This window comes from Streptomyces sp. NRRL S-350, from assembly GCF_000719705.1.
Classification (GTDB): Bacteria; Actinomycetota; Actinomycetes; order Streptomycetales; family Streptomycetaceae; genus Kitasatospora.
Window position 1 is genome coordinate 54,688 of sequence record NZ_JOHO01000012.1, and the last position, 55,900, is coordinate 110,587.

The 55,900-nt window shown below is 71.7% G+C and carries 58 protein-coding genes (2 of these 58 running past the window's edge); 42 read left to right on the forward strand and 16 right to left on the reverse strand.

Annotated features, from left to right (window positions below; genetic code table 11):
- The 18 genes from IF30_RS0114425 to IF30_RS45185 form a co-directional block, all read left to right on the forward strand.
- Positions 1-1,440 carry the 3' portion of an ATP-binding protein gene (locus IF30_RS0114425; RefSeq protein ID WP_030237257.1) on the forward strand. Its footprint begins 1,134 nt before the window's first position, so the window shows 1,440 of its 2,574 coding nt (coding positions 1,135-2,574); the start codon falls outside the window, past its left edge; the stop codon is at positions 1,438-1,440.
- Positions 1,437-4,406, forward strand: a complete 2,970-nt coding sequence (locus IF30_RS47760) for a hypothetical protein (RefSeq protein ID WP_030237261.1) — start codon at positions 1,437-1,439, stop codon at positions 4,404-4,406. Before IF30_RS0114425 ends, IF30_RS47760 begins: the two co-directional genes overlap by 4 nt.
- Positions 4,403-5,524 (forward strand): NlpC/P60 family protein, encoded by a 1,122-nt coding sequence (locus tag IF30_RS0114435; RefSeq protein ID WP_037899990.1) that lies wholly within the window; start codon positions 4,403-4,405, stop codon positions 5,522-5,524. The genes IF30_RS47760 and IF30_RS0114435 overlap by 4 nt, the downstream gene beginning before the upstream one ends.
- Before the next feature lie 9 nt (positions 5,525-5,533).
- Positions 5,534-6,184 (forward strand): hypothetical protein, encoded by a 651-nt coding sequence (locus IF30_RS0114440; protein WP_051710273.1) that lies wholly within the window; start codon positions 5,534-5,536, stop codon positions 6,182-6,184.
- Positions 6,181-9,069: a hypothetical protein gene (locus tag IF30_RS0114445; protein ID WP_051710276.1), complete on the forward strand. Its 2,889-nt coding sequence runs from the start codon at positions 6,181-6,183 to the stop codon at positions 9,067-9,069. Before IF30_RS0114440 ends, IF30_RS0114445 begins: the two co-directional genes overlap by 4 nt.
- A 471-nt stretch (positions 9,070-9,540) precedes the next feature.
- Entirely contained in the window at positions 9,541-10,281 is a 741-nt protein-coding gene (locus IF30_RS0114450; RefSeq protein WP_051710277.1) for a hypothetical protein, read from the forward strand.
- Positions 10,282-10,297: 16 nt separating this feature from the next.
- Positions 10,298-11,128 (forward strand): hypothetical protein, encoded by an 831-nt coding sequence (locus tag IF30_RS0114455; RefSeq protein ID WP_051710280.1) that lies wholly within the window; start codon positions 10,298-10,300, stop codon positions 11,126-11,128.
- Positions 11,128-12,441: a CpaF family protein gene (locus IF30_RS0114460; protein WP_030237276.1), complete on the forward strand. Its 1,314-nt coding sequence runs from the start codon at positions 11,128-11,130 to the stop codon at positions 12,439-12,441. Before IF30_RS0114455 ends, IF30_RS0114460 begins: the two co-directional genes overlap by 1 nt.
- 2 nt (positions 12,442-12,443) lie before the next feature.
- Positions 12,444-13,304 carry a type II secretion system F family protein gene (locus IF30_RS0114465; RefSeq protein ID WP_158835014.1) on the forward strand — a complete coding sequence of 287 codons (861 nt, stop codon included), beginning with the start codon at positions 12,444-12,446 and terminating at the stop codon, positions 13,302-13,304.
- Complete coding sequence (locus tag IF30_RS0114470; protein ID WP_030237281.1) at positions 13,301-14,224, forward strand: type II secretion system F family protein; 924 nt, start codon at positions 13,301-13,303, stop codon at positions 14,222-14,224. Before IF30_RS0114465 ends, IF30_RS0114470 begins: the two co-directional genes overlap by 4 nt.
- Before the next feature lie 50 nt (positions 14,225-14,274).
- Positions 14,275-14,529 (forward strand): hypothetical protein, encoded by a 255-nt coding sequence (locus tag IF30_RS0114475; protein ID WP_030237284.1) that lies wholly within the window; start codon positions 14,275-14,277, stop codon positions 14,527-14,529.
- Between the two features lie 52 nt (positions 14,530-14,581).
- Positions 14,582-15,019 (forward strand): TadE family protein, encoded by a 438-nt coding sequence (locus tag IF30_RS0114480; protein WP_037899993.1) that lies wholly within the window; start codon positions 14,582-14,584, stop codon positions 15,017-15,019.
- A complete protein-coding gene (locus tag IF30_RS0114485; RefSeq protein WP_051710286.1) occupies positions 15,009-15,479 on the forward strand; it encodes a TadE/TadG family type IV pilus assembly protein in 471 nt (156 codons plus the stop codon). The genes IF30_RS0114480 and IF30_RS0114485 overlap by 11 nt, the downstream gene beginning before the upstream one ends.
- Positions 15,476-15,934 (forward strand): pilus assembly protein TadG-related protein, encoded by a 459-nt coding sequence (locus tag IF30_RS0114490; RefSeq protein WP_030237292.1) that lies wholly within the window; start codon positions 15,476-15,478, stop codon positions 15,932-15,934. Before IF30_RS0114485 ends, IF30_RS0114490 begins: the two co-directional genes overlap by 4 nt.
- Positions 15,935-15,972: 38 nt before the next feature.
- Positions 15,973-16,659: a hypothetical protein gene (locus IF30_RS0114495; RefSeq protein ID WP_030237294.1), complete on the forward strand. Its 687-nt coding sequence runs from the start codon at positions 15,973-15,975 to the stop codon at positions 16,657-16,659.
- A complete protein-coding gene (locus IF30_RS0114500; RefSeq protein ID WP_051710289.1) occupies positions 16,641-17,633 on the forward strand; it encodes a hypothetical protein in 993 nt (330 codons plus the stop codon). Before IF30_RS0114495 ends, IF30_RS0114500 begins: the two co-directional genes overlap by 19 nt.
- Before the next feature lie 39 nt (positions 17,634-17,672).
- On the forward strand, positions 17,673-21,071 hold the full coding sequence (locus IF30_RS0114505) for a LysM peptidoglycan-binding domain-containing protein (RefSeq protein WP_030237298.1): 3,399 nt from the start codon (positions 17,673-17,675) through the stop codon (positions 21,069-21,071).
- A gap of 77 nt (positions 21,072-21,148) precedes the next feature.
- Positions 21,149-21,940 (forward strand): prepilin peptidase, encoded by a 792-nt coding sequence (locus tag IF30_RS45185; RefSeq protein WP_051710291.1) that lies wholly within the window; start codon positions 21,149-21,151, stop codon positions 21,938-21,940.
- Between the two features lie 12 nt (positions 21,941-21,952).
- On the opposite strand, the gene IF30_RS0114515 is transcribed toward IF30_RS45185, so the two are convergent.
- The 5 genes from IF30_RS0114515 to IF30_RS0114535 form a co-directional block, all read right to left on the reverse strand.
- Positions 21,953-22,597: a hypothetical protein gene (locus tag IF30_RS0114515; protein ID WP_158835017.1), complete on the reverse strand. Its 645-nt coding sequence runs from the start codon at positions 22,595-22,597 to the stop codon at positions 21,953-21,955.
- Positions 22,594-23,301 carry a hypothetical protein gene (locus IF30_RS0114520; protein WP_030237304.1) on the reverse strand — a complete coding sequence of 236 codons (708 nt, stop codon included), beginning with the start codon at positions 23,299-23,301 and terminating at the stop codon, positions 22,594-22,596. Before IF30_RS0114520 ends, IF30_RS0114515 begins: the two co-directional genes overlap by 4 nt.
- Positions 23,302-23,484: 183 nt before the next feature.
- The gene (locus IF30_RS43555; protein WP_051710294.1) at positions 23,485-24,990 is read right to left on the reverse strand and encodes a DUF2637 domain-containing protein; all 1,506 of its coding nucleotides are present in this window, start codon (positions 24,988-24,990) and stop codon (positions 23,485-23,487) included.
- Positions 24,991-25,372: 382 nt separating this feature from the next.
- Entirely contained in the window at positions 25,373-26,305 is a 933-nt protein-coding gene (locus tag IF30_RS0114530) for a ParA family protein (protein ID WP_078891385.1), read from the reverse strand.
- Between the two features lie 19 nt (positions 26,306-26,324).
- Complete coding sequence (locus IF30_RS0114535; protein WP_030237310.1) at positions 26,325-27,629, reverse strand: ParB/RepB/Spo0J family partition protein; 1,305 nt, start codon at positions 27,627-27,629, stop codon at positions 26,325-26,327.
- A 649-nt stretch (positions 27,630-28,278) separates the two neighbouring features.
- Between IF30_RS0114535 and IF30_RS0114545 the strand changes: the two genes are divergently transcribed.
- Complete coding sequence (locus IF30_RS0114545; RefSeq protein WP_030237315.1) at positions 28,279-29,217, forward strand: hypothetical protein; 939 nt, start codon at positions 28,279-28,281, stop codon at positions 29,215-29,217.
- A gap of 100 nt (positions 29,218-29,317) precedes the next feature.
- Here IF30_RS0114545 and IF30_RS0114550 read toward each other — a convergent pair whose 3' ends face one another.
- The 4 genes from IF30_RS0114550 to IF30_RS0114560 all read right to left on the reverse strand — a co-directional run bounded on the left by IF30_RS0114550 (position 29,318) and on the right by IF30_RS0114560 (position 31,418).
- Positions 29,318-29,644 carry a hypothetical protein gene (locus IF30_RS0114550; protein WP_030237317.1) on the reverse strand — a complete coding sequence of 109 codons (327 nt, stop codon included), beginning with the start codon at positions 29,642-29,644 and terminating at the stop codon, positions 29,318-29,320.
- A complete protein-coding gene (locus tag IF30_RS0114555; RefSeq protein ID WP_030237320.1) occupies positions 29,641-29,976 on the reverse strand; it encodes a hypothetical protein in 336 nt (111 codons plus the stop codon). Before IF30_RS0114555 ends, IF30_RS0114550 begins: the two co-directional genes overlap by 4 nt.
- Before the next feature lie 231 nt (positions 29,977-30,207).
- A complete protein-coding gene (locus IF30_RS47765; protein WP_158835020.1) occupies positions 30,208-30,426 on the reverse strand; it encodes a hypothetical protein in 219 nt (72 codons plus the stop codon).
- 56 nt (positions 30,427-30,482) lie between these two features.
- Entirely contained in the window at positions 30,483-31,418 is a 936-nt protein-coding gene (locus IF30_RS0114560) for a MucR family transcriptional regulator (protein WP_030237323.1), read from the reverse strand.
- Between the two features lie 210 nt (positions 31,419-31,628).
- Between IF30_RS0114560 and IF30_RS0114565 the strand changes: the two genes are divergently transcribed.
- The gene (locus IF30_RS0114565) at positions 31,629-31,844 is read left to right on the forward strand and encodes a hypothetical protein (protein ID WP_158835023.1); all 216 of its coding nucleotides are present in this window, start codon (positions 31,629-31,631) and stop codon (positions 31,842-31,844) included.
- 84 nt (positions 31,845-31,928) lie between these two features.
- Here IF30_RS0114565 and IF30_RS0114570 read toward each other — a convergent pair whose 3' ends face one another.
- The 7 genes from IF30_RS0114570 to IF30_RS0114600 all read right to left on the reverse strand — a co-directional run bounded on the left by IF30_RS0114570 (position 31,929) and on the right by IF30_RS0114600 (position 38,618).
- The gene (locus IF30_RS0114570; RefSeq protein WP_030237329.1) at positions 31,929-32,522 is read right to left on the reverse strand and encodes a hypothetical protein; all 594 of its coding nucleotides are present in this window, start codon (positions 32,520-32,522) and stop codon (positions 31,929-31,931) included.
- A gap of 74 nt (positions 32,523-32,596) precedes the next feature.
- Entirely contained in the window at positions 32,597-33,328 is a 732-nt protein-coding gene (locus IF30_RS0114575; RefSeq protein ID WP_030237331.1) for a hypothetical protein, read from the reverse strand.
- 144 nt (positions 33,329-33,472) lie between these two features.
- Positions 33,473-34,078: a hypothetical protein gene (locus IF30_RS0114580; protein ID WP_030237335.1), complete on the reverse strand. Its 606-nt coding sequence runs from the start codon at positions 34,076-34,078 to the stop codon at positions 33,473-33,475.
- A complete protein-coding gene (locus tag IF30_RS43560; protein ID WP_158835026.1) occupies positions 34,075-36,294 on the reverse strand; it encodes a hypothetical protein in 2,220 nt (739 codons plus the stop codon). The genes IF30_RS0114580 and IF30_RS43560 overlap by 4 nt, the downstream gene beginning before the upstream one ends.
- Before the next feature lie 372 nt (positions 36,295-36,666).
- Entirely contained in the window at positions 36,667-36,939 is a 273-nt protein-coding gene (locus IF30_RS0114590) for a hypothetical protein (protein ID WP_158835029.1), read from the reverse strand.
- A 351-nt stretch (positions 36,940-37,290) separates the two neighbouring features.
- The gene (locus IF30_RS0114595) at positions 37,291-38,088 is read right to left on the reverse strand and encodes a GntR family transcriptional regulator (RefSeq protein WP_030237342.1); all 798 of its coding nucleotides are present in this window, start codon (positions 38,086-38,088) and stop codon (positions 37,291-37,293) included.
- Positions 38,085-38,618, reverse strand: coding sequence for a UTRA domain-containing protein (locus IF30_RS0114600; RefSeq protein ID WP_030237345.1), 534 nt, complete (start codon positions 38,616-38,618; stop codon positions 38,085-38,087). Before IF30_RS0114600 ends, IF30_RS0114595 begins: the two co-directional genes overlap by 4 nt.
- 270 nt (positions 38,619-38,888) lie before the next feature.
- Here IF30_RS0114600 and IF30_RS47770 point away from each other — a divergent pair, with 270 nt between their 5' ends.
- The 22 genes from IF30_RS47770 to IF30_RS0114720 all read left to right on the forward strand — a co-directional run.
- Positions 38,889-39,092, forward strand: coding sequence for a helix-turn-helix domain-containing protein (locus tag IF30_RS47770; RefSeq protein ID WP_030237347.1), 204 nt, complete (start codon positions 38,889-38,891; stop codon positions 39,090-39,092).
- Positions 39,093-39,187: 95 nt separating this feature from the next.
- Positions 39,188-39,346 (forward strand): hypothetical protein, encoded by a 159-nt coding sequence (locus IF30_RS47775; RefSeq protein ID WP_158835040.1) that lies wholly within the window; start codon positions 39,188-39,190, stop codon positions 39,344-39,346.
- A complete protein-coding gene (locus IF30_RS0114615) occupies positions 39,346-39,639 on the forward strand; it encodes a hypothetical protein (RefSeq protein ID WP_030237350.1) in 294 nt (97 codons plus the stop codon). The genes IF30_RS47775 and IF30_RS0114615 overlap by 1 nt, the downstream gene beginning before the upstream one ends.
- 725 nt (positions 39,640-40,364) lie before the next feature.
- The gene (locus IF30_RS0114625) at positions 40,365-40,652 is read left to right on the forward strand and encodes a hypothetical protein (protein ID WP_030237353.1); all 288 of its coding nucleotides are present in this window, start codon (positions 40,365-40,367) and stop codon (positions 40,650-40,652) included.
- A gap of 106 nt (positions 40,653-40,758) precedes the next feature.
- Positions 40,759-41,013 carry a WhiB family transcriptional regulator gene (locus tag IF30_RS0114630; RefSeq protein ID WP_030237355.1) on the forward strand — a complete coding sequence of 85 codons (255 nt, stop codon included), beginning with the start codon at positions 40,759-40,761 and terminating at the stop codon, positions 41,011-41,013.
- Positions 41,013-41,474 carry a hypothetical protein gene (locus IF30_RS0114635; RefSeq protein ID WP_030237356.1) on the forward strand — a complete coding sequence of 154 codons (462 nt, stop codon included), beginning with the start codon at positions 41,013-41,015 and terminating at the stop codon, positions 41,472-41,474. The genes IF30_RS0114630 and IF30_RS0114635 overlap by 1 nt, the downstream gene beginning before the upstream one ends.
- Positions 41,475-41,519: 45 nt before the next feature.
- The gene (locus IF30_RS47780; RefSeq protein ID WP_158835043.1) at positions 41,520-41,663 is read left to right on the forward strand and encodes a hypothetical protein; all 144 of its coding nucleotides are present in this window, start codon (positions 41,520-41,522) and stop codon (positions 41,661-41,663) included.
- A complete protein-coding gene (locus IF30_RS0114645) occupies positions 41,656-42,267 on the forward strand; it encodes a hypothetical protein (protein WP_030237358.1) in 612 nt (203 codons plus the stop codon). The genes IF30_RS47780 and IF30_RS0114645 overlap by 8 nt, the downstream gene beginning before the upstream one ends.
- Before the next feature lie 2 nt (positions 42,268-42,269).
- Positions 42,270-42,782 (forward strand): hypothetical protein, encoded by a 513-nt coding sequence (locus IF30_RS0114650; RefSeq protein ID WP_030237360.1) that lies wholly within the window; start codon positions 42,270-42,272, stop codon positions 42,780-42,782.
- Positions 42,783-42,871: 89 nt separating this feature from the next.
- Entirely contained in the window at positions 42,872-43,399 is a 528-nt protein-coding gene (locus tag IF30_RS0114655; protein WP_030237361.1) for a hypothetical protein, read from the forward strand.
- A gap of 125 nt (positions 43,400-43,524) precedes the next feature.
- Positions 43,525-45,975, forward strand: coding sequence for a hypothetical protein (locus IF30_RS43565; protein ID WP_051710296.1), 2,451 nt, complete (start codon positions 43,525-43,527; stop codon positions 45,973-45,975).
- Positions 45,976-46,102: 127 nt separating this feature from the next.
- Positions 46,103-48,373: a hypothetical protein gene (locus IF30_RS0114670; RefSeq protein WP_030237367.1), complete on the forward strand. Its 2,271-nt coding sequence runs from the start codon at positions 46,103-46,105 to the stop codon at positions 48,371-48,373.
- A 249-nt stretch (positions 48,374-48,622) separates the two neighbouring features.
- A complete protein-coding gene (locus IF30_RS0114675) occupies positions 48,623-49,018 on the forward strand; it encodes a hypothetical protein (protein ID WP_030237369.1) in 396 nt (131 codons plus the stop codon).
- Between the two features lie 484 nt (positions 49,019-49,502).
- Entirely contained in the window at positions 49,503-50,033 is a 531-nt protein-coding gene (locus IF30_RS41485) for a hypothetical protein (protein WP_037899997.1), read from the forward strand.
- Positions 50,034-50,071: 38 nt separating this feature from the next.
- Positions 50,072-51,121, forward strand: a complete 1,050-nt coding sequence (locus tag IF30_RS0114685; protein WP_158835046.1) for a hypothetical protein — start codon at positions 50,072-50,074, stop codon at positions 51,119-51,121.
- Between the two features lie 137 nt (positions 51,122-51,258).
- Positions 51,259-51,552: a hypothetical protein gene (locus tag IF30_RS0114690; protein WP_030237375.1), complete on the forward strand. Its 294-nt coding sequence runs from the start codon at positions 51,259-51,261 to the stop codon at positions 51,550-51,552.
- Positions 51,549-51,761: a hypothetical protein gene (locus tag IF30_RS0114695; RefSeq protein ID WP_030237377.1), complete on the forward strand. Its 213-nt coding sequence runs from the start codon at positions 51,549-51,551 to the stop codon at positions 51,759-51,761. The genes IF30_RS0114690 and IF30_RS0114695 overlap by 4 nt, the downstream gene beginning before the upstream one ends.
- 183 nt (positions 51,762-51,944) lie before the next feature.
- Positions 51,945-52,469: a hypothetical protein gene (locus tag IF30_RS0114700; RefSeq protein WP_030237380.1), complete on the forward strand. Its 525-nt coding sequence runs from the start codon at positions 51,945-51,947 to the stop codon at positions 52,467-52,469.
- A gap of 114 nt (positions 52,470-52,583) precedes the next feature.
- Positions 52,584-53,321 carry a hypothetical protein gene (locus IF30_RS0114705; protein ID WP_030237383.1) on the forward strand — a complete coding sequence of 246 codons (738 nt, stop codon included), beginning with the start codon at positions 52,584-52,586 and terminating at the stop codon, positions 53,319-53,321.
- Between the two features lie 91 nt (positions 53,322-53,412).
- Positions 53,413-54,147, forward strand: coding sequence for a hypothetical protein (locus IF30_RS47785; protein ID WP_030237384.1), 735 nt, complete (start codon positions 53,413-53,415; stop codon positions 54,145-54,147).
- Positions 54,144-54,995 (forward strand): AAA family ATPase, encoded by an 852-nt coding sequence (locus IF30_RS47790; RefSeq protein ID WP_051710299.1) that lies wholly within the window; start codon positions 54,144-54,146, stop codon positions 54,993-54,995. The genes IF30_RS47785 and IF30_RS47790 overlap by 4 nt, the downstream gene beginning before the upstream one ends.
- A gap of 213 nt (positions 54,996-55,208) precedes the next feature.
- Positions 55,209-55,900, forward strand: partial view of a hypothetical protein gene (locus tag IF30_RS0114720; RefSeq protein ID WP_030237389.1) — the 5' portion only. The gene runs 91 nt beyond the window's last position; only the first 692 of its 783 coding nucleotides appear in the window; it begins with the start codon at positions 55,209-55,211; the stop codon falls past the right edge of the window.

Consider the following 55,900-nt stretch of genomic DNA (forward strand, 5'->3'; position numbering starts at 1 on the left):
GGCCCGACCGCGCAGGTGGCGGACGAGCGGGCCCGGGAGCTGAAGGCGCGGCTGTCCGGTGCGGACTACGGGGTGATCCGGCCGCGCGGCGGGCAGGAGCGGCTGTTCCAGCTCGGCCTGCCCGGCGCGCCGTCGGTGCTGCGCCAGCGGGAGTGCACCCAGTTCCAGCTCTCGGAGGACTGGGCGATGAGCGGGGCGTTCACCGTCGCGGAGATCGGCGACGAGAGCGGCCCGATGATCGGTCAGAGCCTGGACGTCGGCACGACGAAGCCGGTCTACCTGGACCTGGCCGCCGCTCCGCTGAGCAACACGGCGGCGAGCCTCGCGGTGCTGGGGGACCTGGGGTCGGGCAAGTCGGTGTTCCTCAAGCTGATCATCAGCACGCTGCTCGACCGGGGTCACCGGGCGATCGTGATCGACCGGACGAGCCAGCGCGAGTACGTGAGCTTCGCGTCGACCGCCGCCCCGGGCCGCCACCAGGTCATCGACGCCGCCAACGCGAAGGTCTCGATCGACCCGCTGCGCGTCCTCCCCGCTGCGGAAGGCGAGGCGGCGGCGCTCAGCTACCTGCTGCTGCAGACCCAGTTGGACCTGATGTCGCCGGGCGGTGCGCTGCTCTCCCGGGCGGTGAAGGCCGCCGCTGCCTCCCGCAACCCGCACATGGGCGCGGTGCTGGAGGAGCTGGAGGCCATCTCCGAGGAGGGAGGCACCCGCGGCGCGACGGCCGCCGATGTTCTGGACCTGCTGGCCACGGTCAGCGACCAGAAGCTGGCCCGGATGGTTTTCGACCCGTCGCTGCCCGCACTGTCGCTGATCGACCTGCAGGCCGACCTGATCATCTTCGCGACGAATGGGCTGACGCTGCCGCCGAAGGAGTCGTTGGGCCGGCCGGAGGTACTGCGGACCCAGCCACTGGAGGCCCTGATCGGCCGCGCGGTGCTCTACCTGATCGCCGCGATCAGCCGCCACATCGCCTTCACGGACCGCAGCCGCTTCGCCGCACTGATCCTGGACGAGATCTACTGGCTGACCTCCTCCGCCGAAGGATCGGCGTTGATCTCCGAAATCGCCCACGACGGCCGCAAGCACAACGCAGGGTTCGTCGCCGGCGCCCACGACGCCCCAGAGCTCGGAAACGAGACGATCCGCGGCCTGATCACGCAGCGGGTGCTGGCCCGCACCACCGACGAGGCGATGGCCAAGCGCGGCCTGGAGTTCCTCGGCCTGCCCCCGGACGACGAGGGCCTGCTGCAGATGGTCAAGGGCCTGTCGCCGCACGGCCAGCAGAACCGGGCCGGCGAGATGTTCCTGCAGGACACCCGAAACCGCGTCGGCCTCATCCAGGTCGTGGTCCCCGACCTGCCCAAGCACAAGAACATCTTCACCACCCCGGCCACCCGCCCGACCACCAGCTCGCTCCGGAAGGAGGCCCTGCGATGAACACCCCCACCTTCCCGGCTCCGCTGGAGCGCGCAGCGCGGCGGGTCCGGGCCGCCGGTCGCCGGGCGCTGCGGATCGCGCGGGCGGTCCACCGCTTCGCCGCCGCCTACTGGCCCGGGCGTCGCACCGTGCTGATGACGGCCGGGATGACGTTCCTGTTCCTGCTGGCGGGAGCGTCGGCCGCCGATGCCGCCGACGGCAGCGAGCGCGGCGGCATCCTGGCCCCCCTCAACGTCCTGTCGTCCGAAGGCGTCCCGCTCGACAACTACGACCTGAAGAGCGAGAACGGCGGCACCACCGACATCCGGTCGCACGTGTGCAACCTGCTGCTCGGCGCCGGCTTCGCGCTGGTGCGGATGGCGGTGGGCCTGATGTGCTGGGTCTGCCAGTGGATCTGGAACTTCCCCATCGTCTCGACGCTGGTGGAAACCGCGCACAAGCTCAACGGTGAGTTCTTCCAGGTCACCGCGAACGAACTGGGCCTCTACCCCCTCTTCCTGGCGATGGGGAGCGCCTTCGGCTGCATCCTGATGATGAAGGGGAAGGTCGGCCGCGGCGCCGGCGAGATGATCATCACCCTGCTGCTGTCGACGCTGGTGCTGATGCCCGCGCTGAGTCCGCGCAGCGTCCTGGGCGAGCAGGGTCCTTTGGTGCAGACCCAGCAGGCCGCGCACGATGTCGGCCAGCTGGCCGCCGGAGTCAACGGGCCGGACCCCGGCTGCACCAGCGACAAGGACAAGAAGGACCCCAGCTGCCCGATGCGGATGACCTTGACCCGCGTCCTGGTCGTGCAGCCGTACCAGCTGCTGCAGTACGGGATCATCCCGAATCCGAAGTCCGAGAACGCCCACGAGCGGGAGCTCGCGGAGGTGCACCGGCGGTGGATCCACGGCGAGATCAAGGGCAAGGACGCCGGCGACGGGTGCATCAGCTGGCTGCCCGGGTCCGACCAGCTGTGCCCCAAGAGCACGGCCTGGGACGAGCTGAAGACCGAGCTGCAGAAGCACGGTGACGAGGGGAAGGCCGCCTACAACTTCGCGGTCAACAGCAACTGGGACCGGGTCGGCGGCACCGTCCTGGTGTTGTTCGCGACGCTGCTGATCGCGATCGTCGTGCTCGGTATGGCCTTGGTCCACCTGGGCACGCAGTTCGCGGACGTGGTGGCCGCCTCGCTGACGGCCCCTGCGCTGGTGTGGGCGATGCTGCCCGGCGGCAACCGGAGCGCGCTCTGGAAGTGGGTCGGGGTCTTCATGACGAGCGTGGTCACCGAGTTCGCGATCAGCATCATGCTGCCGCTGTTCGCGCTGGGCGCCGACCAGATCCTGACGAACTCCAAGGACACGGTCATGATCCAGCGGCTGTTGATCCTGGACGGTTTCGCGCTGGTGATCCTGGTGTTCCACAAGCGGATCTTCGCCGCCGCCGGGCAGGTCGGTGAGCGGTTCGCGTCCCGGATGCGGTACGCGAAGGTCGGCGGCAGCTTGTTCCTGGGCGAGAACCAGGGCTTGGCGCTGGCGATGTCCCAGGCCATGGGCACGATGTCGCCCTCCGGCGGCGGGATGCTGGGCGGCGGTCGGGCCGGTGGTGGCGCGCTGTTCGGCAGTGCCATGTTCGGCGGCGGCTCCCCCGCCCACGGTGCGCTGATGCGCAAGGCGCGTATCGCCGAGGGCCTGGCGGCGATCGCCGACCCCGGTCTCGGCCGCATGAACGGCGGGGCGATGGCCGTCGGCGCGTACGGGGAGGTCCGACGCGGCCTGTCCGCGCTGGCACTGCCCTTCCACGCCGCGCACCAGCTGGTGGCCGGCAACCCGCTGCCGCCGCACAAGCTCGCCGCCCGCATGAAGCCGGTCGGCTCCCGGGGGCCGCTCGGCGGCCAGACGCCGCAGCACGGCCCCGGTGGTCCCGGCGCTCACGGTGGCCCGGGCGGCGGACGCGGCCCGGCCGGCGGCGGAGGCAGGCCGCCCTTCGGACGCCAGCAGCAGATGCCCGCCCACGGCCTCACCCCGGCGGGGCACGCTCTGCACAACGCGCTGCTGGGCACCCGGGCCGGACGCCTCGCGATCCGCGCGGGCCAGGTCGGCAAGCTGGGCTTCAACGCGACGCTCGGCGCTCCGGCCACCTGGACCCGGCTGAACCGGGCCAACGACGCCATGTGGGAGAACGTCGACCGCCAATGGGAGCACTACTCGAACGTCCGCAAGGAGTGGACCGGCGACTGGAAGGAGGGCGCGAAGGACCTGACGAAGGAAATCCCGGCCGGCTACCGCATGGCCAAGCGGGGCGTCCAGGGCACGGTCAACACCGTCAGCGGTGCAGCCCGGCACCAGTACTACCAGGCCGCCGCGTTCGGCCAGACGTACGGGCCGACGCTGGTCAACGGCGTCCGCACCGCCTACGAGGCCGCGCAGACCGGCTACGACCTGACGCTGGGCGACCCGTTCGAGGGCGCGAGCGGCCGGGCCGGCCACTTCGACCCGGCCGACCGGGGCGAGGTCTGGGAGCACGCCAAGGACCGCGGCCCGGAGTACCCCTTCTACGAGACGGAGCCGAGCGAGTCCGTCATCGCCCCGGACCGCGCCGCTCAGCCGGGCGCCGGTCAGGTGGTGGTCTACGGCGGCGAGGGCGACAGCGGCCCGTCCGAAATGCGTTCCGCGCTGGGCCCAGGAGCCCTTCCGCCGACCGAGCCGATCCGAGTGATCGACGGCGAGGAGCCGATGGTCATCAACGAGCGCACAGGGGAGATCCTGGCGTCGCGGCCGGTCACAGACGTCCCGCCCGCGCCCGCCATGGAGGGCATGGACCCGGCGGTGCTGCGGCGGGTCAGCCCGGAGGTGCTGCGCGAGCCGAGCCGCACGCCGCTCGAGGCGCTGCGGATGCGCCGTCACATCGGCTACCAGGCACCGCAGGAGGCCGCCGGCACCTCCGACGGCGCCGGTGACGGCCTGGACGGGGGGCTCGGGCTGTGAAGCTGTTCAGGGCTTACCGGAAGATCAGCTGCCTGGGCCTGCTGCTGGTGGGCGCGGCGGTGACACTGTGCGGCCTCGCCATCATCAGCATGATCGACGGCGCCGACCCGGGAGCCACCGCTCCGGTGGCCTCGGTCGGCGGCATCCCGCCGCGGCTGATGGAGGCGTACGTACGGGCCGCCGCCGCGATGCCGCAGCTCGACCCCGAGTGCAAAGGCATGTCGTGGCAGCTCCTGGCCGGCATCGGCAAGGTCGAGTCAGGCCACGCCGAGGGTCACCAGATCGACGCCGACGGGCTGGTGACACCGCCGATCGTGGGCCCGATCCTCGACGGCCGCGGAGTCGGAGGCAACATCACTCCCGTCTACGACACGGACCAGGGCCGGTGGGACGGCAACAGCCAGTTCGACGCCGCAGTGGGCGTCGTCCAGTTCCTCCCCTCCACCTTCGCCTCGTACGCGGACAAGGTCCGTCCCGAGGGCGGCGCCAGCCCGCAGGACGTCGACGACGAGACGCTCGCCGCCGCGCTGTACCTCTGCCAGGGCAAGGACCTGACCGACCCTCAGACCCTGCACAACGCGATCCTCCGCTACAACTACTCCAGCGCCTACGTCGACGAAGTACTGCGGTGGATGAAGCAGTACATCCAGCTCGGCGACCCCACCACGACCGTGCCGATCGGGGACGCCTCCGAGCAGGCGCAGCAGGTGATCGCGGCGGCGGCGAGCCAGTTCGGTGTCCCCTACTCCTGGGGCGGCGGAGATGCGACGGGCAAGACGACGGGCATCTGCTGCTCCGAGGGCGGGCAGGACGGCCGGACGGTCACCGGCTTCGACTGCTCCGGCCTGATGGTCTATGCGTTCGCGAAGGTCGGGATCAAGCTGCCGCGGGTGGCCGCCGACCAGGCCGGGGTCGGGCAGCGCATCCCCGCCTCGGCCGGCATGAGCGCGCTCCGGCCGGGCGACATGGTCTTCTTCGGCAACTCGCGCGGTATCTACCACGTCGGCCTGTACATCGGCGGCGGCCAGATGATCAACGCCCCGAAGCCGGGAGACGTCGTCAAGCAAGCCAGCGTCTGGAACTACGACTATGCGGGCGGCGCCCGCGTGCTCGGCTGAGAGGCCACAATGATGATCAAGCTACCCCGTCGACTGCCCGAGCTCGCGGCCATGGCCGTGCTCACCGCAGGACTCGTCCTTCTGCTGGTTCCGGGCGCCGCGGACAACCGGCCGAGTTCGGCCGCCACCGGCCCCCGGGCCGCCCCTTCGACGAGCCCGCCGGCCTCCACCACCGTCCCCACGCCCCTGGCAACGCCCGCCGCTTCGCCGTCGGGCACCCCGACAGCCGAAGCGCCGTCGCCGAGTCCGACCGCCGTGCGGGAAGTGATGCCGTCCGGCGTGCCCGCCGCCGGTGACGGTCCTGCCGGTGACGCCTCTCTGCAGGAGGCGTTCTCCCGGCAGAAGCCCAGCGACCTCACCCCGGCCGACGCCGAGCAGCTCACCTCCCTGGCCCGCGCGGTCTGGATGGCCGAGACCACCGGCGTCGGCCGTGAGCGCTGGCCGCTGTACTTCCCCGCGACCACCGGAGCGGGCCGCCTCTACCTCTACACCGGCGTGCGGGTGCAGGCCGCCGCCGCGCACACGGCCGACGGAAGCACCGACAAGGTCCGGGTCGACCTGCTGTGGGCGGGCACCTCCCCGACCGGCTCGTACGGGGACAGCCGGCCGGCCACCGTGATCTTCACCCGCACCTCGACCGGATGGGAGCCCGTGCGATGAACGACCAGAGCCACAGCAGCATGCTGAAGGATGTGTTGGGCGCGGCCTGGGCCGTCGTGAGCTGGCTGGCCGACGTGGCCGCCTGGTGCGGCGACAACGCCGGAACGCTCCTTGTCGTCATCACCCCCGTGGCCGTTGCCGCAGGCCTGCTCCACCAGTTCCTGACCCGCCGTGCCCTCGCGCTGCGCACCCGCTACATCCTGACACCCAGCCGCCGGTTCGACCCGAGCAGCGAGGACATCTGGCGCCAGACCGCCCTGCTGATGCGGGCGTCCAGCAAGGGCCCCTGGTGGGCACCTCGAGGAGCCCGCCGGGTGCGGGTACGGCTGCGGGCGGACGGCAGCGTGCCGCTGGAGTACAGCGTGGAGGGGCCGAAGGCCGCCGCCACCCTGCTCACCAACAGCCGCTTCCAGGAGGTCAGCGTCGCCGAGGCCGAGGAGGCCGCCGATCCGGTGGCCGCCCAGGCCGCGCAGGACCGGCTGGACAAGAAGGACAAGGAGCTGCAGAGGCGCCTGAAGACCGAGGCGAAGGAGGCCCGAGCCAAGGCGAAGGCCGCTGGCAAGAACGGCAAGGTGGCACTGGAGAAGCAGCGGAAGGAGAAGGAGGACGGCCGCCTGGTCGCGGTGCGCGCCGAGTTCGTCCTCAAGGGTCGCGCCTCCGCCGCGCTGCGCGAGGTGCCGATGGTCCCCGATCCGCTCCAGCCGCTGATCGACGCCGTCGGCGACATCCGCGCCGAGCAGGGGGACCTGGCCGAGGTCGTCGTCGACATCCAGTCCATCCCGCGGTGGCAGGTGAAGCTGCGCCGGTGGAAGCTGATGCACGAAGCCCAGGAGGACAGCCGCAAGGCTGCCCGCAGGAACGCCCGCAACGCGGCGCTCGTGGCGGCGGACGCGGAGGACTCGCTGCGTTACCAGCTGCTCAGCCTCCTCGACCCCTCGTCGAAGTCCTCCGCGGGTTCCCGGATGCCGATGCCCCGGCCGCGGGCGGTCGAGCCGGAGGAGGCGCTGGGGCGCCTGCACAGCGACACCGGGCTGGTGCGCATCCAGCTGCTGGTGCGCTGCGCCTCCAAGGACGAGGGGCGTGCCCGGCAGCTGCTGGAACGGGTGAGTGCCGGTCTCGATGTCTTCGGGCAGGACAGCCGGCTCGGCGTGGACGGCGGCCGGTTCCTGAAGTGGTCCTGGGGCGCGGACAGCTGGCATCGCCGAGACTCCTTCGACCGGCGGTGGAGCAGCGGGCAGGTCGGCCCCCGCCAGCAGAACTGGCTGCACGTCAGCGAGCTCGCGGGGTTGTTGAAGCCGCCGACGATGCACGCGGTGCTGCCGGTCCTCGCTTCGGAGCTGCCGGACTACGTCGCTGGTGAGGCTTTGGTCCCGCACGGGCGACTCGTCCACGCCGACGGCACCAGCCGGGTCATCGCCACCCGCGAGGAGGAGTTCCTGTTCAGCGTCAACGTGGGCAAGTCGAACTACGGCAAGACCGAGACCGCGCTCACCAGGGCCATCGCGGTCGCAGCGGCCGGCTCCGGGGCGATGTTCGTCGATCCGCACGGTGACTCCTGGACCACGGCGTCCCCTTATCTCGCCCATCCGGTCTTCGCTTCCCGAGTGCGCCGGGTCGACCTGGCCCGCGCGGACCAGCCGGGGGCGAAGCTGCCGAGCTGGAACTTGTTGGAGATGAAGCCCGGGCGCAAGGCCAACCGGCTGACCACGGCAGCGGTCGACGCCCTCGCGACGGGGCTGAACTGGACGGACGCGGCGGCGCCGCGCGCTTTGACGATCTTCACGAAGTCGATCGAGGCGTTGGTGGCGCACAACGCCCGCGCGGTGGCCGCCAACCGGCCGGACGCGCAGGCGACCCTGCTGCAGATCCGCACCCTGCTGACGGACAAGCCGTGGCGGGACGCCCTGATCAAGCATTTGAGCCCCGAGCAGCGCCGGTGGTGGACCACGACGTTCGCGGCGTACCAGGTGGCCGAGGTGCTGGGCCCGGTACTGAACCCGATCGACCGCCTCGCGTCGAACGAGGTGACGCGCGCGTTCCTGGGCTCGCCGCAGGGGACGTACGACATTCGGGAGGCGATGGACGAGGGCCACATCGTGTGGCTGTGCCTGGAAGGCACGGGGCCGTCGGACCGGCTGCTGTTCAGCACGGTCCTGCAGAACCTGCTGCAAGCCGGTCTCTCCCGCAGGGACCTGGCGTCGGAGGCGAGGAAGTGGTTCCACACCTTCGCTGACGAGTTGATCGCCTTGGACCCGGCGGGTGGTCCGTCGTTCGCGGCGATCACCGAGCAGTTGAGGAAGTTCGGAGGTCGGCTGCATGTGATGGCGCAGTCGCTCGGCCGGATCAGTCCGGCCACGAAGGAGGCGCTGATGCAGAACTCGTCCGTGGTGAGCACGACGGCCGGGTCGATGACCGCGGCCAGGGCGATGGCGGAGGAGTGGCACGGGGCGGTGTCCGCCGGTCAGATCGCGGACCTGCCGCGGTTCTCGCACTACGTGCAGGTCACCGCCGATGGGAACCGGGTGGGGCCGCTGCGGGTGCGGGGTTTGCAGGTCTCCGAGCTGTTCGGGATGTACTACCGCCCGAAGCTGGTGGAGGAGATGGTGGAGAAGGCGGACGAGCAGATGGGGTCGAGGACGCTCCCGGAGCTGCTGGCCGTCGCGGACGTGCAGGACGCCGTTGTGCTGGAGTTCAACGGCCCCGCGCCGGACCCGTCGGGCGGGGCTGACAAGCAGTCGGACTCCTCCCCGGGGGACGGCGGGGCGACGACGGCGAAGCGGCAGCCGGACGGCGGAGGGTCGACGACGACGGTGGCGGCGGCTGTCCATCACCAGGCGGGGACGAGGCACGGCAGGCGTGGGCCTGGCCGCCCGAAGAAGCGGTAGCCGTTGCGGGTGGACTGAACAGGTGATTTCCGGGTGCGGCCCGCGACCGGGGCCGCATCCGGATTGCCCGAATATGTGCCTCACTGACCATTTCATTGCATTTACTACAAATTTTCGTGTGACTATGCCAACGGCAGGACCGCCACGGCCGAATTGGTGTGGGCATCTGGCTGAAACTTTCGTATTGTGACTGCTCGGATGCTCTGTGACGCAGCGACACCAGAGTGATTTGGTCATACCTGCACACCGGATGACCAGAACCTTTACGGTTTCGCGGGCCCAGGGCAGAGGTAACGGGGGGCGATCATGTCGCGTTAGGCATTCGTGGGCCCGAGTGGCCGATCCAACGGCTGCTCAGGGCCCGGGCGGGCAACGTCCGCTCCGGAGGGGGTCCCGATAGCGAAGCCCCCGGAATTTGACTTGTTGACGTCAAATCAGAAATCACGCCAGCACGATGCGGTTGGGGCAGGAATGGCTCTGAGGAATCCCACAAAGTCGAAGCCGGAGACGGCCAATCCTCCGGCACAGCGCACCGCGCCGGAGCAGCGGCAGCCCTCGGGGGGCGGCCGGCTTCCGGCCGTCGGACGCGAGCGCCGCCCGGGCCTGGCCGTCCTGGCCGCCCTGCTGGTCCTCGCGGGCGGCCTCGGTGCGACGGTGCTCGTCCAGAAGGCCGGCGAGAAGGTGTCCGCCGTGAAGATCACCGAGCGGGTCGCCCCCGGTCAGCACATCCCGGAGACGGCGATCGAGGAGATCCAGGTCGCCGCCGACACCCCGGTCAACTTCGTGCGTTGGGACCAGCGCCAGCAGCTCGGGCAGCTCTTCACCGCCTCGGAGGTGGCCAAGGGCAGCCTGCTCACCGGCGACATGCTGACCCAGAAGACCGGTGTCTCCACCGACCAGGCCGTGGTCGGACTCGCCCTGAAGGCGGGACAGTTCCCGCCGGGGCTGCGCGACGGCGACAAGGTCCGCGTGATGTGGGTCGGGAGGGACGCCGCGAAGCTGCCGACCGGCACCGCCACCGCCGCCCCCGGCACGCCCAGCTCGGGCGCCGAACTCGCCTCCGGCACCGTGCGACAGGTGTTCAAGAACGACAGCGCCGCCAGCACCAGCCTGTCGCTGTCCGTCCTGGTGCCCACCGACAAGTCCGGGGCCATCGCCCAGGCGTCCTCAGCCGGCGAGGTCGCGTTGGTGCTGCTCTCCGCCCCCCAGTAATAAGAGGACGACACCCATGGCCCTGATCGCCATCGCGTCCCCCAAGAACGCACCCGGCACCAGCACCACCGCGCTCGCCCTCGCCGCAGTCTGGCCGCGCCGCAGCCTGTACGCCGAGGCCGGGGAGTGGGGAGGCGACCTCGTCTACCGCCGCCCGATCGCGGAGTCCGGAGAAACCCTGGATCCCAGCACCGGGATGAGCTCGTTGGGCCTGGCCGCCCGGCGCGGCCTCAGCCCCTCCATCGTCTGGGAGCACACCCAGCGGCTCCAAGGCGGGCAGGAAGTCCTGCTCGGGCTTGCCACCGCCGAGCAGGCAACCGCCTGGACGGGCCTGTGGCCCCAGCTCGGCCGGGCTCTCGCCGCCCTGCCAGAGATCGACGTCGTCGCCGACCTCGGTCGCATCGGGCCCAACTCCCCCACGCTGGAGCTGCTCCCTGCGGCGTCCGTCGTCCTGCTGATCGCCCGCACCGAGGCGGAGGACCTGGCCGCCGTCCGCGACCGGGCCGCCGCCGTCACCGCGCGGCTGAGCCCCAACGGCACAGTCGGCCCGCCGGTCGGCATCGTGCTGGTCGCCCCCCGCAAGGAACAGGTTCCCGCCGCGGGCGGGCTGCGCCAGCTGCTGGCCAACGCCCGGGTCCCCGCCGACGTCCTCGGCCTGATTGACGAAGACCCCTCCGGGGCTGCTCAGGTGGCCGGCCGCAAGGGCGGCAACGTCGCGCGCTCCCACCTGCTGCGCTCCACCCGGGTCCTCGCCGCCACCCTCGGCGATCGGTACAGCCTCGGCCGCCAACCCGCCGCCGCGCCCGACGACGCGCCCGCCACCACCGCCCGACAGGAGATCCGCTGATGGAGCAGCAGCAGTTGGACCACCAGCTGGTGCGGGAGCTGCACACCCGCTTCGGCAAGCGGCTCAGTGAGCAGCGCCGTAGCGGCGTGATCGCCGCGACGATGACGCTGGACGACGAGCGCCAGTACGCGCACTCCGTGATCGCCGACGTAATGAGGGAGTACCTCGAGGAGGCGATGGCCCAGGGCAGGGAGCTGCCGACCCGGGAGGAGGAGGAGCGCCTGGTGCGCGCGGTGCACGCCGCCCAGTACAGCGCTGGTCCTCTGCAGCCCCTGCTGGACAACCCGGATGTGGAGAACATCAACATCCAGGGCGGGCGGGTCTTCGTCAAGTACACCGGAGGAAAGAAGGAGGAGGTCCCGCCGCTGGTGGGCAGCAGCGCCGAGCTGGTGCAGCTGGTGGAGCAGCTCGCGGTCTACGCGGGCGTCAACTCGCGTTCCTGGAGCCAGACCGATCCGCTGCTGGACATCCGCATGCCCGGCGGCGAGCGGCTGGCCGCCATTCATCCCACGATGACCGGCGACCGGCAGCCCGCGCTCAGCATCCGACGCTCCAGCCTCGGAAAGGTCTTCCTCCACGAGCTCCAGGCGAACGGCACCGTGACCGAGGAGGCCGCCCAGTTCCTGCGTGCGGCGGTGAAGGCCCGCAAGAACATCGTCGTCGCGGGCGCCACCGACGCGGGCAAGACGACGCTGCTGCGGGCCTTGGCGAATGAGATCCCTCCGGAGGAGCGGATCATCACTATCGAGCGCTCGCTCGAACTCGGCCTGGACGAGTACGAGGACCTCCACCCCGACATCCTCGTGCTGGAGGAGCGGCTGGCCAACACCGAGGGCGAAGGCGCCATCTCCCAGGGCAAGCTGCTGGAACGCTCGCTGCGCCACGACGCCGACCGTGTGATCGTCGGCGAGGTGCTGGGCGGCGAGGCCATCCAGATGCTGAAGGCCATGAGCCAAGGCACCGACGGCTCGCTGTCGACGCTCCACGCCAACAGCAGCGAGGAGGTCTTCAACCGCATCGCCACCTACGCCCTGGAGGCAGCGGAGCGCCTCCCGATCGAGGCGACCCACATGCTGATGGCGTCGGCGCTGCACTTCGTGGTCTTCATCAAGAAGGTCCGCGACCCCTTCACCGGGGAGAAGCGCCGCCGGATCGCCTCGATCCGGGAGGTGAACGGCTTCGACGGCGGCCGGGTGTCCTCGAGCGAGGTCTTCAAGCTGGGCCCTGGCGGACAGCTGATGGCTGCAGCCCCGATCAGCTGCCTGGACGACCTGGCCGAGTTCGACTACATCCCTGGGGAGGTGTGGGTGTGAACGTGACCGTCTTTTCCCCGCTGCTGCTGGCCGCCCTGGGCTGCGGCCTGCTCGCCGGCGGCGGCCTCGCCCTGCTCATCGCCTCCATCGTCGGTATGCCCCGCCGTCCGGCCTCGGGCCCCAGCCGCCTGGAGCGGCTGTCGGCCTTCGCGCGCCGCCGCGGCGCGGCAGCCGGGGCGGCGGCCGTCGCCACCCTCGTCATCACCCGGTGGCCGGTGGCCGCCGTGGGGGCCGCGCTCATCGTGGCATTCAGCGGGAAGCTGTTCGGCGGTGCCCGCGCGGAGCGCAAGGGCGTGGAGCAGATGGAAGCGCTGGCCGGGTGGATCGAGTCCCTGCGCGACACGATGGCCGGCGCGGTCGGTCTGGAGCAGGCCATCCAGTCGAGCACCGAGGCAGCCGCGGCCAGTCTCAGGCCGCACCTGCACATGCTCGTTGACCTGCTGCGCGCCAGGCGGCCCATGGCGGAGGCGCTGGACGCCTTCGCCGAAAGCCTCGGCGACGGGAGCGCCGACATGGTCATCATCGCGCTCAAGGACAACGCCCGGCAGCGCGGCCCCGGCTTTCGCGACGTCCTGACTGCGCTGGCGGAGACTGCCCGCGACGAGGCGGACATGCGCCGCAAGGTCATGGCCGAGCGCGCCGGAACCCGGCGCAGCATCCAGATCGTGACCGGCATCATCATCGTCTTCCCGCTCGGGATGGCCCTGTTCAACCCCCAGTTCGTGGCGCCGTACCGGACCCTGCAGGGCCAGGCGGTGCTCGCGGTGGTGGCCATCTTCTTCGGCGGGGCGATGCTCTGGCTGCGCAAGCTCTCGGTGCTCCCGCCGCCGGCCCGGCTGCTCGTCCGAGGGGAGAACCGATGATCCTGACCATGCTCACCGGCGGAGCGCTCGGGCTGGGCCTGTACCTGCTGGTGCGGGCGCTGCTTCCCGGCCGTCCCCGCGCCGCGACGGTGGTGGCACGGATCGACTCCCTGCGCAGCACCGCGCCCGCACCGGTCGCGGGCTCGCTCTCCCCGCGGGCGTCGGTGGTCACCGTGCACGGCCGACTCACGAAGCTGGCCGGGCCCCGGATGAGCGCCTTCTTCGCCGCCCAGGGCTGGACCCCTGCAAGCCAACGGGCCAACCTGGCGCTGCTGGAGCGCAGCACGGACGCCTTCATGGCTCAGAAGCTGCTGTTCTCGGCGGCCGGGCTGATCGTCGGTCCGCTGCTTGCGGCGGCGCTGTGGCTGTTCGGCGTGACCGACAGCGCGTTGTCGCCGCTGTGGCTGACCCTGCTGGCCATCGCGGGTTGCTTCTTCCTGCCGGACGCCGAGATCGCGACCGAGGCGGCGAAGATGCGGCTGGAGTTCCAGCGGATCATCAGCGTCTACCTGACGCTGGTGCACCTGAACCTGGCCGGAGGCGCCGGTCTGCCGGAGGCCTTGAAGTCGTCGTCCGAGGTGTCCGACGCCCCGCCGATGCTGCGGATCCGCCGGGCCCTGGACGAGGCGCGGCTGCAGCGCGTGGCGTACTGGGCGGCCCCGGGGCGGCTCGGTGAGGAGGTCAACCTGCCGGACCTGGTTGACCTGACGTCCACCTTGAGGCTCGTGGCCGCCGACGGGGCGCGGGTGCGGGACTCGCTGAAGGCGCGTGCCGACACCCTGCGCAAGCGGGAGCTGGCCCGGCTGCACAGCAAGGCCGGGGCGGCCGGTCAGTCGATGACGGTCGCCCAGATGCTGCTGTGTTTCGGCTTCTTGATCTTCCTTGGCTACCCGGCGTACTCCCGCCTTGTCTCTCTCTGACCTCCTGTCACACATCTAGACCCAGCTCTACCGAATCGAGGGGAACCGCAATGTCGAACACCACTGTCGCAACCGTCGCCGCTGAGAAGCCGTCGACCTGGCTCGGCCGCCGCCTGGCCGCCGCCCGGGGCCGCGGCGCCGACCGGGGCGCCAGCTCGCTCGAGTTCCTGGGCTACATGGTCCTGGGCCTGCTGCTGGTCGTCGCGGTGTCCGTGGGTGTCCTGGCCGCCGTCAACACCAAGACGACCCAGACCACCACCTGCATCACCACGTCCGACACCACCCAGGCCGGCGGCTGCAAGTAGTACCGGCGCAACACCGGACTGGACCAGGACGAAGACGAGAAGGGGGACACCAGTGCCACGGCCAACGGCCCGGCTCAGCACCCGTCTGCGGGAGCGCCTGCGGGACGACCGGGGGGCTTCCACGATGGAGTTCCTCGGCCTGACGCCGCTGCTGGTCATCCTCATCTTCGCCCTGGTCCAGTTCGGCATGTACTTCTTCGCGCTGCAGGTCACCGACGCCGCGGCCCAGGCCGGCGCCCGCAAGGCCCGGGCCACGGCCGACGGCGACCCGTCCGGGTGGCAGGGGCAGGCCCGGGCCACCACCGAGCAGCGCATCCGCGACCTGGGGCCCGCGCTGGTCGAAGGACCGGACGTGAGCATGGTCGACGAGGGCGACCAGGTGGGCGTCGTCGTCCACGCCGACGTCGTCTCCGTGGTGCCGTTCCTCCACCTGCAGATCACGAGCCGATCCGTCGGACCGGTGGAGAGGTTCATCCCCGATGGCCGCTGACCGAGTGCCCGCTCCCCCGCTCCGCGAGCCTGCGGCCATTGCGGCAGGACGCGGCCTGCGGCGCTGGCGCGGCGATGCCGGGATCTCCGCTCTCGAGCTGGTGATCATCGCTCCCGTCCTGATGCTGCTGATCCTCTTCCTGATCACCTTCGGGCAGATCACCCACGCCCGCTCCACCCTGGACGGCACCGCCCGGGACGCGGCCCGCGCCGGAGCGCTGCAGCGGGACTACCAGTCGGCGGTGAACGCCGCGACCCGCAGCGCCCAGGCCGACGCCGGCCGTACCTGCGCGGACGGCCGGATCAAGGTCAGCGCCGGCGGCAACTTCGAACCGGGAGGGCTGTTCACCATCACCGTGAGCTGCGAGGTCAAGGGCCTGGCGATGCTGGGCTCCACCGTCCGCGACATCAGCGCCACGGCCGCCGCGCCGCTGGACGTCTACCGCCGGGTGGTGCAGTGACCGGCCGCACCCGCTTCGCCGAACGCCTGCGCCGGTTGCGCGAACACAGCGATCGGGGCTCCGGCGCGCTCGCCTTGCTGATGGCCGCCGTCCTGTTCGTGGTCATGGCCGGGTTCATCGTGGACACCGGCCGGGCCATCCACCAGCGCGAGCTCGCGGCCGACGCCGCCGAGCAGGCCGCCCGCTACGCCGCCAACCACATCTCCACCGACGCCCTGCGCAACCAGGGAACCGTCACCGTGGACGCCGCCTCCTGCACTTCCAGCGTCCGGGCCTACGTCCGGGCCACCGGATTCAGCGGCGCCGACGCGGACAGCTCCTGGTGCACCCAGGTCAGCGGAAACACCGTCAGTGTCAGGGTCAGGCTCACCTACACGCCGCTGCTGCTCGCCATGGGCAGCGGCAACGTCACCGTGTGGGGCAACGCCACCGCCCAGGCCGTACAGGAACAATGACCCCTAGCCACAAGGACCACAGGGGACGGGAGATCACCATGACCACCACCATCCGCACGAACCGCCAGCCGCTGCGCACCATCTCGGGCGCAGCGGCCGTCGCGCTGTCCGTCGCCGTCCTGGCCGGCTGTTCCTCCGGCGGGTCGAAGCCCTCCGGTGACATCTCGGGCGTGCAGAACGGCGCCCCGACCACCGCGGAGCCGAGCCCGAGCCCGACGCTCACGCAGGCCGCCGGCGCTCCGGAGATCAAGCTGCCCGCTGACCTGACCGTCGACATCCAGTTCAAGCCCAGCGGTGACGCCACCAAGGACAAGGTCGCCGCCGACCTCGCCTACGCCCTCAAGGCGTTCAACGAGGCCCAGGCGGTCGGCGACATCAACACCCCCGGCATGCTCTACGCCTACACCGGCACCGCCGGTGGCTACATGAAGCAGGCCGTCGACCAGCTCACCTCCCGCGGGCAGACCGTGACCGGCAACGACCGGTACTACGCCCTGACCGTGGAGGTGAAGGAGACGGGCAAGGCCGTCGTGGCGTACTGCGAGGACCAGTCCAAGAGTTACGCGAAGGAGAAGGCCAGCGGGAAGGTCCTGACCACCACGCCGTCCATCAACGACTACACCGACTGGACGATGGGGATGGAGCTCGCGGCCGACAAGGGCGTGTGGCGGGTGGCCTCCCCGGTCGCCGAGAAGGGATCGACACGGTGCCAGAGCGCAGCCTGATCAAGTCCGTCGGGGCCGTCGCCGTCGCGCTCGTCGTGACGGCGACGGCCGCCGGAACCGCGCATGCCGACCGCGGCACCGGCTGGGGCAGCACTCCGTCGGTCGGCGCGATCGAGTCGCACGTCGAGGTCGAGATCAGCGCCTCCGGCACGGACGGCAAGCACTTGACCTCCGTCGGCGCGAATTACGACCCCCCGGCCTGCTGGTACGAGCCGCAGTACACCCCGGAGGAGTTCGACGCCGCCTACCAGCAGCTGCTGGCCGGCCTGTCCGGCGCCATGGGGGCCGATGCGAAGGCCCAGTACGACAAGCTGAAGGCGGATCAGGACTTCCACCGCGGCCAGGACGGCCGCTGGTGGGGGATGGTCAAAACCAAGGCCGCATGGGACCTGCCGGTCACCGCGCCGTGCACCCAGCAGCCGGGCATCGTGTGGGTGCCGACCGGCAACCCGCCAGCAGGGATGCTCGCCGTCACCCCGCAAATGTTGTCGAAGATCGCGTACGGGGCGACGAAGCTGCCCCCGCCGCGCGTCGAGCTGTCCCCGAAGCCCGACATGCAGACCGTCAACCTGCCGACCTTCGTGAAGTTCGATTCGCCGATCCAGCCGGTGTCGGTCACCGCCTCACTCAACTACTCCGGGATCAGCATCGCGGCATCCACCCTCGCGGTACCTGTCAGCCTGCGGATCGACGCTGGCACCAACGACGCCAGCCCCGCCTCCTGCACGTACGACTTCCAGAAGGTCGGCGGCGGCTACCAGGTCGACTCCTCCGGCGCCGCGTGCAACATCACCTACGAACGCTCCAGCCGGGGTTCGACCTACCCGCTCACCGCCCAGGTGACGTGGCGGGTGACCTGGACTCCGTCCACCAACCCGTACGGGGCGCCGGCGAACCCGCTGCCCAACGGGGTGACGGGCGGCGCTCCCCAGAACGTGACCGTGCGGGAGATCCAGACCATCGTCACCGGGTAGGGCCCGGCAGCGACTGCAGTACCGAACGAGGAAGGCCAGATGGCGAAGACAAGGATCGACGCTCCGACGGGTGTCCGCTCGCGCACGGTGGGGGACGTGGCCCGGGCGCTGCTCGCGGGGGTGCTGCTCGCCGCCATCCTGGCCGGCATCCCCTACGCCCTGGTCGTCGGGGTCGGGTGGCCGCTGCCCACGAAGGTGCCGGACTTGGAGGTGCTCACCTCGTCGGTGAGCACCAGCACGATGATCTGCACCCTCGCGGTCATCGTGTGGCTGCTCTGGCTCCAGTTCACGGTCTGCGTGGTGGTGGAGGTCCGCTCGGCCCTGTCCGGGGTGGACCTGCAAGTCCGGCTCCCAGCGGCCGGCGGCAGCCAGGCCCTGGCCCGCAAGCTGGTCACCACCATGCTGCTCGTCGGCGCCGGTGCGCTCACCGTCGGTCAGGCCGCCTCCGCCGCGCCCCTGCCCGCACAGCAGGGCACCGGCCGGGCGGCGGCCGTCGCCGCGGTGGTCCCGGCTTCCGCCCCCGCCGTCCAGCAAGCGGCGCCGAGCGCCGCCCCAGGCCAGTCCGGGCCGGTGTACACGGTGCAGGCCTCCGGCGGCAGCCACCACGAAACGCTGTGGGACATCGCCGCGAAGCACCTGGGCAACGGCAGCCGGTACAGCGAGATCTTCGAGCTCAACAAGGGCCGCCTTCAGCCCGACGGCGGCCGGATGACGGAACCGGGTCTCGTCCGGGCCGGGTGGGAGCTGCTGATGCCCGCCGACGCCACCGGCTTGCCCGGCTCCGTGCCGACCGCGACCGGTTCCGGGACCGGCGCCAGCGGGCAGCACACGGTGACCGTCGCGGAGGGCGACACCCTCTCCGCGATCGCGGAGAAGGAACTCGGCAGTGCGGACGCCTACCCCCAGTTGCTGGAGGCCACCAAGGACACGGTCCAGCCCGGCGGGCGCACCCTGACCGACCCCGACAAGCTCTTCCCGGGCGACGTCATCGTGATCCCCGGGCCCGCCGCGACTGCCTCCGCACCGGTGGCACCGGCCCCGGCCGAGGCGACCCCCGCCCCGGCACCGGCAGCCCCCGCGCCGACCGAGGCGGCCCCCTCCCCCGCTCCGGCGCAGCCCTCCCCCGCCCCGAGCACTCCGGCCCCGGCGGTCACCGAAGCTCCGGCGACCCAAGCCCCGGCCAGTCAGCCCGCCGCGCCGCCGCAGAGCGCCCCGGCTACCGCGGCCACCACCCACGCCCCTGCCACCGCCCCCGCGGAGCACGGCGAGAGCCAGGCGCCGTTCTCCGTCCAGCAGGGCGTCGGCGGAATCGCCGCGCTGCTCGGAGCCGGCGCCCTTGGCGTCCTCGCACTGCGTCGCCGCGCGCAGCAGCGCGAGCGCCGTCCGGGTGAGCAGATCGCGATGCCCGAAGAAACCAGCCAGGCCGAGGTCGTGCTGGACCGCACCTCCTCCCCCGTCCTGGTCGACCTGCTCGACCGCTCGCTGCGCACCCTGGCCCATCAGCACCCGCAGGAGCTGCCGCAGATCGTCGGCGCAAGGGTGCAGCAGGACCGGGTGGAGATCCTCGTCGAAGACGCCGACGCCGAGGCGCTGGCCCCGTTCACCGATCGGCCCGGCGGCTGGTGGGGCGTGCGCGGCGACCGCGCCGCCCTGCTGGACGCCGACCAGGCGCGTACCGTCCCGGCCCCGTACCCGTGCCTCGCCACGATCGGCACCGCCGGGGACGGCGCGCTGCTGCTGTCCAACCTGACCCACGGCCGTGTGCTGCTCCTGGACGGCGACGAGCGGAACGTCCGCGAGGTTGCCCGCGGCATCGCGATGGAGGCCGGCACCGCGCTGTGGGCCGACCACATCGAGATCATGACCGTGGGGTTCGGGCACGAGCTGCAGCAGCTCCTGCCCCAGTGCCGGATCATGTCGGTGCCTCAGCTGGCCACCGCCACCGCCGACTTGGCCCGGGTACTCATCGAGGTGCACCAGGCCGAACACGAGGACGGGGACGACCCGCAACCCTGGATGGTGGTCTGCCCCACCGCCCCGGCCACCGACGAGCTGTACGCCTTCGCCGACGTGCTGGGCAAGGTACCCGCCGGTGTGCAGGTCGCGGTCGTGATGGCCGCCGCCGGTGGCGCCCGCGAGCTGTTCCCGGACGCCGAGGTCCTGGACACCGACCTGGTGGCCGAGGCCCAGATGCTGGAGTCCCTCGACGCCGAGGTCGTACTCCAGCGCGTCACCGACGACGCCTACCGGCAGCTGACCGCTGCGATGGCCACCACCACCGAGCCCGCCGTCCCGGCCGAGGGCGCCTGGGCCCAGGTGCCCGACCCCGATCGCAACGTGTTCGGCCCCTCCGCCCTGTCCCTGCAGAAGAACCGCGGCGGCGCCAAGGGCCACCTGTCCCTCCTCGCTGCCCCCGCCGGGAGCGAGCAGCTGGACGGCACGGCCGAGGTCGACGAGAAGGAAGAGGAGAAGACGCTGCCTGTCGAGTCCAGTGAAGCCCCGGCGCGTGCTGACGCCGAGGACCACCAGGAGAACGCGGAGGAGCAGGAGCAGCTCCCCGCCGAGGACACCGCCGAGGCCGCCGCGTCCGAGGCTCAGGAGGCTCTGCAGGAGCTGCGCCCTTCGAAGCCGCAGCCGCGGGTCAGCGTGGTCCGCGAAGGCGACGCCCCCGCCACGGCCGAGGGGGCAGCTCCCCAGGTGCAGGTGCTCGGACCACTGCGCATCACCGGGATCGGCGATGCCCCGATCCCGCCGACCCTGGTCCTGCTCGCGGCCTTGTTGATCTTCAAGTCGGACCGCGACTACGGGTCGATCGCCAACCACATGGACCCGGTGTCGCCGTGGACGACGTCGACGATGGACACCTACATGTCGCGCCTGCGCCGGCGGCTCGGGGTCGACTCCGCCGGAGAGCCGTACCTGCGGCCCAAGCCGAAGGGCGTCGACCAGTACGTCCTGTCGGAGGAGGTGTCCTGCGACTACGCCAACTTTCTGCACCTGGCGCAGCGCGGCCTGCCGCACGGGTCCGCCGGGGTCCTCGACCTGGAGGCCGCGCTTTCCCTGGTCCGCGGCCGGCCGTTCGGCGGCGGCGGGGCCCACACCTGGGCCGCACCGCTCGTGCAGACGATGATCGGCAAGATCGTGGACGTCGCGCACACCGTCGCGACGCTCCGCATCCAGGACGAGGTCTTGGACATCGACGCCGCCCGCAACGCCGTCGCGGTCGGCCTTGACGTCGAGCCGACCGCCGAGGTCCTCTACCGGGACTGGATGCGCGTCGAGCACCGGGCGGGCAACCCCGCCGGGGTGCGGGAGGTCGTCGCTCAGGTCCGCCAGATGGCCACCGTCTGGGGCTTCGACGGCATGCTCCAGGATGAGACCGAACAGCTGATCCAGCGGCTCACCGCCGGCCGCGGCGCGAGCGCCCAGCTGCGCTGAATCCCTAGGAGGGCCCGGCCGGGATCCCACCGGCCGGGCCTTCTTGTCCCCGAACCAGAGCGAACGAAGGCCTACCGATGCCCCACTCCCCCGCCCTTCTGGCCGTCGCCGCCGCGCTGGGCCTGGCGGTCGGTGCCCTTGCGGTGAGGCCGCTCGTCTTCGCCTTCTCCGTCGAGGACGGTTGGCGCCGCTCCTGCCCGCACTGCGAGCACGCGGTGCTCGGCGTCGGCTGGACCGCCTACGCCGAACTAGTGCGCCGCCGCTGCCACAATTGCTCCCCCGTCGCCGCGGTCCCGTTGACCGCAGGCCGAGGCGGAACCGGCAGCGAGCCAGTCCAACCGGTACGGATCGGCCCTGCCGCGCTGCTTCCGGAGGTGCTCACCGCCGCCGCGGTCTGGGGCATCGTCGCGGCCGGAGCGAGCGGCTGGCTCCTCGCTGCGCAGCTGTGGGTGGCCGTGCTCGGCAGCGCGATGGTGTTGATCGACCTGCGGGTGCAGCGGCTGCCGAACCTCCTCACCGGCTTGACCGCCGCCGGCATCGCGCTGCTCCTCGTTGGGCAGGCCCTCACCGGCTCCGGGTGGCAGGTGCTGCTGCGTCCCGCCATCGCCGTCGGGCTGGTCGGCGGGGTGTTGTTCCTGGCCGCGCTCTACGAGCTGCTGGGGCTGGGGGATGTGAAGCTCGCGCCCAGCCTGGCGGCGCTGCTGGCGGCGCAGGGCTGGGCGACGCTGTACTGGGGCGTTCTCGCGCAGTTCGTGTTCGGGTTCCTGCAGGGCTTGGTGCAGGCGGCTCGCGCTGGCGGCCGTGTCGAGCCTTTCTTCGGTCCTGGCCTCATCGTCGGCGCGCTGGTGGTTTCGGCGATCGCGGGCTGACGCTCCGGCCGGTCAGTACAGGGTCTGCTCGGGGTAGCCGCGGGGGGCCTCCGGGAAGGTACGCAGGCCGTACCGCTCCGCCTGGACAATCAGGTCGCCCAGTTGCTCGGGCGGTCCCACCCCCATGGCGGCGAGGTCTTCGCCGGGCTCGCCGAAGAAGGCGATGCACCGGGCGGTAGGGTCTTCCGCCCACCGGGAGGTGTGCCGCACCCCGTCGAAGTAGAGGTTCATCGCCGCGCCCCACGGCTGGGTGACCGGGCGGTGCGGGGAGGTCTGGATCCGGAGGCAGAGCTCCTCCCCCAGCAGCTCCACGGCCTTGGGGGCGGTGAGGTCTGCGACCTGGCGGCGTACGGTCGGCCAGATCCTGGAGACCCGGTACTCGGCGTTCAGCTCCTCCGCGCCCGTCTCCCGGTCCCCCCACACTTCCACTACGGCGATCACGGCCTCGTGCGCCGTGCAGCACGTCCCGTAAACCGGCGTCCAGCCGGGCGGAGGGTGGAAGCGCCCGGTCCCTCTCGAGTTGAAGTACGGCGGCTTGTCCCCTTGCAGGTGGCAGCGGAACAGGGTGGTCGTCTCGTCCGCGGTGAATCGTGGCAGGGCCTCGACGAGACCGGGGGAGTCGGGGCGGCGCTCTGAGGAGGGGTTGGTGCCGTTCACTGCCCCCACCTCTCGGAGGCTTCCATGACCAGCTCCATCAGGGCCTCTTCCTTCCCCTCGGTCAGCAGGTCGGCCGGCGAGTAGGCCCGCTCCGGCTTGACGGGGGTGTTCATCCAGGCCGCGAGGGTCAGGTCGTTCCGGACGTCGAACCGCTCGAAGGCGCGGAGGATGTAGCCGACGAGGGGGTGCACGCCGTCCTCGGTGAACTGCCACGCCGGGTAGAGCGCGGTGTGGGCGGGTCCCTGAAGGGCGATGAGCTCACCGCCCTTCGCCAGAGCAGCGGGAGCTCCTCCTCCGAGGATCTTCTCGGCCTCCGCCTCCCGGAGACACGGGCCGACACCCTTCTTCCACGCCGCCGGAGCAAGGGCGACATGGGCGGCTCGCCAGCCCATCCGCCACGCATCATGCACCGGCACGGCCTTGGGGACACCGATTCCGTCGAGCAGGGCGGCCTCGTAGCCGAGCCGGAGCAGTTCCCGGGCCTTCCCGGTCCCCTCCAGGCGGGCCTCCGCCGCGGCGCTAAGGCTGGCGACGTGCTCGACGTCAGGTAGCGGATCCCACGTCTGCCCGTCCGGCAGGGCGCTGCGGTAGCCGATGACGAACGGGTCGTGCCGCTCCGTCTCGTCCAGGAGATCCAGGAGTCCTTCGAGGCCTCGCTCGAACCCGGCGGCCATGCTCCCGATGGTGAGAGAGTCCTGCTCCATGCCTTCAGCCTGCGCCTGCCCATCTGGAGCGGCAACCGTCCCGCCCGACGCTTCCGTCCGGCTTGGACGAGCTGGAGCTGGCCGGACCTGGGCGGACGGCGCTCGCCTATCGGGCTGCCGTTGCGGGTCAGCAAGGAGGCCCGGCACTTTCGGGTGCCGGGCCTTCGCCGTGTCGCTGTCGGGTCAGCGACCGGCGCCTTCCAGTTCCAGCTGCGGCTGGTCCGCGAGCGGGAACATCTTCTTCAGATCGCCGTAGTACCGCTCGACACTGCGCTTACTGACGGGGCGGTCCGCTCCCCGGGCCCGTACGCGCTCCTTCTCCGGCAGGTTGTAGAGGTACTCGGCAAGCTCCTCCTCCGACGGGTATCGCTCGTACCGCTCCACCCAGGCGCTGAAGGCAGTGATCCAGACCTCCGGGATCACGACCTTCGGCGCGTCGTCGTCCTGCACGGGGGAGGTGTTCCCGCGCGATCCGACGACGCTCAGCGAGTCGGCCGAGCTGCGGGTGACTCGCTGATACGCGGCTGCTGCGCGCACCGGCTCCGGGGTGCGCTGTCCCGCAAGCGCGGTGCGGGTGTCCAGCTCGTCCGGGGCCGCGTACGCAAAGGCAGATGCCAGCTGATCGTCGGAGCCCGCACGATCACCAGTCTCACCGCCACGTCCCGCAAAGGTCCCCGCAAGGCTGCTGACCTGGGAATACGCATAGGCATCTTGCGGATCGGCCACCAGCTCCGGCCCGCTCGCATCCGCACCCGCAAGGCCCGCAAGGTCGGCTCCCGCATACGCAAGGTGATCGTTTGCGGGTTGAGCCGCAAGCTCCGGGGCAGCAGGCGCTTCCGCAACCGCGGGCTTCTCGGGAACCGCTGACGTCAGCTCAGCCGAGCCGCTGGGCGGTATCTCCCCCTCCACTCCGGTCAGCTCCCGGCGCTGCCCGGCGTTCGCGGATCGCGTTCGGGGAACGGCCGTCACCGTGAGCTCCGACTGGTCCACATCGAGGGCTGTACGCCGAGAGGCGAAGATCCGATCCAGCGGGGTGCTGTCGACGCCCGCCGCCGCGAGGCCCGCCGTGTAAGTCAGCTCGATCGGCACTCCCATCGCGGCCAGCTCGAGAGGCAGGGTGGCGGCTGCGGGAAGACCCCCGCCCGGGCTGACCGGGGCGTCCTTCAGCAGGACCTTGTAGGCGAGAATCGCCTGCTTGCGCAGCAGCGCGTCGTCGACCCGGGTCACCTCCCAGAGGTACATGTCCCGCCAGATTGTCCAGGTCTGCCGCGGTGCCAGGAACCAGCGCAGCGTGCGCAGCTTCTCCATCGCGCGGTCCGAGTCGAGCTTCGCGATCCGGGCGACCGCGTGCCTGCCGGCTTCGCTGACAACGATGAAGGTCACCGGGATGACCGCGTGCATCCCGACACCGATCGGATCGGGCCAGGACGCGGAGGCGTTGAAGGCGATCGTCGCGGCGGTGAAGAGCCACGCGGTCGGCCGCAGTGGGGCGAACGGGATGCGCAGCCAGGCCAGGACCAGGTCCAGGGTGAGCAGGACGATGATGCCCACGTCCACACCGATGGGGAAGACCTTGGAGTAGTCGCCCATCCCCTTCTGGAAGGCGACGTCGCGGACGGCGAGGTAGCTGCCGCCAAGGCCGATCAGGGCGATGAGGATGGCGCCGATCGCCACGATGACGATCAGCATCCAGTGGATTCTGGTCAGGACCGGTCGTGCCACGGCTCCCCCTTGCTCAGGTACTCAGGGGGTCACTTTTTCATGTGGGTCGGACGGGATGCACGGGACATACCTGGTCAGCGACTGTGAAGCCCCCCAGGCGGGCCATTTCGATACTCAGTGGCACGGCTCGGCGACGGAGTGTGCAGCTGATATCCGGTTGGCCAGATGTTGACTGCCGTCTGGTTTCGTCGACGAAACTGCCGTGCTCCGGAGCTCTGGTCTCAAGCGGCTGACCAAGCCAGGACGAAGCCGCTCGGCGCCGGTCGCGAGTTTCGTCGACGAAACCGGATCGCCCCAAGCATGCTGTGGGCGGGCCGCAATGGTTCTACGGCCCGCCCACGAAGACGGGTCAGCGCTTGAGCAGGGGCTCCAGGACGTCCACGACGGCCATGAACTCCTGAACGGGCCTGTCCGCCTCGGAGTCACAGTAGAAGCGGACAGGCTCCTGGTAGCGGACGCTCTCGCCGATCAGCACCGACTCGGAGATCGTCGGCAGGGTCCGCTCACCGTAGAAGCTCTGGATGTCCTCGACCATCTCGCCGAAGTGCAAGCCGCGGTTCTTCGGCTGGGTGCCATTGATCAGGACGTAGCGCAGGTCGGCGCAACCCTCGGAGAACTCGTACCGCTCCTCGGCCTTCTTCATGAACTCCGTGAGGCTGTGGAGGGTGTCGTCGTCCTTGGTGTCTGGCTTGACGCAGCCGATGATGAAGTCGCAGGCCGCGAGTTCCGAATACTCCAAGATGTCGAAGGTGCCGCGGAAGTCGACGCACACGACGTCGACCTCATCCTCCGGCAGTTCCTTGATCGAGCTCCTGAGCCACATCTCCCCCCTGCCGTTGCGCGGGTTCGTGATGTCGTTGCTGGCATCGACCATCGAGCGGGACCCGAGGACGAGACGAAGGTTGGGGATCTCCTCGAAGCACTCGTCGCCGTCGTCCTCCAGGAAGTCCCACTCCTGGAACGGGACCGATCGACGGCGGGCCGGCACCGTGGCGTCGAGCAACGTCGCCCGGCGGTGGAGGACGTCGTAGATGCTGGTCATCTGGTCCAGGCGAGCGTTCATCGCCTTGAGCCGCTTCGGGTTGTGCTTCTTGTTGGTGACGCCGTAGCCCAGGTAGCAGCTGGCTGCCATGGTCTGGTCGCCGTCGACGACCAAAGTCTTCCAGCCGCGGTGGGCCAGCTCCACGGCGGAGTTGACGGTGTCATTCGTCTTGCGGGTCCCACCGCCTTCGTTGGCGAAGCCGATCACTAGGGGACCGGTGGGGTATCGGCGCTTAAACATCAGTCCTGCATCTCCAGACTCATCCCTGTTCCGCCACGGAGACCGCCATCAGCAGGTCGTTCTCGTCGGCGGTGAGTTCGTAGCCGTGGCGGGTCAGGCCACGGAGGTAGGTGGGGTCGTAGCCGCCGGATCGGCGGGAGAGGCGAAGCTCAGCGTCCGCGATCGCAAGCGCCTCCGCACGGCGGGCAAGTTCTTCGTGGGCCGTGGGCGGGACGTCCAGCCCGCTGGCGTCGAGCAGCCTCTGCGCGAGTGCGTGGACCTCCGCCGGGGCATTGTTGATCAATGCGATGAAGACTGGTTCGGCGATCTCCGCCAGGTCGCGGCGGGAAGCCAGAAGCTCCGTCGCAGCCTTCAACCTTGCGTGCTCGTTGTCGTCCGCTTCGAGGTCTTCACCGGAGCGCGGGTTGGGCGACCCGGCTGCACCGGTACCCGTGCTCCCGCCACCGTCGGCGGGCTGCGAAGGGATACGGCTGGTGGGCTTGGGGGCGGGATCGCCTGCCTGGTCCGTGTTGGACCGAGACTCGGCGGTGACGGGGCGCAGTGGCGGCTGGGGGCTCCGGTCCTCCGCCTTCGCTTCGAGCTCAGGCTCAGCTGCGGGAGGAGCTGGCTTGGGAAAGTCCAGCTCGATCAGAGCCTTCGCGGTCAGGCTCTGGCTGAGCATCCGCTCGTACGCAGCCTCCATGCCGTCAGGGCCGTACTTGGTGAGCAGCAGGTAGGCGGGGTCGACGCCGAGCTCTCGGCGACCGATGGCGATCCGGACGCTGCCAGCGGGAACCTCGTTGTAGAGGCGGATCTTCTTCGAGATCGCGGCCTCGCTGAGACCCTTGTTCCGTCGGCCCAGCTTGGTCTGGATCTGTTCGGCGGTGAGCCCGCGGTTCTTGAAGCGCTGGAGGAGCTGGCCCTCCTGCAACGGGTGAAGCCCCGCGCGGAGCTGGTTCTCGGACCAGATCAGCTCGTCCATGTTGTTGATCTGGTCGTCGCGCAGCACCATCGGCAGAACGGTGAGGCCGTTGGCGACTGCAGCCCGGTACCGGCGTTCGCCGGCACCGATGACCCAGTAGGTGTGCTCCGGCAGGCTCTGCGCCTCGGTGGGGTACCTCTCGGCGTAGACGGCGAACGAGATCACGGTGGGGTCCTGCTGGACGCCGATGGAGTCGACGTTGTCCTTGAGGTCCTCGAATGCGTCGTCTTCCCACTCCCAGTCCTCGCGGATGTTGAGCGGGTTGGGGGCGACATGCTCCAGAGGGGCCTTGAAGCGCTGGCCCTGTGCCACGCGCCGGGGCGCGCTGCTATCGGTCTGGTCGTCGGTGCGGGTGTCCGGCACGGCCGGTTCGGGAGAAGGCGGGGGCGTCTCGCCCGACTCCTGTCCGTCCGGGGAGGGGGACGGCGTGGTCTCCGCCGGCGGGTTCCCCTTGTTGTCGTTCCGTCCGGAACCCCGGTTGGTTCGCCGTGACACTGAAATTGACTCCTGGCGCTGGGTGACTCGGATCAGGAGAACCCTAACCGGCGCCCTGGGAGCAGTCTGTGGGCGGCGCGGCCCGTGCTTCGCCACGGTAGCGGTTTCCCTTCTTGCAGCGCCGCGGATCGGGGGAAGTCGGCGCAGCCGCATCGGGGTGTTGGTGGCTTTCGTCGACGAAATCCGACGGCCAGGCGAACGAGCCGATTCTGCGGGGGGAGGCGGCTTGTCCGTCCCGTGGCCGGTTTCGTCAACGAAAGCCTGGAGGAGGGGCAGTCGTGGATGGCCCTTGCTCTCCAACTTGGCGCCAGCTGCACCACGGCTGTACCGGCGAGCCTCTGGATGCTCCAGGACCGTCGCGTTGGGACCTATGCCGGGACTCAGTTCCTCCTACCGGAGTACCCGCAGATCTTCGGTGCCCTTGACGGGACCGCTGCCAAGTCCCTCGCAGCCCAATCCGGGAAGGAGACATGCACTTTCCCTCCCCCTTGCTGAGCAGGGGCGGCAAGATCGGGGGATGGCTGATGACGATCTTCCTCTCACCCGGCCGGGTGCGCACGGCTCGGAGCCGGCGGCGCTCTCCTTCGGGGGGCAGCGGGAGCGCACCGTGGACGAGCACATGTTCCGCCCCTTCGAGGATCGGCCCGGGTGGTCCTTCCGGCTGCAGCTGTTCACTGCCGCAGGCCAGCGGCCAGTAGTGGTGGTGACGCAGACCCTCACCGAGGGGATGACGCTGACGACCGGCGCGGAGCAGTACGCCGAGGCGGTGTGGGAGCAGCTGTGCCCGGGGGAGGTGCTGCCGCCGTTGTGGGTGCAGCGGCAGCTGCTCGGTGATGAGCTCGACTGGGTGCAGTCGGAGTTCGAGCTGGTGGAGTTCGCCGAGGCCGAGCAGTACCGGCTGCGCCAGCCGCAGTGGTGGCCGGTCACCTTCGAGCAGGTGGCATGGCTGGTCGGGGGCCCGGTCGACGGTGAGCGGGGCGAGGGGTACGTCCCGCGCGAGCCGGAGCCGGAGCCGGAGCTGCGCTTCGAGGTACTGGAGGTCTCCCGGCTCGGTGAGCCGCACCCGTTCCGCGCACCAGAGTGCATGCCCGACGGGTCCTCGCCGCCGATCCCGTTCTGGCGCCGTCTCGCGCGGTCGCTCGGGGGCCGGGGCTGCTGCTGGTACCACCAGGGGGACTGGCGGAAGGTCAACGAGTTCGCGGTCGCGGTCCTCGCCGAGGGCGTCATGGCCGGTGTCGAAGCCAGGGGCATGGCGGGTTTCGCAGTTCGGCGAGCTGTCGATGCCGGTATGGATCGCTGGCAGCGTCAGGCGCTGGGCTCGCTGTTCGGGCTGGACTCGGCGATCACGCCGGACGGTGTCGGCGGCTTCGTCAACGGCCAGCACCGGGCCCAGGCCATGCTTGACGCGGGGGTACACCGGACGGTCGTGTTGAAGAGCGTGTGGCCGGAGAAGTAGCCGCCGGGACGACCGGGGGGACAGGACCCGGCCGCCAGGGGCGCGGCGCCCCGCTACGGGCGAGGCCTGCGCCACGGCTGCCGGGAGCGGAGAGAACCGGTCAGAGATCGGGGCGCGGCGGGTCTTCGGGAACGATGGCGGCGATGCGTACCGTCGGCGGCCACGGCGGGGCGGGGGAGTAGGCGTGCACGACGTTGACGGCCGGGCGGCCGGACGCCGGGTCGGCCTCGATTCGGGTGGAGTACAGCTCGACCTGGTGGCCGCCTTCGGTGACCGTGCGGATCAGTCGGCCCAGGCGCGGCTGGTGCTCCAGCTCGCGGCGCAGAAGTTCCAGGACTGCGTCGGCACCGAGTTCCTTGGCGCGCTGGGCGGCTCGGTCGGTGATGGCGGCGATCACCTCGCCACCGGGCTGGTGGGGGTGGCTCACTCTGCGCCCTGCCGGGCCAGTAGCTCGGATACGACCTCATCGGCGGCGGTGGTGGTCTCGGGGTCGGCTGCCAGGTGCACCCGGCCCCGGTATGCGGCGAGGATCTCCGCGACGGTGACCAGGTCGACGACGGTGCCCAGCTCGTGGACCTCGGCGACCTGGTCGACCGGCACCCGGCGCAGCAGCTGTTCGGCGAGCTCGGCGTCGAGCCTCTCGGCGTCGCCGGGGAAGCCGTGGCCGGCCCGGAGCGCGGCGCGCAGTTCCTGGACGGTGTCCATCGGCGGCAGCCCGAAGCGGCCACCCCCGTGGTGTTCGGCGTGCTGGGCGCTCATCCCCCACCACCCTCTCCCTGTCGGCTTGCCCGGCGCTGGGCCGGGCCTGTTCTGACGACGGTAGCCGCTCCGGGTGGGAGGGGGGACCGTACCTGGGATCTGGTTGCCGCTGGGCCCGGTGGCGGCAGCACGGGCAGCAGCGGCGAGGGAGTGGTCAGTCGGTGCTCGCCCGGGGGAGGCGGATCCCACCCGGCTGGCCGGCGTGATCGCGCAGTTGGCACTCCGAGAAGATCAGGGCTTCTGTGCGGGGGTGGTGTCGGCGGCTCCTCCGGGGCCGAGTCGACGCCGGGTTTCGGTGGCCTGGTTCGGGTCGGGGTCGCGGACGGGGGCCGGTTCCAGAAACGGGGCTCGTTCGACTGCGAGCAGCCGTGCCCGGCTGTCCTGCTGGGGGGTGGGGGTGGCTGGCTCGGAGAACGGCTGCCAGAGGGGCCGTCGGGAGGGCAGGTTCATGATCGCCAGTGTGCCATTCGGACAGGATGATGCGGGGGTGGGCCCAGCAGCCGTGCTCAGCGACCGAAGCGACCGGCAGTCGGAACAGCGCGCGCGGTCTGTCCGCTGGCGTCGAGATCAGTGATCGTGCCAGCGGGCGTGGCGGCCGAGCTTCGGGGCCGGTCGGTGCTGGGGGTGCGGACGCCTTTGAGGAAGCGGCTCAGGCCGGCTTCGCTGATGCCAATGGCGGGGGCGAGGACGTGTTGGGTGAGGCCTTCGTGGAGGAGGGAGCGAACCAGTTCGAGAAGGGCCGTGCCGGTCAGGGTACGCAGCCGGTGCAGTTCGCCCTCGGTGAGGGAGCGGCGCTGGGAGGCGAGGGTGGTGGCTTGGGAGCGTCGGGCCTTGGCCGATGCAGCGCTCAGGCACTGGGGTGAGCCGCAGGTCCTGCGGGTGTGTCCGCCGGGGAGTGGGCACCAGGTGGCGTGGCAGTAGGGGCAGGTGCGGACGCGGCCACGGCGGGCTGCTCGTCCGTTGGCGACGGCTTGGCGGGAGCGTTCGGCGATGGTGGCGGGTGCGATGGTGACGAGGTCGCGGGCAGCGGCGGCGGCCGCGGGGTCGCGGGCGTCTTCGAACCGCTGCCAGCCGGCCGAGCCGATGCGGGCCTTGGCGTTGGCGGAGGCGACTTCGCTGATTTCGCGGGAGACCAGCCCGAGGCCGCGGGGGAGTCCGTGGTCACGGCGGTAGTCGGCAGCGGTGGTGCCATGCACGACCTGGAGGTGGTAGCCGAGAGCGCGTAGGCGCCGGCCGCACTCGTGGCACAGGACGGTTGTCCCGTCGTCGTCCAGAACCCCGTACTCTCCGAACCCGTCGCGTGTCCCGATGCGGGCGATGTTGGGGTCCACGAGCGGCTTGCCGGCGGCCCGGCGCTTGTAGCAGCGCAGGCACAGCCCCTTGGCGACGGCAGTGCGTTGGAGGCAGCCTGTGCAGGTCGGCCGGGCTGCGGGAGTGACCATGCTTTGACGGTAGAGGTCGGGTCTGACAGCCGCCATCCCTTCGGCGAGCGCCTGTGGGGCTCGTGGGAAGCGGGCCGCCAAGGCCAGGCGCCCACGGTGCCCGTGACTGGTCAGGTCGCTGCTCGTTGTTGCGGTGCCGCGTTCACTCGCCGCGGTGCTGAGCAGGTCTCCGGCGGATGCCGGGTCTGAACCCCTGGGGGGAGCATGGTCATGGAAGGCAAGGGATCGGGTGGTGGCGGGGTGGACTGGCAGGGACTCCTTCGCGGCGCGGGCCGGTGCTGGAAGAAGGTGACCGCTGCGGTGACGCTGGCCAACAAGATCGTCACCAGGACGGACATCGTCGTCCGCGAGCTGGGAAAAGTCGCCGAGCTGGTGCGCAGCTTCGTGGCGCTCTTCGGCGACGGTATGGGCCCTCGTACCGCCTGACTCCGCGCCGCTGGCACGATGGCCGGGTGTCCCAACTTGTTGGGACACCCGGCCGTTCGCCGCGCGACTTCCTGGGGGGCTGCCTCAGTGCCTGATGGTGTGCACGGTGTACACCCCGTCGGGTCGGCAGAGCGTCCACTCCGTGCCGCCGGGAGCGGAGACCAGGAACGGGTCGCGCAGGTCGCCGCACACCCAGAGGGTGCCGATCCCGTCGGTCATCGAATCCCACAGGCCGGTGGGGAGGTTGGCCCGGCCCGAGCGGACGGGAGCGCCGCCGGGCGCCAGCAGGCGAACTCGGCAGGCGGTCGTGCCGGGACGGGCGGTGTGCCGCAGCGACCGAACCTCGTCGGCGGTCAGGGCCTGCACGTGGCACGGCCAGACCTGCCAGGGGTGCTGGCCAAGGAGGGTGCGCTCGACCTGGACACGGGAGCGCCGGTACCAGATCCAGCCGAGGAAAACCGCCAGCGTGCCGAGGCAGATCAGCGCGGCCGAGGCGGCCTGGCTGGCCCACTGCCCGATCAGCACGAGAAGTGCGGACACCGCAGCCAGGCCGCCGGCGGCGTACAGCTGCCTGCGGTCGAACGCCTCCTCCGCGCGGACCCGGGACGCCTTCGCGGTGGCCGGAACGTCCAGGGCCACCCCGGGCAGCACCTGGTAACCGAACAACTGAGCCTCCACCGCTGCTCCTCTCCGTGATGCGGTCGACGTGGTGCTCGCTCGCCGCCCTCCTGGCCCGGGGCGGCGGTGGCTGGTCAGGACTCGGAGATGGTCCTCAGCTGATCGAGGGTCAGCTCCTGGCTCCGCGCGGCGGCGTTGCTCGCGGTGAACTCGAGGAGCCGCTGGCCGGGGTTTCCGCCGCCCGGGTGCAGTGCCGCGGTGTCCTTGCCGTCGGAGTCCACCAGCTGCTGGATGTAGGCCGCGAGCGCCCGGGGGCCGCCACCGCTGTAGCCGACGTTGTACTCGTTGGCGCGGTGCTGGGGAAGGAGGGACAGGACGTCACGGCTGGTCCTGACCCAGAAGGTGCCGCGGTCGATGACCAGCGTGGTGACGCTCTCGCCGTCGCGCAGACTGACGGGGGAGAGAGTCTGGTAGGTCCACCGATCGGTGCTGCCGCCGACGGTGCGGTAGTGCTCGGCGACCACGGGCGTACCGAACTGGGGGTCGGTGAGGGTGCGCCAGCAGGTGCAGCCGGAGCCGCCGACGGCGGAGGAACTCGCGGGGTGCTCATCCGCACAGCCCTGGAACAGTCGCGGCAGCTCCTGGTTGGTGACCAGGAGGGCGTGCAGGGCGTTCGGGGTGGAGCGGAGAAGGCGGTACGCCCACTCCTGCACGTACGGGCTGGTGTGCTCGATGCGGGTCTCGGGGTGCAGGCCGCTGGTCACGACGTCCGAGCCGGGCTCGGTGTAGAGGACGAAGTTCACCCAGGAACGCCCGTCCTCCGGGTCATAAGTGGCCTTGAGGTCGTGCCGGGTGTAGCTGCTCAACTGCGCTCTCTCCCTTGGAGGTTCCCCCGCCGCACAGGCGATGTCACGCTCAGTGTTGCAGGTGCTACCGGGGCGTGTGGGGTCTTCGCCGGGGGCGGCCGGATCGCGTTCGGTCGGCCGATTCCTTGTGCGCCGGCCGGCGGTTCACCGGGTCGGTCCGGGGCTGGAGGCCGCCCAGCACAGGAGTCGGGCGTGGGCGAGGCGGCGGTCCAGCAGGGTCTCGCTGTCGGCGCGGCGGGCGAGGATCTGGTCCAGGTAACCGCTGGAGCCCCGGCCGGTGCGCGGGGAAGGGTTGTCGTCGGAGTACCGCCGGGGCCGCTGCGGGAACCCGGTGAGGCGGGTGAAGTGCTGCTCGGCGAGGGCCCTCGCCCGGTCACGCAGGGCCTCGGCCGTGATCCGGTCGGAGAAGGCGGCCATCTCCTGGTCCTGCCCAGGGTGGCGTGCCGCGTTCATCGCCTCGGCCACCTGGGCGTTGACCCGGTCGACGACGGCCCGGACGTCCTCCCAGGTCTCCAGATCCGCCATCGCGAGGTGGTAGTCGACGACCTCGACGATCACCTCACGGGCAACCCCGAGGCCGACGCCAGCCGCGCAGCGGTCAGCCGGCGCCGGTGAACCGCAGTCCCCGCAGGGCGCGGCCGGGACCGGCAGGCTTCCGGGTACCGGGTCGGCCTCGGGGTTGCCCGGTCGGCCGACAACAGTGGTGGCCGTCGCGGCCGTCGACCGGGCCGGGGTGTCGTCACTGGTCATGAGCACTCCTGGAGGTCTCGGTGGCGGGCCTGCGCGGTGGGCGCGGCGACGTTCGGGCGGGGCTTGCGCAGCGAGCGGACGAACCGCAGCTGCTGCTCCAGCAGTTCGCGGGCGGCGGCCAGCCGGGCGCGTTCCCCGGCCTCGAACGCAGCCTTCTCCGCGTCCGGGCGGGTCCCGTACCGGTGGGCGCGGCGCAGCTCGGCCTCGCTCGCCAGCTCCGCCTCCTCGCAGGCCCCAGCGGAGCGAGCCCAGTGCTCCAGCGCGCGGCGGTGCGCCTGGTCGCGGAAGGTCTCGGCGTTGACCCGGTCGGAGGCCGCGATCATGTCGCGGTCCGCCCCAGGAATCCGGGCCTCAATCAGCTTCGCGGTGATCTCCGCGTTGACCCGGGCGACCACCGCCCGCACGTCGTCCCAGCAGGTCAGGCTGGTCATCGCAAGGTTGAAGTTGACCGTTTCGATCATGGCCGCGCGGGTGCCCCGGCGGCTGTTGCAGCGCAGGCACAGCCCCGCCGACTGCGGGGCCTGGCAGTCCTCGCACGGCACGGCGAGGCGGGCCGTCTCAGCGGCTGCCTCACGGGCCTCGCGCTCGGGACGCTCGGCTTCGTAGCGCAGGCGGCGCAGCTCGGCCTCGCGCTCGGCGGCGGCCAGGGCCTCGGCCCGGCGCATCGCCAAGTTGTGCAGGCGCCGCTCGCGCTCGGCCTGGCGCTCGCAGTCGGTGGCGTCCGGCATCTCCGCCAGAACCTGGCCGGCCACGGCGGCCCGGGTCGTACGCCGGTCCTCCACCCGCAGCTCGCAGGTCACGCAGTCTGCGCCGGAGTCCAGGCGGATACCGTCGTCGCACGCCTCGTGACGGCAGCGCCGACCCTGGGGCAGGCCCCGGCTCAGCATCCACCCCACCGGGTCGTCGACCAGCGCACTACCGCGCTGGCGCTTGAGCCGCCAGGTCAGGCGCTCGGCCAGTGCGGTCGGCGCGTGGTCGGCACCGGTCCAGCCAGCGACGTCCACCAGGGCGGCGCGGACGCGGCTGGCGAGGAACTCACGGGTGGAGGTGCTGGTCACGCGCCGCAGCAGATCCTCGACGGGCTGGAGAGCGACCCGCAGGTCCTCGTCCAGGCCGATGTCCCAGCGCAACAGCCGGACCGCGGACTGCTGGCCGGGCCGGATACCCGTCTTCGTTCCCGTGCCGACTCGAGATCCTGGCTTGTCCCCGCGAAGCGGGCGGCCGAAGACATCCACCGGGCCGCGCCCGGCGGGCACGTCCTCGCGCGCGGGCGCGTCGCGCGTCACCAACGTGTCCGCTACGCGGGAAAAGCAACCATCTACGGCGCTCAGCTTGTTGAAGTGGGCTTGTTGTAGGTGGCCTGTTTGTGGAGCCGCAACAAGGGGGGCTTGCGGAAGCGAGACCAGGGGGGTTCCCGGAGCCGCAACAAGGGGGGTCGGCAGCTCCTCGGAGCCCTCCCCGAACAGCGCCAGCTGGCCCTCGCAGACCACATTGGCCGGGTCGGCGACGTCGTCCTCCAGACCGGGCACGCCTTCGGGCCGGGCCGACTGCCGGGGCTGCGCGAACAGGCCGAGCTGCACCGCCGCACCGGCCACCGGGGCCGGGTGCACGTCGTACTTCGGGGCCCGGCCCACCGGGGCGTCACGGGACACCCAGCCGTCGGCCACCAGGTCCCGGGCAATCGTCCGGCACGCCTCCGCGGTCATCCCGCAGGCCTGCGCCAGCACCGATGCCGAGGCGCTCAGCCCCAGGTCAGAGCGCAGCGAGATCGCCGCGTACACCTTGAACCGGTAGCCCGACAGGGAGTTACGGGCGAGCGAGGAGACGGTCACTGCGAGCTCGTCCTCACCGACCGGCCGGACCCGCCGACCGAGCGTCCCGTTGGGGGAGGGCTGGTCCGCCAGCACCAGGACGCCCTCCACCTCCCGGAGCATCGCCGCCACGGTCTTCTCATGCAGCCCCAGGGCGCCGGCGAGGGTCGAGTTCGACGCCCAGCACGAGCCGCTGCGCCGGGCGTAGTCGGCGACGGTGGTGACGGTGCGGATCGTGTCGCCGGTGTACCGGGCCAGCCAGGCGGCCGGGAACCGGCACCAGAACGCGCGCTCGGAGTCCATCGGCGCACCGTCCGGCTCGGTGTGGGCAGGGGCGGCCAGCTTCGGGCGCTGGCGGGGCAGCACCCCGGACCTGCTGGTCCTGGGTGCCGGGATCGCGGTCACCGGCTGTCCCCAGAGCCAAATGCGCAGCGCGCAGTCTCGATTGACGACCCGTCACAGAGACGGCGATCGTCTGAAAATGGGCGGTTTCGACGGCGCGCGGGTACGGCGAAGTGGAAAACGGCAGCACGATGCTGCATCATGACCTCGTCCTCGAGAACTTGGCGAGGGCACGCAGAGGGCCCCCGCTGGGGTCGGCTGCGGTTCTGCGGAGAACCGAGAAGTACGAGTCGACAGGCCCGGCAAGGCGGTCACTCGCGAGGAAGAATCTGGGTGCTTCCCCGGGCGGCAATCCCGGTCGGCACCCGGGCGGCCCTTACCGCACAACCCTCCCGGCAAGGAGAGTCAGCGGGACGAGGCGCCGCCCCTGACGGCCTAGGTCATCTCGACCTCCAGGCCAAGCCGTTCACCAGAGGTGATCTCGGCCGACAGCCTGCTCCTGACGATGCGGAGCACGGCGACACCCGAACGGATCAAGCCCTTGCTGGGGGCGATACACACGCGGGTGAATCCTGCGGGGCGGACCATGCCGCTGCGCAGGAAGATTTGGGGGAGGGGGCCTGTGCTGGCCGGGCGCGGCATGCAGCCGCGCGACATCGGCCGGCCGCTGTTGCGCCGATGGGCGTTCCAGCGGGTACGCTGAAGCACAGCGCGCACCTCCCAACTAGGTGTTCGCACGAGCCGGTGCAGTTCCCCGGCTCCCCGGCCCCGGGTGACCGAGACCGGCGGGACTTCCACAAATTCCCCGCCGCGGTTGCGACGGGGCCGAGCCTTTTCCTGGACCTTCACCGTTCAGCGGGTCTTCCACCTCCCGCCGCCAGTGACGGTCCGCGTCTGATCCTAAGCCCATCGCACACGGTGGCCGCCAAGCGTTTGCTTGCAACGCTGTGTGTCGCCTGCCTCCGAGCCGTGCCTGCTTCGAGCGGTCCGAAGCCGGGCGGTCTCGATCATGCCCGCCTGACGCTACAGCTATTCGCAAAAAGCAGCAAGGTTGGTGGGTCAGAAGGTGTACTGGAGCGCGTACAGGTGCCCAGCCTTCACCATCACGGTCACTTCGATCACGACCCCTTCCGCAGTCCGCACTACCCGGAAAGTCCGGAGAACCGGAACCAGCTCCCCCGGGAGCTGGAGAACCGCAAACTGCTCCTGCGTGGGAATGCAAGCTGTCACCACGTCGACGGTTCCCTTGGGCGCAGGCACGTAGCCCAGGCCGGCGAGCAACGTTGGCGTCCCGCCCTTGATCTTCCGGGTCTCCAGCAGGGGAGTCCCCTCTGCGATCGCCAGCGGGTAGTAGGAGTGCACCAGCTCGGCTGGCTGACCATCGAGGTGAAGCACCTGGCTCCGGCAGACCACGGGCGACGCCTCCGGGATGCCGAAGGCCGCCGCTACCTCGCGAGGCGCAGCAACCACGCCTACCTCGCGAAGCTCGCTAGTGGCCCGGTAGCCCTGGCCCTCAGCCTCCGTGATCCACCTGTACGTCTCACCCGGCTCGGCCGGTGCGGAGTAGGCCGCCGGAACCATGGTCTGGCGCGGCCTGGCCGTCACGGTGATGCTCGCGCCGGGGCGGCCCGTCACGAGATCCTCGGCCTTCAACAAGCCAACGGCTTTCTGGATCGTGGCGTTCGAGGCACCGAAGCGCTCGACGAGCTCAGCCGTCGAGGGCAGCTTCTTGCTGTCCCTGTCCCGCGGCAGTTCACCGGTGAAGATCTCATCCCGAAGATCCGCGGCGATGCGCTGGTGAATCGCCCGCGGATCCTCTCGGTCGCCCTTCCTCGGCTTTCCCTGGTCGCTGCTCACATCATCCCGTCCGTCCGCATCTCGTAGCGAAGGCGCTGGTGTAGCGCGGAAGCCACCATCACATCCACCTGCACCGGCTGGTCGTCGGCCGTCCTGCAGGTGCGGTACATGACCAGCACCCAGACGTTTTCCGGGAGCTTCAGTGCTTCACGTTCCGCCTCGGTGGCCGGCCGCGCTTCGATCTCTTCGACGATGCGGGGTGTGTCGATCCCGAGTTCGTGAAGAACCCGCGCCGGCCCGCCTTTGATCTTGGCAGGCCGGGCGAGCGCCGTCCCTGCCGCGATGTCCGCGCGGAAGTAGGAGTCGGTCAACTCCACCGTTCGGCCGTCAAGGTCCATGGCGCGGCGGCGAACGACCGCCCGCGCGCCGAGAAGCGTTGCGACGTACTCGGGGGCTTCGACCAGCCCCGTTTCAAGGACCCGATGCGTACCGCGCTGTCCCGCACTGGCCGCTTCCTGCGCCCAAGCCGCTCCCGGTGCCTGTGCACCGGCGTACTGCGACGAGCTGCTCGTCCACCCTGCTCCGGCCATGCGCCGCCCCCCAATCCTCGCTCCAACCTTGCTGGTTTCCAGATTAAGCCCAGGTCCTCGCCGGGGTGACCCAGAGAGAAGCTTGCTACCTTTCGCGAAAAGCAGTATGGTTCAGGTGTTGGACGAACCGAGCAGGAAGAAGCCCTGATGGAGACCGGGAAGCCGGTACCTGGGGATTCACCGGCGAGGAGCGTTGTGATCCGGCCCTGGGCATGTCCCGGCAGGGTCCGCCGCTGGAAGCCGGCACGTCAGCCCCAGCCGGAGCAGACGGTGTCGGTGAAGGAGGCAGCACTGCTCCTCGAGGTGCATCCCGCCACGATCTACCGCCTGATCAAGGCCGGAAAGCTGGCGCACACGCGCCGAGGCGCAGCGCCGCCGGCGGATGCCGGAACCGGCAAGCGCGGTGGAGGGATCAGGGTTCTGGTCTCCGCCATCGACCAGATGCGTCGGATCAGGCAGAGCGAAATCAACTGACCTGAGAACAAAGCGAGATGAAAACGAAGAGACCTCGGCTCCGCCTGGACAGCTGTCACCGAGGTCTCCGGAATCAACCCAAGGGAGTGATTCGCATGGACATCATGCACCAGGACCCCGCGGGCCCCCCGCCCGGGGATGCCACGTGGCTCGCGAACAGGATCGACAGCTGGAGCCAGAGCCAGGCCGAGGTCCAGAACATCCAGGACCAGATCGCCCAGCTCCAGGAGCAGCCGGTGGGGGGTGCGTCCTGATGGGCCTGCTCAACAGTGCGAAGTCGTACCTGGGATTCGGCTCCAGCCGATCCTCCACCTCCAGCTCGGGGACGACCACCCACACGGGTGGTTCGTCGTCCGGCGGCTGGCACTCCTACGACCCGGCGGCGGCGCTGCGCCAGCCGCGCGAGGTCCACCCCGCGCCCGCCGCGACCGACCACTTCGGCCGGCGCGTGTACAGCCCGGACCCGTACAGCCAGCCTGGCTCCGAGCAGCACACGGTGCGGAACTTCGGCCGCCCGTACACGACCGAGGACGGGGGTGCCCGATGACGCAAGAAGTGAGCATCTTCGCCCCCCTGGCCAACCAGGCCGATGAGGCGCTGCGCAGGGTCCGCGAGGACGCCGCCAAGAAGAACAGCGGCGGCTCCGGCGGCTCCGGCCAGTAGCTTCCCCCTCTCAGTCCCACCGGCAGTTCGGCTTCGCCTTCCCGCCGCCTGTCCCTCGGAACCGACCTGGCATGTACACGTCTGCCAGTGCGGCGCCGGGGGTGGTGCGGCGGGCCCCACGGGCCCCAGCACCTACCTCGCACCACCCCCGCACCCGGAGGGTCGGCCTGAAAACCACCTGAAGGAAGTGCTTGTTGCTTCACCTCAACTCCATAGCGTGCCAATAGAGATCAACACGAGTTTGGCCCCGGCGGTCGCGAGCGTGACGCCGCTCCGGGGTGCACCACCACCTTGTGACGTACGAACCTTCGGCTCGGGGCCCGCCTCCCCGTCATCCAGGCGAGCCCCACCCGGCTTCCGGCCGGGCGGGAAGCGGCCATCCCGACTCCCTGGCACGGAGGCGCGGCCGTCACGCACCCCACCGAAGCATTGGCTGCCGTCCAGGCCCCGGCCTGGACGGCAGCCAACTTCCCTTCAGGAAACCGGAGTTGCCCCGATCTGCCGCTGGCGGCGGGTGGGGGGAGTTCCGGAACCGACCACCGGCATCCCCTGGCGTGACCATCCCGCAGTCCCGGGCCGCCCGGGACCGCCCAACCCGAAGGACTCACCGTGCGAACCCGCCTCGCCCTGGTCCTGGCCGCCGCCATCGCGGCGGCCACCCTGACCGCCTGCTCCGAGCAGAGCCCGCAGACCTGCGACCAGCCCGCCGCCGCGGCGCAGCTGATCGCGAAGGCGTCGCCGTCCAAGACCTCGACGTCCGCGTCCCGGCCGGTGGCCGGGCTGAGCAAGACGCCGCCCGCGAGCGCGCCGTCGGCGAAGCCCACCGCGCCGACCGCGAAGCCGCCGAAGCCCGCGAAGACCAAGCACCACCACCACGACGACGACTGCGACGACTGATCTCCCGCACGCTCCGGGCTGCTCCGGCCGCCTGGCGCAGCGGACGCCGTCCCGCCCGGCCCGAGGCGGGAGCACATCCCAACCCGAAGACGAAGGAGAAGTTGCCATGGACTGGCGCCACCGCGCGGTGTGCCGCGAGGAGGACCCCGAGCTGTTCTTCCCGATCGGGAACAGCGGCCCGGCCCTGCTGCAGATCGAGGAGGCCAAGGCGGTCTGCCGCCGCTGCCCGGTTATGGAGCGCTGCCTGCAGTGGGCGCTGGAGACCGGCCAGGACGCCGGAGTCTGGGGCGGCATGAGCGAGGACGAGCGGCGGGCGATGAAGCGCCGCGCGGCCCGGAACCGGGCCCGGACGTCCGCCTGATGGCCGCCGCGACGAGCACCCCCGGTGCCCGGATCGGCCGGTTGGCGGAGCGGGGGTCGAAGGCCGCCGCGCACTTCGGACTGACCCAGCCCGACTGGGCCGAGGTCGGCCGGCGGATGCGGCGGCCGGGCCTGCGGGCCCTGACGCTGGCCGCCGCGATCCGGCTCGTGGCCGCCGCGGCCGACCTCGACCGCGCCCCCTGGACCCAGCTGGAGCGCCGGATGCTCGCCGTCGACCGGGCGGAGATCCGCCTGGTCCGGTACCTGCGCCTGTACGCCCTGCCCGTGCCGAGCTGCCGCGAGGGGCTGGCGCCGCAATCCGCGCGCCGCTTCGCGGCCAGGCTCGACGGCCACCTGCTCGACCTGGACACCACCCGCCGAGACGAGGGCGTGGCCACGCTCGCCCGGCTGGGCCTGGGCCTGGTCCACCACCTCGTCCACGCCACCAACCTGCCCGTCTGACCTCGGCCCGGGTGCCCCGGGCGATGACCGCTTGGAGGGTGCACCGTGCCCGAGAACTCCCAGTTGTTCTGGCTCCTGCTGTCGTGCGGCGTCCCGCCGGCCCTGTGGGGCGCAGCGATAGTGCTCGACCGCTTCTACTTCACCCCCTACCTGAACCGGCTCGACCGGGAGGAGGACTGCCATGAGTGACACGCCGATCAACCCCACCCGAGTCGACAAGGCCGGTGAGTGGGGCTCGGGGGACAAGCCGCCGCCGTTCTTCCCGCCGCCGTCGGGCGGCGGCGGCGGGGGAACGCCCCCGCCGCCGCCCAGTGCCCCGCCGCCCCCGCCGCCGTCGGGGCCCGACGGCCCGAACGGGCCGGAGCACCAGTGGTACGGCTCCGGCGGCGGTGGCGGCCTGGCTGCCGCCACGATCCCGAGGCAGGCCGCGCCCGCCGCCGCCCCGCCGGTCGTCCCCTCGATCAACGTCGTCCACCAGCACTTCTACGGCGCCCCGGCCGTGCCGGTCCGGGCGCCGCGGTTCTCTCTGCGGCGGGTGGTCACGTCAGGCACCGAGGCTCTCCGTGCGACGGGAGGCCTGGTTCTGGTCGCCGTCGTCTACAAGGCCGACGCCGGCTACTACGAGGGTGTCTGGGTGGCGGCCGGGCTGGCCGCGGTCGGCGAACTGGTCGCGCGGCTGAAGAACCAGTACGTCGGCTGGTTGGTGCGGGTCCTGACCTACGCCGTGATCGAGGCAAGCGTCCTGACGCCGGTCGGCCGGCACGCCGTCAGCTACCTGTTCACGGGGGTCTGACCATGAACCTGGCCGTCACCCCCGGGCAGCTGTCCATCGGCGGACTCGCCGTCTCGCTGGGCACCCTGCTGTTCGTCTCGATCCGCACTGTTCTGCGCTGGCGCCGCGAGGGCTTTCACCCGCCCGACTGGGCGAGCCTGCTCGTCTTCACCTCCGGTCTGCTGATGGGCCTGGTGTCCGCCCTGTGCGCCGGCGGCCTGCTGGCCCTCGCCGCGCACAACGTCGCCAAGGCCACCAACAAGGTCGGCAACACCGTCACCGGCCACGGCAGCGAACACCTCCTCGCCCCGGCGCAGCCCGCCGGGCTCCAGGCCGGCGGCGGCTTCGCCGTCTTCCTCCTGCTGCTCGTGCTGGTCGTGCTGTGGCGCTGCAGCGACTCCGCGCTGCGCCGCCGGATCGCACTCGGCGGCGTGATCGGCAGCTCCCTCGGCCTGGCCGGCGGCGTCGTCGGCGCGGCCTCGGTGACGGTGATCCCGTGGCTCAACGCCATCGGCGCGCCGTACCTCCAGAGCTGACCGTCCTTCCACCCGCTTCCGCCCGGCGTCGCCAAACGGCACTCCGGGCGGCAAAAGCCCTGCTCACTCAACCCTGATGGGAGATCAACATGTGGAACATCCCGGCGACCGGCCTCACGATGGGGGGCCTGCTCACCGGACTGGCCATCCCGGTCATCTACCTCAGCCGCTTCGGCGCGACCCACGTCAAGAACCGCAAGGCGGCTCTGAGGAACTCCACCGAGCTCGTCCCCGTGGTGCTCGGCATGGCCTACGGCACGTTCACCACCGCCACGACCGCGGGTCTGATCGGTGCCTTCACCGGCATCGTGACCTGGCTCGGCAACGGAGCGGGGAGCCTGGCGATGTGGGGGCTGGTCGGCGGGCACACGACGCTCAACGTCCGCTCCAACCCGCTGGAGCTCGACGGCGCGGGCGGTCTCGTCCTGCTCCTGGTGAGCATCGCGATCATCGCCGCGTGGAAGCCGGTCCCGGAGCAGGCCAAGAAGCGCATGAAGTGGGGCGTGGTCTCCGGCATCCTGCTCGGCCTGTCCGCGACGCTCGGTGGCGCGGTCGCCGCGACCATCATCCCCGCCGCGAACAGCGCAGGTGCCGCGATCGTCGGCGCCATCAACTAGCAGCATCCGGCCCGGATGCCACCGGCCGCCCACGACCCGCACCCGTTCCGACGGGACACGGGGCGTGGACGGCCGCGACCACCCGGACCAACCCACCCCGACCCCAACCCCTTTGGAGGAGGACCGTGAGCAGCACGCCCGCGCGGATCGTCTACGACCCCGAGTTCGTCGACGACGACCCCGCCGACCAGCAGCAGACCACCGACAACGAGCAGCCGCGGCCGAGCCGGGCCACCGGGGTGCTGGCCTACCTCGCCGACGGCCTGCGCCGTCAGGCGTCCACCACCCGCGCGGGCCTGCGCGTCATCCGGGAGGAGCGCGGAACCTGGCTGAAGGCCTGCAACTTGACCGACGACCACCTCCACTCCCTCTACCTCAACAGCCGCCACAAGACGTGGAAGGACGAGCAGACGGCGGAGGTCAACCGGCTCACGGCGAAGGCCAAGGAGCTGGAGGAGCAGGCGGGGAAGGTCGTCGCCGCGGTCAAGGGCGACGGCACCAACCCCAAGGAGTACCTGGAGGCCCAGAACGCGGCCGGTGTGCTCCTGGTCGAGGCCGCGGCGTGGCGGGCCGCCGCCAAGGAGATGGAGGAGCGCCCCTACACCGGCCACCGGCAGCCGACGGCCGCCGACCTCGCCAACCACCGCCGCCGGGTGAGCAACCGGCGCCGGTGGGCGACCGCTGCGCTCGGCCTGGTCGTCGGCTTCGCCGAGCTCGAGATCGGTGGCTTGCTGATGCCGTCGCTGACCGCCGGGGGCGTCCTGGCCGCGGCGTGGGCCAAGGGCCGCCTCGACTGGCGCTCCTCCGACCCCGAGGTCAAGCCCCTCAACTACGAGCCCGGCGCGCCCGCTGCCGACCAGCCCTCCGCGCAGCATGCGGCGGCTGCGGCGCCCGGCCCGCAGGCCCAGGCCGGTCCGTCGTCGGCTGGCCCGGGTGCGCAGGGCACGGCGGCCGGCCCCCGGCCCGGTGCCGAGGGGCAGGCCGGCCCCGTGCCGCCGGACTTCACCAAGCCGCCCTTCCAGGAGCAGCCGGACGAGCTGCCCGAGGAGGTCGTCCTGCTGAACGCGGCGCTCACCGCGGCCGGTCTGCTGCCCCAGCCGAAGCGGGGTCGGGAGCCGCTGAGCGTGCAGGTCGTCACCCGGCCCGACTACGGGATCGGCAACGGCTACACGGTGACCGTCGACCTGCCGCCCGGCGGCGGGAAGCTGGTGCGGCACGTCCTGGCCAAGGCCGACGTCGTCGCCGCGGAGCTGTCGATCCCCACCACTCAACTCGCGATCCGCGAGGTCCCGGCCGCCGAGGGCGGCCACGGGCGCCGCATGAACGTGTGGGTGGCGGAGGAGGACCCGTACCTGGCCGTCGGCCACGCGCAGAGCCTGCTCGCCGACGCCGACTTCTGGGACTTCTGGTACGGCGTCCCGTTCGGCCAGACGATCCTGGCCGAACGCCGCGACCTGCCGACCCAGTTCGCCGGCGGGTTCACGAGCATGTTCTTCAGCGGGATGATGAGGTTCGGCAAAACCTTCGCCATGCGGATCGCCGTCGCCGCCGCACTGCTCGACCCGGGCGTGCGGCTCTACCTGGCCAACGCCAAGCGCGGCGCGGACTGGCGCAGCGCCAAGAAGGTGGCGCACCGCTTCACCGAGGGCCTGGGCGAGCAGGAGCTGCTGCAGTTCGAGGCCATGCTCGACGAGCTGACCGAGGACATGGAGCAGCGCTACGCCGATCTCGGACAGCTGGACATCTCCCTGGTGCCCGAGGGCCGCCTCACCCCGGAGCTGGCGCGCAAGCACGGCTTCCCGATCCTGCTGTGCGTGATCGACGAGCTGCAGATGTACCTGCTCGCGATGTCGCCTAAGCGCCGGGAACGAGTCCTCTCCCGGCTGAAGAACCTGCTGCGCGGCGGCCCGGCGGCCGGCGTCTTCCTCGTCTGCGGCACCCAGCGGCCCGACGGCGAGGAAGTTCCGACGGGATTCCGCGACATGTTCGGGGTGCGGGTCTCGGTGCGCTGCCCCGACAAGCGCAGCAGCCGCATGTGCCTGGGCGACCTCGCCAGCGACGCCGGCGCCGACGCCTCCGTGCTGACGGAGGATCACGTCGCCATCGCCGTCATCGCCGTCGGCCACCACTGGCAAATCGTCTCCACGGACTACCTGACCAGCGTCGAATTCGACGCCGTGTGCGAGCGCGCCCGCGCGCAGCGGGAGCAGGCCGGAACGCTGTCCGGCGACGCGGCCGGCGACTACCGGCAGCTGGAGTCCGAAGCCGTCCGCGCGGTGCGGGCCTGCCTGACCGCGCTCGATGAACTGGGCACCGATCGCGCCACGCTCGCCCTGCTAGCCCGGCACATCGGCGGTGAGGGCGAGGGCGACTACGACGAGGACCACCCCGACGCCAGCCCCGGCGAGTTCGCCGGCATCGACGCGGACGAGCTGCGCCAGCTGCTGAAGGACGCAGGCTGCGGCAACACCGTCTCCCTCGGGGCCGTCGAGGGCCAGCGGAACGCCAGCGGCTACAAGCGCGAAGCCCTGGAGAAGGCCCTGGAGAAGGCCAAGACCGCCCGCGAGAAGCGCTGACCCTAGTTCAGCCAGCCAGGGGTGCCCCGCCGCAGCGTCGGCCGGGCACCCCTGGCCTTTCTGCCCGCATCGACGGGCTCCGGTTCACCGACCACCCCTTCCACCCCCCAGACGGGAGAGCACCGCCATGACCCGCACCCGCAACCGCACCCGCCCCGCCCCGAGCACGCCGAAGGCGGCCACCCGCTCCAGTCCCGCCGTCACGCAGCAGGACCCCTCCCCGCCGCTTCCCGACACGGAGGCGATCCTGGCCGACGCCCGCCAGCAGGCCGACCAGGTCCTCGCCGAGGCCGAGGCGAGCGCCACCGGGCTGCTGGCCCGCGCCGAGGCGACCGCCGCCGCGCACCTGGCCACCACCGCCCGGTGGACCGAGGAGGCGAAGCACCTGCGCGCCGAGGCCGACGAGGCTGCGGAGCGCCTGACCGGCGCCGCCAACCTGCAGGCCGATCAGATCCTGGCCGAGGCACAGAAGAAGGCCGACCAGGTTCTCTTCGAGGCGAAGGACGCCGCCCGGATCGAGCGCGAGAAGTCCACCGCCGAGGCCGAGGCGCAGGCTGACCAGCTGGTCGAGGACGCCACCCAGCGCGCCAGCGAGCTGCTCGCCGAGGCGACGAGCGCGGCCGACACGGTCCGCACCCAGGCCGCCGCCGAAGCCGCGTCCCTGGTCGCCGAGGCCGAGCGGCGGGCCCGCGCCGCGGCCGAGACCATCACGGAGGAGGCCGACGCGCAGGCCCGGCGGCTGCTGGCCGACGCCGAGCGCGCGGCCAAGCAGGCCACCGCCAAGGGCGCCGACGACCTCGCCGACCTCCAGGGGCGGATCGAGGCCGCCAACCGGTACCTGGAGACGGTCCGATCGCGTACCGCCGAGGCCCGCGCCGAGGCCGACGACCTGGTCGCCGACCGCCGCCGCCAGGCCGACGAGATCCACCGCACCGCCGTCACCGCCGCCGAGACCGCGCTGACCGAGGCGGCCCAGGCAGCCGAGACGATCCGCACCACGGCCGCCGAGACCGCCCGGCAGATGGTGGCGGAGGCCGACGCCCAGGCCAACCAGGCCCGGCAGGACGCCGAGGAGAACCGCGAGCGCCTCACCGAGGCCGCCCGCCGCGAGGCCGACGGCATCCGCGAGGAGGCGGCCGAAGCGGCCCAGCTGCTCCGGGAGGAGGTGGCCGCCGAGGCGCACGAGATCCGGGAGGAGGCGGCCCGCGAGGCCGCCGAGATCCGCGAGCGCGGCACCGAGGCGGTCCAGCGGTTGCGCGAGCAGGCGGAGGCCACGATCGCGGAGGAGCTCCGCAAGGCCGCTGCCGCCCGGGGCCGGGCCGAGTCCGAGTCCGAGCGCGCGATCAACACGGCCAAGCGCGAGGCGGACCGGATCCTGGCCGACGCCGACAACCGCGTCGAGGAGGCGGACCGCCACGTCCGCGAGGCCGCTGCGGCCGTCAAGGCGCTGCGGCAGGAGCAGCAGCGCCGGGAAGCCGCCGAGGCCGCACGGCGACAGGGCAAGATCCGCAAGGCATGGCGCTGGGGCCAGGAGCAGGTGCCCGCCTTCCTGCGGACCACCGTCCTGGTGGCCGGCATCGCCTACACCGCCCAGCGCGAGCACCAGCTCGCCGCGATGTCCGGCGTGAACGACGCGCTCGCCTGGCTGATCGCGGTGTGCGTCGACGCCTGGGTGCTCGCTTCCGCGCGCAGCAAGGTGCATAAGGAGATGGCAATCGCGCTCGGGGTCATGGCCACCTGCCAGGTCGCCGCGATCCTCGCCGACTTCCACCTGCTCGGCACCACGCAGAACAGTGACGGACAGTGGCGAGTCCACTGGGCGGTCGCCGTTCCGCTCGCCCTGGTCGTGCCGGTGGTCATCTGGCGCGTGCACGCCCTCATGGACCACGCCAAGGACGGGCGGGGCGGCGCTCACGGCGAGCAGAGGCCGCCCGCGGCCCCGGGCGGTCCGCTCGTCGACGGACCTGACGCCGGGCACGACGACCTCCCCTCGCGCCCGCAGGCGAGCGTGGAGAATCTGCCCAACGCTCAGGCGGTGCTGCTCCCCGCGCAGGCCGCTCACGGCGAGCGCTCACATGAGCGGGCTATTTCCGCAGGTGAGGGGCCTGCCAGCGCTCACCCTGAGCTTCCCGCGAGCGCGGGCGGACCGGTCGACGCCCACGGTGCCCAGGTGATGAGCGACGCCGCGCTCATGCTCGCCCGCAAGGCTGCGGTCCGCCCACTGTACGACGCCCTCCAAGGGCGCCCGACTGCGAAGCAGATCTACGCGACGCTCTTCGCCAAGGGTCTGGTGACCGGTACCGAGGAGTCCGCGCGCAACACCTGCCAGCGGGTGCGCGACGCGATCGAGACCGACGAGCCGCACCTGAAGCCCGTGAGCGCCGGTCGCTCTCGGTAACGGGAAATGCTCGGCCCCCGGGATGTTGGAGCCACCCCGGGGGCCAGCGCCCGAAGGCGCGCGGGCCGGTCTCGTCCCCGGCCCGGTCACCATCCTCGCCCACCGCTCACCGCGGGCACACACCCCCGCCCGGTCGCTCAGCCCGGCCACCGGCACCGAACCTGCCGCCCGGCAGCCGGTCGGGCAGGGATTCGGTGCCGGTGACCGGCCCGGCCGACCGGCCGGAGCCACCCCGAGGAGGACCACGTCATGCAGTACAACTCCACCCAACCGGAGGCCGTCACGGCCCGTCCCGCCAAGCTGCGGCCGGACACCTATGTCCTCTACCGCGACGTCGACCAGCTGCTGGTCGGCGGCGACGAGCACACCCGCATGTGCCGGGTCCTGGACGACCGCGGCTACGCCCCGGCGGGCAAGCTGCTGCTCTTCGACCTCATCTCCCAGAGGGTCATCCAGTACGCCACGGCCGACTTCGTCCGGCCCTTCGACCCCGCCGAGTTCATGGCCGACATCGACACCGCGCCGCTGAACGCCACCGGCGAGCACGGCCTGATCCTGAGCGCCGCCGCTGCCTGGCTGGTCACCCACGGTGGTCGCCTCGCGGGAAGCGTGGTGCTGGGCGAACTGCCGCCTGCCCAGTCCTGACGGACCAGCGGGCCCCGCCGCGCGTGCCGGAATGGACCGGGTCCGCGCGGCGGGGGCCGGCAACCTCCTACAGCCGCCTGATCCAAGGGCCGGCCACACCTTCGGCCTTCACCTCCTTGCCCTGCTGCATCCCAGGTCAGAGCCGTATTCGGCTTGCTCTCAGGCTGCTCAGGCCCTGCTCTCGACCTGCTCAGCCACGAAGCCTCCCAGCAGGCCAAGAGCAACCCCAAAGCAGGTCGAGAGCAGCCCGACAGGCCCTCCCCGATCGGCCCCGGACGCCCCGTCGAGCGGTGACGCCGGCGGCCCCCGAAGACTCGGGCCGGCCGTCGCTGCGCAGCCCCCGCCACACCTAATTCGGCTACACAACGTTACGACCCGAGGGCAGTCGGGCCGCGAACGCGGCCTGCCGGACGGCCCCTTTCCGGGCCGCCGAGACCAGCCGAAATCCAACCGACCCGCCCCTCTGAGAGGCCCCCGACCAACGATGACCCAGCCCGAAATCCACCCGCCGACCAACCCCGCCGACCGCGAGCGGGAGCTCTCCCGAGCCGCCCTCGACGCCGCACTCGGCGACCTCCACGGGCAGTTCGCCACCACCTGGCCCCCCTTCCGGGACGCTCTGCGGAACACCTACCGCTACCGCCGGGTGTTCCTGCGCTCCGCCCGCACCGAGTACCTCGCCCGCCAGCGCCGCCGGGCCGCCGAGAAGATGCGCTGGCGTGACCGGCCCCGGTGGCTGGCCGGTCGCCTGTTGGTGCTGGCCGTCTTCCTCACCTTCGTCGCCGCCTACGTCGACCTCGAGTGGCACGGCGACGTCCTCGCCCACCTCGTCGTACCGGCCACCGCAGGCGCCTGGCTCCTCCTGCAGCGGCTGCTGCGCCGCTCCCGGCAGCCCACTCTGCGGCGCCTGGCCCGCTTCACCGGCCGGGGCTGGTTCTTCGCCCTTTTCCTGACCGCCGTGATCGAGGCGTGCCTGTGGCCCGGCGGCATCCTCGCCGGACTGCTCGGCACCTGAGCAGTCCGGCGCCCGAGCCACCCTCAACCACCACCGCCATGAACGGAACCGCCATGTCCACCGCCCTCACCGTCGCCACCGCCCTTGCCACCCGCGCCACCGACCTCGCCCAGCGCCAATCGCCCAGCGCCTTCACCATCGGCATCGACTTCGACCAGGTCATCCACGACGACTTCGACGGATGGCGCGACGGCGCCATCTACGGGCCGCCGATCCCCGGCGCGATCGAGGCCCTCCACCGGCTGCTCAGGGCCGGCTGGAGCCTGTTCGTGATGACGGCCCGCCACCCCCGGCAACACGAGGCCATCGCCCAGTGGCTGCGCGAATACCTCCATTGGGAGGTCATCGTCGACGACCAGGACCCCGAGCGCGCCTACTGGCACGGCCCCGAACTGCTCGTCACCTCCAGGAAGTTCGGCGCCCTGGCCTACATCGACGACAAGGCCCTGCCGTTCCAGAGCTGGGAGACGGTGCTGGAGGGCCTGCCCGCCCGGCCCGACACCTCCGCCCGGACGGCCGGTACCGCCGCGGCCGTCCCCGCCGCGGACACCGCCGTGCCCGCCTGGTTCGCCGACGCCGACGCGACCTACCAGCAGCAGCGCGCGGAACAGGACGCCGACACCCACACCGCCCTTCGCCACCAGGCCGACCAGATCAACACCCTGCTCGACAAGCTCGGCATCAGCCCCGTCCGGCGCTCCGAGGTCGGCCGGGGCCTGTTCCTGGTGCCCGCCCTGCTGCTACAAGCCGCGGAAGACGGCAACGGAAACGAGGTCCAGGCCACCTGGGACACCAGGTTCGAGCACGTCGCGCTCGCCGTCCGGGAAGCCGAGGACCTGCCGACCGGCACCGCGCGGATCGTCGGAGCCCTCTCCGACCTGGCGGACATCGCCAAGGCCCGCTACGCCCCCGTCCCGCCGGCCCGCCCCGCCGCCGGGACGGACCCGCGCGCCATCGCGCTCGCGGCGCTCACCCGCCGCGTCGACGCCGACTGCCTCTCGCCGGACGCCTACGCCGTCACCACCGCCATCAACGGCTTGACCGCCGCGATCGTCCTGGCCACCAGCAGCGCCGGCACGCAGTCCTGATCCGGCCGGGCGATCACGCTGCTCGTCACGTCCCTGGCCCTGCAGATCGGGCCGACGGACGTGAGGGGCGGCGCGGCCGTCCGGCCGGATCAGAACCGCTGCCCGCCAGGGGAGCGGCATCAGGAAGGAAGAACACCATGGGTCTCCACTGGGGCACCACGACAGGCCACGTGAGCTGCACCGCCAGCCAAGCCTTCGCCGAGGCGCTGCGCTCGGCCGGAATCGGCGACAGCGCCACCGTCAAGAGGTTCCTGACCGCCCTCGAAGGCGACTGGACCGGCGACCACTTCTTCCTCAGCGCCGGCGAGGCGCAGGAGATTCACAACACGCTCCGCGAGGTCCGGCTCGGCGCCGAGTGGAGTGGCCTGCTCGAAGAGCTGGCGCTGGACGCCCAGCAGGCCGCCGACGCCGGCGGCTGGAGGATCGAGTGACCCCCGCCGACCGGGGCGCAGCAGGAGACGAGCCCGCCACCGACCCGCTCGCGGCCCAGGCCGAAGAAGCAGAGGAGCGGGGCCAGTTCAGGGAGGCTGCCCGCCTCTACGACGAACTCGCCCAGCGCCGCCGGGCCGAGTTCGGCCCGTACGATCCGCGGACCCTGGACGCCTTCGAGGCGATGGCCCGCGTGATCGCCGGGGGCTAGCAGGCCGAGCCGGGGCCCAACCGCTCAGCAGCACCCGAGCTCTCGCCAGACACACACCGCCCACCCCTGACGGGGGGTCCGGCCGCTTCGCCGACTCCCAGCCCGCAACGTGGCGCCGCCGTTCGGTCGTCCAGTCGGCCGGACGGCGGCGCCACGCCCTTCGACACCAGCCTGGAGACGTTGATGACCGCCGCTACCGACCCGTTCCAGCGCGCCGACCTGGTCGGCGACGAGAGCACCGAGTGGGCGCTGTGGATGAGCGCCACCGGCCAGCATCGGCCGATGCCCGACCAGGGCACCGCGCTGATCACCGCGGCCCAGCACGCCGCGCTCGCCGCCCTCGCCGATGCCGAGGATGGCGGCGGCCCGGTGGGGCACGCCGTCGTCCTGCACAACGGCCGCGTGTGGGTCCCCGAGTACCGGATCTCCATCGGCGCGGTGAGGCCGCGCTTGTCCTGGTCGGCCCACTGCACCGTGTGCGGGCGCGAGTTCGAGGACGAGGACTACTGCGGCTGGGCCAGCATCGACACGAGCATCCAGGTCGCCGTCGCGAGCGGCTGGAGCGAGCCCGTGCCCGGCAGACCGATCTGCGACGCCGAGGACCGCGCCCACAGCGCTGCCCGCACCGGTGGATCCGGTCCAACCCCCGTCGCGCCGGTCCCCGGCCAGGTGCCACTGCCCGGCCTACCTTCCGCACCGGCGGCCTGACGGTCCGGATGACCACGCTGCGCACCGCACGGCCCCCGCCCACGTGAGCGGGCGACGCGCGGTGCGGGGCGCGGCCATCCGGACCGGAACCCGCGACAGAAGAGGACCGCCACCGTGCCCTCCACGACCCACTACCTGGCCACCCGCCCCGACGGCACCGTGCCCGCCGGCCCGGGCAGCACGATCCCGATCAACCTCCTCACCCCGGACGCGAACGGCATCGTCCGCCACCCCAACCCGGGCGCCCCCGGCACCTGGTGGTCCGGGGAGCACCTCACCCTCACCCTCACCACCGCCGCGGGCGAAGCCCTCGAAGGGCGGACCTGGCCGGTGCGGCTGTTCGCCGTCGAGCCGGTCGGCGAGAGCGCCCCCGGGGGCCCGGGCTACCGGCACCAGGTCCGAACCCGGGCGCTGCGCGTGGTCGAGGAGACCGACGCCCGGCTCGCGCTCGGTCCCCGCGCCGCCCAGGTCCTCGTCCTCATCGAGGAGCTGCCCGAGCTCGCCCACCGTTGGGCGAGCCGCTACGCCGCCGACCCGGCGGCCGGCCACGAGGCGTACGAGACGTGGCGGTTGTGCACCCACCACGGGCACACCAGCGCCGTGAACGCCCGGGCCCGGGCGGCCGACGCCGCCCGCCGCTCGCGCCGCGACGCCGCCCTGAGCGCCGTACGGCAGCTGGCCGTCGACGCCGCCTTGCCGGCCGCCGAGGAGTTCGGCCCCCGCGCCGCCCACTACGCCGCCATGCGCGCCTCCGCCCGCGCCGACGCCGCGCTTCTGGAGGACCGCCTCACCGACTACGTGCTGCTCGCGCTGCGCGGCCACAGCCTCGACCGGCCCCGGACCGCCGCCTGACCGCTCCGCCCCGGGCGCCGCCCGAGCACCCGGGGCCCTCTTCCCCGATCACCGACACCGGCGCTCAGCGCCGAACTACCCGAGGAACCCCATGAACCCGAACCGCCCCGCCCCGGAGCACCCGCTGCCGTCCGGCGAAGACATCCACACCTACTTCGGCCTGTCCTACGCCGACTCCCTCGTCCTGCGCAGGGCGTTCCTGGAGGCCATGCCGCCCGGCTGGCAGGCGCTGTTCGTACAGCTCCTGCGCGAGTACGACGAGGCCTTCGCGCACCTGCCCCAGCCCGAGGTCTACAAGGTCACCGCCGCGACCGAACACATCGTCGGCGAGCTCGGCGACACCCAGCTGGCCGCCGCCGGGATCACCTGCGACCGCTACGGCGGCCTGACCCCGCCCACCGACCTGGACCCGGAGGAACTGGACGCCTGGGAAGACGAACACCGGCTCCCCGAGGGGGTCTACCACCAGGACGGCGTCGAGCTCGACCCGCACAGCCGGGTGCTGCTGCCCGCCGCCGACCCGGTCCCCCACTACCGCACCAGCCCCCGCCCCACCCCCCAGACCCCGGAGCTCGACCCGCTGCTGCTGGACGAGGCGCACCGGCTCCTCGCCTACGAGGACCTCGCCCGCGCCAACAGCGCCCTCACCGCCGCCAGCAGCGCCCTCGGTGCCAGGCTCGTCCAGGGCGTGCCCGCGGGTACGGTACGGAACCTGCTCGACCTCGCCTGCGCCACGGCCGCCGCCGGCCTCCAGCTGGAGGGCACCGACTACCCGCGCGCCCACGTCCTCGCCCAGCTGGCCACCGGGATGGAGGCGCAGCGGTGATCGGGACGAAGCAGACCCTGGCCGCGTTCGGCCTGCCCGACCCCAGCTTGGTCCTGATCATCGGCTGCTCCGGCTCCGGCAAGTCGGCTCTGGCCGGAGCGTTCGACGACGACGACGTGCTCAGCTCCGACCGGCTGCGCGGCCTGGTCTCCGGCGACCGCGGCAACCAGCTGGCCGACCTGCCCGCGTGGGCCTACCTGCACTCCCTGCTGGAGGAGCGGATGCTGCGCTCCCTCAGCACCGTGGTGGACGCCACCAACGCGCTCAAGGAGCACCGGGCCGAGCTGATCCGCCGGGCGCAGCAGCGCGGTGTGCCGGTGGCCGCGATCGTGGCGGATACGCCGTTGCTGGTGGCGCTGGCGCGCAATGCGCGCCGGCCGCCCGGGCCGAGGGTGCCCGAGGCCGTCGTCGTCGAGCAGCACGAGCGGATCACCGCCGCGCTGACGGACCTGAAGAGCGAGGGCATCGACCACGTCCGCACCCTCTCCTCGCTTCCGCTGCTGACCGTCCTGCTGCGCCGCACGGCGGTGGGGGAGGGAAATCCGGTGGAGGTGGACGTCGAGGCCCGGCACGTGTTCGGGGCGGATCTCGCCCGCCTGTTCGTCTGGGAGGAACGGAACCGCGACGGTGTCACGCCGGGCCGCCTGTCCTTGGGGAGCGAGGGGCTGGAGCTGCGGCACCGGGCGGGTGGCGAGCCGGGCGACGGCGGGTTCGAGGCGCTGGCGAACTGCGAAGCGGGCTGCCCCGATCCGGCCTGGGTGCCCGTGCGCGGGGCGGGCGACCTGCTCGCCGTACACGAGGGCGCACCCCGCGACGAGCCGCGCTGCGAGGCGTGCAACCCCTTCTGACCAGCAGTGGGCTTGCCATCAAGGTGGGCGAGCCCATCACCTTGACGGCCTGTCGGGCTCCCCAATTGGGGAGCCCGACAGGCCGTTGCCCAGTCGTTATCCCGAGCGCTCCCGGCATCAAGCGATCCATCAAGGAATGCCGGGTTCACTACGTCACCAGCTCGCACCCGCAGCCGGACGCGAGCACAACCAGAACGCGAGGAGCACCCACCGATGAGCACCGAGGCCTTCACCGTGCCCGAGGCCACCCTGCCGGTCGACCCCACCGACGGCGACCCGCAGGACGTCGCCGACACCCTCGCCGTCATGGCCGCCTGCTGCGCGCCATTCGACGTCGTCGTCGCGGGTCAGCGCATCCGCTACCAGCCCGAGGCGAACCTGCGGACCGAGGCCCTCGCCGCCGCCGCTGCCCGCGAGGCCTACCCGGACAACCCGTCCGTGCCCCGTCTGTCCAGGCAGGCGGCGATCGCCTACCACCTGTGGATGCAGAGCGATCTTGCCGACCGCTGCCACCCCGGCATCGTCGCCGCGGAGACCCTGCGCGAGCGGCAGTTCGAGGCGGTGCTGTTCGAGGCGGTGATGCTGGACATCGTCGCCCTGCAGTCCGGGACGGACATCCACAGCCCGACCGAGTGCGCGCAGCTCGCCAACCGTCTGCGCGAGCTGCGCGGCCTGGACGCGCTGCACCATCAGGAGGCCCGGGTGTGGCTCCGCTCGGCCTACGCGGACTGGCTGCGAAACGGCCCGCACTCCGTCGAGTGCCCGGGAGGGTGCCAGGGGTCGGGCGAGGTTCGGGTGGCCTTGGCCGGGCGAGAGGAGAACGGTGCGCAGCTCAACCTGGAACCGTTGGGGTGCCGACGCGGCGAGCTGCTGCCCGGCCACCCGGCGGACTGCCTCTGCCACGG

Bases quoted from the DNA above. Each gene is read 5' to 3' on its own strand.
- IF30_RS47760 (WP_030237261.1), top strand. From the start codon at position 1,437: ATGAACACCCCCACCTTCCCGGCTCCGCTGGAGCGCGCAGCGCGGCGG.
- IF30_RS0114440 (WP_051710273.1), top strand. From the start codon at position 5,534: ATGATGATCAAGCTACCCCGTCGACTGCCCGAGCTCGCGGCCATGGCC.
- IF30_RS47785 (WP_030237384.1), top strand. From the start codon at position 53,413: ATGAACCCGAACCGCCCCGCCCCGGAGCACCCGCTGCCGTCCGGCGAA.
- IF30_RS0114600 (WP_030237345.1), bottom strand. From the start codon at position 38,618: ATGGCCGGAGCAGGGTGGACGAGCAGCTCGTCGCAGTACGCCGGTGCA.
- IF30_RS0114520 (WP_030237304.1), bottom strand. From the start codon at position 23,301: ATGGAGCAGGACTCTCTCACCATCGGGAGCATGGCCGCCGGGTTCGAG.
- IF30_RS0114560 (WP_030237323.1), bottom strand. From the start codon at position 31,418: ATGGTCACTCCCGCAGCCCGGCCGACCTGCACAGGCTGCCTCCAACGC.
- IF30_RS0114670 (WP_030237367.1), top strand. From the start codon at position 46,103: ATGACCCGCACCCGCAACCGCACCCGCCCCGCCCCGAGCACGCCGAAG.
- IF30_RS0114635 (WP_030237356.1), top strand. From the start codon at position 41,013: ATGGCCGCCGCGACGAGCACCCCCGGTGCCCGGATCGGCCGGTTGGCG.
- IF30_RS0114475 (WP_030237284.1), top strand. From the start codon at position 14,275: ATGTCGAACACCACTGTCGCAACCGTCGCCGCTGAGAAGCCGTCGACC.
- IF30_RS0114650 (WP_030237360.1), top strand. From the start codon at position 42,270: ATGAACCTGGCCGTCACCCCCGGGCAGCTGTCCATCGGCGGACTCGCC.
- IF30_RS0114450 (WP_051710277.1), top strand. From the start codon at position 9,541: ATGGCTCTGAGGAATCCCACAAAGTCGAAGCCGGAGACGGCCAATCCT.
- IF30_RS0114700 (WP_030237380.1), top strand. From the start codon at position 51,945: ATGACCGCCGCTACCGACCCGTTCCAGCGCGCCGACCTGGTCGGCGAC.
- IF30_RS45185 (WP_051710291.1), top strand. From the start codon at position 21,149: ATGCCCCACTCCCCCGCCCTTCTGGCCGTCGCCGCCGCGCTGGGCCTG.
- IF30_RS0114485 (WP_051710286.1), top strand. From the start codon at position 15,009: ATGGCCGCTGACCGAGTGCCCGCTCCCCCGCTCCGCGAGCCTGCGGCC.
- IF30_RS47765 (WP_158835020.1), bottom strand. From the start codon at position 30,426: ATGAACCTGCCCTCCCGACGGCCCCTCTGGCAGCCGTTCTCCGAGCCA.
- IF30_RS0114580 (WP_030237335.1), bottom strand. From the start codon at position 34,078: ATGACCAGTGACGACACCCCGGCCCGGTCGACGGCCGCGACGGCCACC.
- IF30_RS0114555 (WP_030237320.1), bottom strand. From the start codon at position 29,976: ATGAGCGCCCAGCACGCCGAACACCACGGGGGTGGCCGCTTCGGGCTG.
- IF30_RS0114675 (WP_030237369.1), top strand. From the start codon at position 48,623: ATGCAGTACAACTCCACCCAACCGGAGGCCGTCACGGCCCGTCCCGCC.
- IF30_RS0114455 (WP_051710280.1), top strand. From the start codon at position 10,298: ATGGCCCTGATCGCCATCGCGTCCCCCAAGAACGCACCCGGCACCAGC.
- IF30_RS0114505 (WP_030237298.1), top strand. From the start codon at position 17,673: ATGGCGAAGACAAGGATCGACGCTCCGACGGGTGTCCGCTCGCGCACG.
- IF30_RS0114630 (WP_030237355.1), top strand. From the start codon at position 40,759: ATGGACTGGCGCCACCGCGCGGTGTGCCGCGAGGAGGACCCCGAGCTG.
- IF30_RS41485 (WP_037899997.1), top strand. From the start codon at position 49,503: ATGACCCAGCCCGAAATCCACCCGCCGACCAACCCCGCCGACCGCGAG.
- IF30_RS43555 (WP_051710294.1), bottom strand. From the start codon at position 24,990: ATGCTGATCGTCATCGTGGCGATCGGCGCCATCCTCATCGCCCTGATC.
- IF30_RS0114530 (WP_078891385.1), bottom strand. From the start codon at position 26,305: ATGTTTAAGCGCCGATACCCCACCGGTCCCCTAGTGATCGGCTTCGCC.
- IF30_RS0114545 (WP_030237315.1), top strand. From the start codon at position 28,279: ATGGCTGATGACGATCTTCCTCTCACCCGGCCGGGTGCGCACGGCTCG.
- IF30_RS0114445 (WP_051710276.1), top strand. From the start codon at position 6,181: ATGAACGACCAGAGCCACAGCAGCATGCTGAAGGATGTGTTGGGCGCG.
- IF30_RS0114645 (WP_030237358.1), top strand. From the start codon at position 41,656: ATGAGTGACACGCCGATCAACCCCACCCGAGTCGACAAGGCCGGTGAG.
- IF30_RS0114470 (WP_030237281.1), top strand. From the start codon at position 13,301: ATGATCCTGACCATGCTCACCGGCGGAGCGCTCGGGCTGGGCCTGTAC.
- IF30_RS0114460 (WP_030237276.1), top strand. From the start codon at position 11,128: ATGGAGCAGCAGCAGTTGGACCACCAGCTGGTGCGGGAGCTGCACACC.
- IF30_RS0114655 (WP_030237361.1), top strand. From the start codon at position 42,872: ATGTGGAACATCCCGGCGACCGGCCTCACGATGGGGGGCCTGCTCACC.
- IF30_RS0114690 (WP_030237375.1), top strand. From the start codon at position 51,259: ATGGGTCTCCACTGGGGCACCACGACAGGCCACGTGAGCTGCACCGCC.
- IF30_RS0114685 (WP_158835046.1), top strand. From the start codon at position 50,072: ATGAACGGAACCGCCATGTCCACCGCCCTCACCGTCGCCACCGCCCTT.
- IF30_RS47775 (WP_158835040.1), top strand. From the start codon at position 39,188: ATGGACATCATGCACCAGGACCCCGCGGGCCCCCCGCCCGGGGATGCC.
- IF30_RS0114565 (WP_158835023.1), top strand. From the start codon at position 31,629: ATGGAAGGCAAGGGATCGGGTGGTGGCGGGGTGGACTGGCAGGGACTC.
- IF30_RS0114615 (WP_030237350.1), top strand. From the start codon at position 39,346: ATGGGCCTGCTCAACAGTGCGAAGTCGTACCTGGGATTCGGCTCCAGC.
- IF30_RS0114495 (WP_030237294.1), top strand. From the start codon at position 15,973: ATGACCACCACCATCCGCACGAACCGCCAGCCGCTGCGCACCATCTCG.